Below are 57,671 nucleotides of genomic sequence, written 5' to 3' on the forward strand. Positions count from 1 at the left end.
CTCACCGACGAGGCGCAACAACTCCTCATCGCCCACATCCATCACGCAAGGTTAGGACGCATAACCGTCCGAAACGGTTCTCCGGGCAGGGGCGCCGTGGCGAAGTCCCGACACCACTCGGCGGTACGGCTTCAAGAACAGCCCTTCCCGGCACCTCATTGCCTAAGCTGCACACGGGACGGCGTGTCCGAGCCGATCAAGCCATTCCTGCCCCGGCCGGCCCGTCCGAGGCAAGGCGGGGCCAACCTTCGTCTCGTCGCATCGCGCTCATGGGCCCCGCTTGGCTCTCCTGAGCCCGCGAGGGCACCACCAGGGTTTCGGCTCGTGAAGCAACCCCGGGAGCCGCACCTAGCGTGACTATCTCGAATCGGGGGATCGGAGGCCTGGATGGGCGATCGCGACACGGCGTTCGCGGAGTACTTCGCGGCGAGGTCCGACGCGATGCGCGGCACCGCGTATCTGTTGTGCGGCGACTGGCACCGGGCGGAGGACCTGGTCCAGACCACGTTCACCAAGCTCTACCTCGTGTGGAACCGAGTCTCACGCCACGACGTGCTCGACTCCTACGTACGTCAGATCCTGATCCGGCTTTTCCTCGACGAACGGCGGCGGGGTTGGTGGCGGCGGGAGCGAGTCAGCGGCGCCGACGCCGAGGGACCGGCACCGGCTGACGCGCCGGAGGACCGGCTGGTGATGCTCCAGGCGCTGGCCGCCGTGCCGCCCCGCCAGCGAGCCGTCCTGGTTCTGCGCTACTGGGAGGACCTGTCGATCGAGGAGACAGCGACCGTGCTGAACTGCTCGCCGGGAACGGTGAAGAGCCAGGCCGTCCGCGGCCTGGACACGCTGCGCGGCCTCCTGTCACCCACCCACATCGGGGTCGAGAAGGGATGACGATGAACGGAGAGAAGCTGCGCGACGCCCTGCGCGACGAGATGACGAGCACTACTCCGCCACCACCGCTGAGTGCGCACGCCATGCTGAGCACCGCCCGACGCGCCCGGATGCGCCGCCGGACCCTGTGGGCCTGCGCCGGATCGGCGGCAGCAGTTCTGGCAGTCGCCGGCGTCGCGACCCTCGCCACCCCCGGCACCAGCGGCTACAGCCCCGCAGCTCCCCCGCCGCAGGCCGCCCCGCACCCGTCATCCAAGGACACCGCCCAGCCATGGCCGACCGGACCCGACGGCCAACCGCAGGAAGACCGCACCGCGCGAGCCGGCGCCAAACACGACCAGGGAATCCGGCTGCTCAACGAGATCGTCTCTGTCGTGCCGGCCGGATACACCGCGCCGGAGAACCCGGCGAACCAGCCCCCTGACCAGATGCCGCTACGGACGCACCAGGCGCAATTCGAAGACACAATCAACGGTGTCGACGTGTGGAGTTACATGTCCTCGGCCACCCTGGCCAAGGGTGATCGGATGGGACGCCTGCTCGTCGAGGTGCACACCGCAGGGAATCAGCTCCCCACGGAACCGTGCGCGCTGGCCCGCCAGTTCTGGGGCATGCAAGGCGAATGCGAAGTGGTCACCGTGGGAGCGTCACAGGTGGGTGTGGTGGTCCGGCCCGGCCGCGACGACCGGTTCGACCAGTGGGCCGCCTACCGACACCCGGACGGCGCGGTGGTGTTCGTCGCGCAGGGCGAGAAGATCGGAGACGACCAGCCAAGCCTGACCACACTGCCGTTCTCCGTACAGCAACTGGCGTCCCTCGCCGTCGATAACAGGTTCCACCTGCAGTGATGCACCTCGTGGCCGCCGCACGTCGGCGGCGGGTCCGACCGGGCAGGTCGACGTGGCCTGCCGGATTGCCGGACGGCCCAACGCCGGAGTGACAACAGCGGCGAAGCCCGTCCCGGGTTGGCGCCGGGTGAACGCTCGCCCGTGGGCATCATGCTCGCGGCGCTGTATGACGCGAGCTGTCGCCGCACTCGTGGCGAGAACCGGGCACCGACCAGGATGCTTACTCGCTGCTTTACACCAGGTCGCTCGCGATGGGTTGGCGTCACCATGGGACGGCCCTCGCGGCATTGGGCGACGTTCCGCCTGACGCTCGCCGAGGGGTCACTGGGCGCGCTCGGGTGGCTGGCCGGCTTCCTCGCCGACCTGAGCGCCCGACACGAAGTCACCAATCCGCTGCTGTTCACCGCCGGCAGGTCGTAGGCGGCCACCTGCTGGGGAAGCACCGCGGCGGCGGTTTGGCCGACACCGTAGATCAGGCTGCGCCACATCGGCACGGCGTGGGATCAGACCAACATCCCGGCTGTCTGTCGCCACTGCTCCCAGCAGCAGGTGTCGCCGGACGCCGTCTCGCACTGCTAGCGGCGCGCATGGCTACCGTGACGCGGCCGGTGGCATGCTCACCCGCCGGTTGACGGCATCGACGGCTACGCTGCCTTCATGGCGGCGTGTCTCGAGCTGACCAGGCCGTTCCCCCACGTGGGGTCCGGTCACGGTCTCTCCGGGGCAACCCCGGGGACGCGACACTCACCTCGGCACCACACCACAGGTGCGTCGGCACGCTCCGCGAGCCTGTGCACCCGCACGACCGGGCATCGTCGGGACACGCTGCCACCACCGGCTCAGTCGTGACCAACATTCACGCCGTCGGCACCGCGCTCGCCGACGCGTTCCTCGCCGGCGACGGCTGGCGCCGCGCCGATCTCGTCGACCAGGGTGGGCTCGTCCTCGGGGTCCGACGGCGATGGCTGTGGCCAGTCGCCGAGGCAGTGCTGGCCGCCTACCCGCGCCCACCCACCGACCGGCCACGCGAGCTGGCCACGTTCCTGAGCACCCTCGACCCGCTCCGCGCGGCAGTCGCCGCCACCCGCCGGCACCAGCGGCCGATCGTCATCCGCGCGCGGCCCGTGACGCCGACCCGCACCGTCCGCCGTCCCTGGCACACCCCGGTCATCGACGACGTCGGCGCCCTGGCCGCGATGCTCGACCTGAGCATCGAACACCTCGACTGGTACGCCGACCGACACGCCACCGCCCACCGGCTGCACCACTACCACTACCGCTGGACCGACCACGACCGGCTGATCGAGGCACCCAAATCCCGGCTCCGCACCCTGCAACGCCGGCTCCTCACCGAGGTCCTCGGCCCCATCCCGGTCCACCCCGCCGCCCACGGCTTCGTACCCGGACGCTCCGCACACACCTTCGCCGCCACCCACACCGCACAGCCGGTCGTCGTCCGGATCGACCTGCTCGCCTTCTTCACCCACATCCCCGCCACCCGCGTCCACGGCCTGTTCCGCACCGCCGGCTACCCCGAACCCGTCGCCCACACCCTCACCGGACTCTGCACCACCCGCACCCCACACCCCGTCCTCCGCCGCGCACCCACCGACCTGGCGCACCGAGCGACGAGGCTCGCCGCGCTGCGCACCGGCCACCTTCCCCAAGGGGCGCCGACCTCACCCGCGCTGGCCAACCTGTGCGCCTACCGACTCGACCGCCGCCTCACCGGCCTCGCCCACGCCTTCGATGCCACCTACACCCGGTACGCCGACGACCTCGCCTTCTCCGGAGACCTCACCACCCGACGCATCCACGACCTGATCGCCGCCGTCACCGACATCGCCCGCGGCGAGGGCTTCCAAGTCCACACGGGTAAGACCCGCGTCCGCGGCCATGCCGACCGGCAACTCCTCGCCGGACTCGTCGTCAACCACCACCCCGCCACACCCCGCGACGAGTACGACCGGCTCCGCGCCATCCTCCACAACGCCGCCCGCACCGGCCTCGCCATGCAGAACCGGACCGCTCACCCCGACTTCGCCCAATACCTCATCGGACGAGTTACCTGGGTCGGTCACCACCACCCGGCACGCGCAGCGAAACTCGCCACGCTGCTGACCCAGGCTCTCGCGGCACCGTAGAATGACGCGGCGCGGCAACTTCGCGAGATCTCGGCAAGGACGCGTCGCACCGACCGAAGCATGGTCTGAGCAGGACTTACGTCTGCTCTGCTGATCTTCGGCAAGCGAGCACAGCAACGTGCGTGCGCGACCCGCTCGCGTGAAAACAGAATAGGAACCCGCGGGTCATTAGCCTATGGGTACAGATAGAGCGTCGTCTTAGGAAACCGTTGCTCTATCCCCTGAGCTACGAGGGCGCGAGCGCCCAGTCTAGCGACCTGCGGGCTGACCCGGGATGGCAGGGAGTCGCCCGCGTTGGCCTGCATTGCCCCGGCCGATCGGCCCCGCCGATGACCACGCGTGGATCACACGGGCGAGCTGGCGATCATGCACCTTGGTACCGGTTGACCCGAACCGGCACCGGTTGACCCGGGGTGACACCGGCTGGAGAGCACACACCGCGCACATCACCAAGATCAAAGGTTGGCCGTCGCCTCGCAGTCGGCGCACAGCGCGATGATCCCCCACAGCCTGGGGACGCTATCCAACGGCAACCCGTCGTGAAGCAGGCGCAGGCGCTAGACCACCGATAGGGTCCGGGCCACCGTCAGCAGAGCATCTGATCCGTAGACCGATGCCCGTCTATGGGCATGGTCGGGCTGGTCAACCGTCCGCCTCAGTCCCGCCCGGTCCGCGCGGGTCCCCACCGATATCAGCAGGTCCAGGCTTCACATTAGGTTCCGTCGATCGCTGTTCCCTTCAGACGAGACCCGGAATCCGAGCAAGTTCCTTCACGTCCGGATCAGTTCCCCGACGTCCGAGCAGCCACCGAGCAGCCATGGATCGTCGATCCCGACGCTGAGCCCTGAACTACCGAGACGTGCGGCAGCCTCCAGGGTCAGCTCGCGGAGTTGCCAGATCAGCGAGATCTTCCGCATCGGGGTCCGGGTGGCTGCGTAGGTCATCGTGGGCGGCGGAGTCGTCGAGGCTGTTTTCGAGCCGACGACGTTGAGTAGCCGCGTTGTCCGACAGCTTTCCCAAGCTGCATGGCGAGCCCGGGCGAACGGCCGTCATTCGTCTTTGAAGAACGCTGTCTTGAACAGGTCGGCGGCGTCGATGAGCTCGGCTGTGGTGACCTCGACCTCGCCCCTGGTGACCGCGTCGTTACCGTCCTCTGTCAGGACCCACGTCACGGACACCAACCTCGCTTGCGGGTCCCGCGCGAGGATCACGTAGTCGTCCTGGTCGCTCATCCATGGCACGTTGGGCCGGAACGAATCCGGCGTGAGCACGACCTCGGCGTCGTCGCCTCGATTGGTCCATACGACGGGGTACCCGCGCGGCGTGACCCGAAGTTCGCCGGGATCGAATCCGGTCCCGAACGGGTCGTGCCGTCGCATGACGGGCTCGACCACCTTCTCGAAGTCGGCATCGTCAGCCTCGCGGTAGTCAAAAGCTTCACAACCATGAAAGGTCACGATGAGATGGGGCTTCGCGACGAACCGGTCGCGGCTGACGACCCTGATTCCGACGCCAGGCAGACCGACGCCGAGGAAGTGCTCTCGCCCATGCGCGATATGGGCGGACTTCTCACTCCGCCACGCGTCCAGACGTGCCGCTCGCTCTTCTGCCGTCGGCGGCCGCCCCACTGAGAGGATGCTTCTTGCTAGGAACGCTGACGTGGACGCGAAAGTGCTCGTCTCCGGCTCGTGCTGCTTGCTGAACTCTTCTTCTTCGAACTCGTACAGGCGCTCCAGCACCTCGTCAACGCCGTCAACGCGCCCGATGGAGCCGAGGATCTCCACGTCGAGATCGATCGGTGCTCTGCCGCCTCCGCGAGCTCGCTCGACGAGAGCAAGCAGCTCGCCGGCCCGGGCCGGGCGGGTGTTGCTGGTTCCCCGCACGTAGACCGCACCGTCCTCGAGACTGTCCCGACCGTCATCTCCCTGGAAGCTCTTGTGACACGGGAAGATCGGCTGACCATCCTGCGGCGGCTGCGCGATGACGAACAATACCTCACGATCGTCGCCGACGCCGATCCTCCCGAATTCAAACGCGGGGAACTGCGACCCGAGATAGGGACGGAGCCGGTCCTCCAGCTCGTGAGCCTCGACGCCACGGGGGACGCCCGGCGTGCTGCCCTTCCGCGCGCCGATGACCAGCACCGCGTAGCCGTGGAAGTGCCGTGCCGCCTCACGCGGACGTCGGTTGGCCGCTCCCAGCAGGAACTTGGCCACCTTCGCCACGCCGGCCTTGCTGTTGAGGTCGAGGCTGCTCTTGACCTCGAGGTAGGTTGTCTCGGCCTCGTCGCCGACGGCGACCACGTGGTCGAGAATGCTCCGCTGAGCGCGCTCACCGAGAGGGATGACGTCGGTCGCAAGCGTCACGGGCTTCGGCTCTGGCGGCATAGCTGCGGCGGGATCAGCAGGCATAGTTCGATTGTCCCACCCACCGCCGACGCCACAGTATGTCGAAAGTCGGGCTGATAAGGAGCTCGGACACACACGCATCACCAAATGGCCGGGAAGCTTCGTGTGTCGGTGGCCCCGGCCATACTCGGAACATGTGCAGCGATCGTCGTTAGGCGTCGCTCTCCCAGAAGAAAGGGGCCCGGGAGACTCCCTGCTGGGCGCACCTTCCCGAATGACGACGATCGGAGAGACATGACGAGCGAGGAGACAGCCGCCTGCTGCGCGCTGCTGGTGGCGGTAGACGCTGACCGATCCGCAGTTTGGCGGCGCGGACCTGCTGGTCGGCATGGCCGCCGTAAGGGACGCAACGGCGGCGGAATCTGAGGCCGTAGGTATGGCCAGCGACACGGCGGGGGTGGCATTGCTGTGAGTGACCCCAGACGGACGGCGTCATTTCGCTTCATCAGCCGAATCTCCCTTGGAAGTCAACGCGTGTGGCAGGGGCTCGCATGGCCACGTGATTATGCTGGCTGAGCAGCCCGGATGACGACGGCTCCGCAGGCTCATGCGCCCGGCTGTTGCCGTCACCGCTTCATGTGTACCCGCAGGGTCGACTTGCGATCGTCAGCCTTGATCGTGGAGACGATTTTCCCATCCTGAAGGCGACGGAGGATGGCCCGGTGCGCCTGGGTGTCGGCAAGTTGGGCCTGCCGGTTGCCCTTGTCTGCGATCGTGGCGTAGTCGCCGCCCATGTTCCGCAGGATCCGGCGGAGATCGTCGAGAGAGACCTCTTCCCCTGCCGCCGCCAGAAGTCCTGCGACCGTCGTCTGGTGAGCGCCGCCCCGGCATAGTGAATCGATCTGGTCGGCGCGGAGACCCATACCCGACCGGAGCGCGTACGCGGCCATCGCCTGGTAACCAGCTTTAGGTACTCCGTCTGCGAACTCGTCTATTGCCTCAAGGACTACCTTCTTGATGTCGTCGGCGACCTTCGAACTCTGCATCAGTTCGGCGATGTATGTAGCTTGCAGTGTCCGCGGGCCGACGAGTTCGGCGTAGTTGCTCGATCGAGTGATGGCGTGCTCGAGTGTGCCCCAGTCGACCATGAGCCGGGAGTCGAACGTTTCCTCGTCGTCGTTGAGTAGCTCTCTCTCGATGAGAAGAGCGATCAGCTCGCCGGGCTCGGGGGCAATGGACTGCGCTTGAAGTGCCCCCGGCTGCAGGGAACCCGCGATCTGCGCCCGCAGAGCCGGGTTCTGCAGCTGCTCTCGTGCGTTCACGATGGTTGTCGCGAGGTCGCGCCTGGCGTCGAGTTCATCACCGTTCGCGTCCACCACCTCGCGTGCCGACGAGAGCAAGGCCGCGAGCCACTCATCAATGCCACCTGCCCGCTCCACGTAGGCACTGACGTTGGCGAAGGTGGGTGGGATCCGACCTGTGCCTACGAGCGCGGGCCAGGCACACTCGGGAGCGTCGCCGAGGTTATCGATCCTGCAGTCAGGGCTTGCACCGGTTATGAGTCTGCCGAAGTCGGCCTTCTTGAGCCGTGCGACGTCCTGTAGCACCTCGATGAACATCGCGGACGACTCGATGGTCCACCTCGTCCCTTGCGACTCGTGGTTCGACTGAAAGTAGGTGTCGAGGTTGTCAAGCGCATGGTCGTAGATGTTGTGATCGGCCTTGGCAAGGCGATCGAGTGCGATGTTGTCAGTCCCGGCGAGCACTTCGAGGTTCTGAGCGGTGATGGCGTAAGCACATGCCTTGATCAGGGCGGCACACGCTGCCTCTGACAGCCCAACAACGCTCGGAATGACTGCACCGGTGCCAGCGATGAACTGCACCGCGCGGCGGGCCGCGTCGCCGCGGCGCTCGTCCCGCAGCGACGGGAACTCCGAGTACGAAGCCTCGAAGAAGACCCGCACCTGGTCCGAGTGCTCGTACTCTGTGCCGTCAGCACGATGAGTAAGTGCGAGGTCCACGAGCTGGCTCCGCTCGTCTCGGCCTAGGGTTGTGTCACCGATAAGGTAGGTGAAGATGCCCGGCAGTAGTGGGGTGAGCTGCTCTACAAGTGCGGCCTTTGCCGCGCCAGCGCCCAAATAGTGATCGACGAACGCGCGCTCCTTGGGGCCCCAGTCTGCGAGGCGTTTCACGACCACCTTTGCGCGATCGGCGTCCTCCTGGAGCAGGTGGTTGAGGATGGAGACGTTGTACATGCTGCGGTCGCGGAGAACGCCGGTACCGCGGTCACGGAGGATTGCGGTGATGTCTTCGGCGTCGAGGGGGTAGTCGGCGTCGGGGGTGCCGCGGTCGACGTTGCGCATCAGGTAGGTCATCGCGTCAGGCCGGATCAACTCGCCGTAGAAGGACGAGACGTGGAGCGAGAAGTAGGACGTGATGTATTTCTGTGCTACGAGGTCGACGGCGAGCTGGGATGGAAGGAGCCGGTCGAGCCATTGGCGGAAGGTCAGCGCATTCTCGCCTTCCGTGGTCCTGTACTTAAACTGCGGACGGTCGACGAGATCACCCCAGGTGTGGTGTTGGAGGAAATGCACGTCGCGCTCGATGCGTTCCAGGCTGTCTTTATCGGCGGTCGCTGAGCGCGCGGCCCATTCGTCCAAATCGAGGGAGGTACCAAGAAGGTCACTTAGCACTGGTGCAGAGAACAGCAGTTGGCGTTGGTAGCCGTACCCGTCGCGAACATGCAGCACGATCGAGCCGTTACCCTGTAGTAGGTTCTGCCAAAACTTCGCAGTCCGGAGCTCGGCAGGACTGACGACTTCGCCGCTGACGTGTAGCTGATCGCTCACGGTGAAGCCCTGCGGCGAGGACGCGCGAACAATCGCGTCGACTCGCGCCTGAAGCCTCGCCGCCAACTCGCCGGCCCTTTCCTCGGCCGCCTCGTCGCGTTCGATCCGCTCATGGAGCTTGGTCGACTCCACGCGGAGCCGCTGGAGGTTTGCGCTGACCAGCGCGCGCCAGACGTCGTACAGCTTGTCCAGCGAGCTCTCGCCGAGTCGGATCGCTTCGAAGTCGGCCATGTGGACGTTCTTGAAAAGGACCATCGCGAGGAGGCGTTCCTCGTCGAGCTGCGGTACCGGTGTGGCGACGTCTATGAGCTGGTGCTTGAACACCTCGTACTCGTTGACGATGTTGTAGATGAGCCGCATGTCGGCGACGTGCCGTGCAGCGAGGTCAACGAGTTCCTTGGAGATCGAGTGCCCGCGGCCTGTCAGCAGCCTGTGCATGTGGTCGCGGGCGTTCTTGTGGGTGATAAACGGCACGACGGGTACGACGAGGTCAAAGAATTTGGTCCGGTTGGCCCGAACAAGTTCCGCCTTGGCTTCGTCGGTGATCGCGTTATTTTCGTCTCGCCCTAGCTTTTCGAAGATGCTGTCACGGAGGGCGTAGATGAACCGGACCCTGCGTCCCTTGAGCTGTTTCGCGGTGTTCAGCAGGTTGTTTAGGGACCGTAGTGTCTCGAAGATGAGCGGATCGTCGAAGCGGTCGAGATCCTCCAGAATGACGATGTCGCGGCTGTTGGTCTCGAAGAGGTAGACAATCTCGTCGAGGTATTCGTCGAAATAGCTAGATGAGCGAGGCGGGAGCGTGATGCTGGCAGGGCCCGCCGTGACCTGCTCAATCCTCAGCTTGTCGTGCAGCAGAAGACGAACCAAGTAGACGGCCCCGATAAGGATGGCTGCGAGCGCGAGGTATACAAGCGGAGTGCGCGACCAGCCGGGGCGTTCGACAGGGTCGACCCCGGTCAGCGCGATCACAGGCCGGTCGAGCCCAGCCGCCACCATGAGGACAAAGAGAACGAGACCCACGAACAGAGCGAGCCCGAACTCACGCCAGCGGGGGAATCGACTGATGCGCCGGAACCGTGACTCGGGGGCGTCTGCGGGCATCTGCTGGTAGAGCAGCTGCTTGACGATTTCCTTCTGGATGCGATTCGTCTTTGTCGTTGCGGCAGGGTTGCCCTCTTCGTCGGCTCCGACGGGCGCGGGCTGCTCACCCAAGGTCGACAGCGACACCTCGATGACCCTTTTAGGGTATGCCTTGGCGAGAGTGCGCAGGATGCTGCTTTTGCCGGTGCCGTAGGTGCCGGTCAGCGCAATGTTGCGTACATCGGTCTGTTCGTCGATGGCCCGCTTGAGGATCGTGACGTAGACGCCGTGTTCTTCCTTGTCAACCTTGGGGGCCAAGCTATCCAGCCTGGGATCGCTTGCTTTGGCCGCAGCCCCTCGATCGCTCATGGCCGAGATGCTAGTCGCACATCGAGCCGAACCTGGCCCTGCGATTCGCCAGCACGGCCGCCGCGCTCGACGCCGAGCCAGGCCGGTCCGCGCCTCGGTCACCTCGATTCTCGATGCTCTCGGCCGCAACAGGCACGCCCTGGCCGTCCGCCTGCGGCGCCGGACGGCTGCCGCGATCGCCAGCTTCTCGGTCAGCGGCTGCCCGGCGGGCGGATGCGACCTGCACGATGTGCGGCGAGGGATGCCTCGACTGTCCTGCCTGCCAAACCTCGACGTCATCCCGAACCAGTGGCTTCACCTCACCATGCGAGGCATCGGATTCGTCCAAGACGTCGCTCCCGAAGACGTCGACGCAATCGTGGCCGCCGCACGGGCCCGGTGCGGCCAGCTCGCTCCCTTCAAGCTCACCATCGGTGCCCCCCACGTCGACCCCGAGTCCGTTCAGATCGCCGTCGACCCGGTCGAACCGGTACGCCAACTCCGTACCGCGATCCCCCGGGTTCCGCAGTTTGTGGTCAAACGATCATCGGAATCTGGGCGTTGAGCAGCGAAGATTGATGCATGTCTAGAGAGAGTCGTGTGTCCACGCCCTTGGCATGTTCTTTGATCTTGGTTATGTGGGGTCGAATGTGGTGACGCGGGGCGGTGGCTGGATGGAAAGTGCCTGGTAGATGGCCTTCTGTTCGGGCTTGAGTGGGGTGGTCTGCACGACGGTGCCGGCGGGACCGGCGAGGGTTACCTGCGCGATTCGCCCGAGTTGCCGGTTGATGTTTCGCCAGGGAAGGCCGGTGGCGCGTTCCGCGACGCGGGTCAGGAGCAGGGCGAGCCAGCAGATGAGCACGTGGGCGCGGATGCGGTGTTCGAGGCGGTGGAAGACCGGGCGGAGCAGCAGGTCGGACTTCAGGTCGCGGAAGCCGCGTTCGGCTTCCAGGAGGTTCTTGTAGCCCAGGGCGACGTCCTCGGTGCTGATGTGCGGGTCCGAGGTGGCGATGAGGTACTTGCCGTCCAGGCGGGACTCGGTCTTGACCTTGGCGTTGTTGACCTTCAGGCGTCCGTTCGGCTGCTGGATCAGCCAGCGGCCCAGGCTCGGGTGGTCACGTAGGGCGCACTCGGCGCGTAGGTGCGCGGCCTCGTTGCGCTTGCGGGTCTTGTCACCGGGTGGGCGCGTGGCGTCCCGCCGGCGTTGCTCGGCTATCCGGGCGAGCTCGGCGTTGATGCGGGCGATGGCGTCGTCGCGCAGCTGCTTGTCACGTTCGGCCTGCTCGGGGTTGTGGCAGATGACGAACCGGGCGTCCTGCCCCTGCACGGTGACTTCCTTGACGCGCAGGTTGTCGCGGACCTGCTGGTAGCGGCCTTGGCGGGACAGGACCTGGTCGACGAGGGGGTTGCCGTCGCGCATGCGCATCCCGGCGATGTAGTGCCCGCCGGCTCGGCGCAGGTAGGCCAGGTTGTCCGCGGAGGAGAAGCCACGGTCGACCACGGTGATGACGCGGCCGAGCCGCCAGTCGCGCATGTCATCTTTGACCTCGGCGAGGACCTGCTGGTCGTTGGTGTTGCCGGGCCAGCACCAGACCCGCACCGGGATGCCTTCCTTCGTCACCGCCAGGCCGATGACGATCTGCGGCAGGTCACCGCGGTGGTCCTTGGAGTGCCCGAACCGGCGGAACGCGTCGTCGCCGTCGTCTTCGCCATCGCGTTCGAAGTAGGTGCTGGTGGTGTCGAAGAACAGCAGGTCCACCTCAAGGTTGAGCAGGTTGGCCACGGCGAAGAACACCGCTTCCTGCACCCGGCCGGCGGTGTCGGCATCGATGAGCAGGTCCATCGCCCGGTACGCGTGGTCCTCATCCATCGCCGGCAGGCCACTGATCAGGGCGTCCTCGCGGACCCACTCGGCGGCCGACAGCTTGCTCATCGGCGCGACCGCCCGGTTGGCGACCAGCGCGAACAGCACCCGTTCCATGTTCGTGGTGAACCGGCGCCCGTCCGTTGCGGCGCGCACCGCCGCGGCGACGTCCAGCCGCCGCCACAGCCCGTCCAGCAGCCACGTCGCCCCGATCGGTCGGGCGTCGATGACTTCGAGGGGGGCCGTGCCCGCGGCAAGCCCCGCCTCGGCGGCATCGCCGAGCACGTCGACGTCGCCGAAGTGCTTGTTGATCGACGCGGCCAGCCGGCGCAGCCCCTCGACGTCGAGGCGGTCCACGCGGCCGAGGTTCATCAACACGTCGGGCTTGGTCCGCCCGTCCACCCGCCGGTTGTGGGCCAGGGCCACGTAACGCACCACCCTGCCGTCGGCGTTGGTCCGCGACGTGAACCGCAGATACATGACCACGAGCAAACCACGACATGCCTAACCAGACAAGGGAAAGCCTTCCAGTCGTGTTACCACACTTTCGACCCCGTACACCGGATCCCGGCCAACCGCAGGCCCGTAACCAGCACAAACCCGAGACGGACCGAGCTCATGTGTCTACGAACTGCGGAACCCGGGGATCCGCGCCGCCATCGCAGACGTCTGGGGAACCGACCGCGTGCCCAAACCGGCCGAGCCGTACAACCCCCACCTCAGCCTCGTCTACACGAATATGGAAGGCCCGGCCGCTCCACTTGTCGAAGCCCTGACATCCGCCCCAAACCCGACCGCGAACGCCGAGATCGACTCCTGCCAGCCCATCATCCTCAACCGCGACGAAGGCATGTACGTCTGGGAGCCGTACGCCACAGTGAAACTCGAGCCCTGACCGATCGACGTCCGCGGGGGCACTAACATCAAGATCCTCACCGGCGTTTCCACTGGTGGGGGCCCCTGCGCCCGGCGAGGGCCTATGTGGCCAGGGGCGGGGTCGAACCGCCGACCTTCCGATTTTCAGGCACCCACACTTGCCCAGGTCAGGGAACCACCGGAACCCGCCGCGCGATCGGTCATGCGATTACTCCGCATCGTGTCGCCTCGGGCCGGCCGTCCGACATGGGATGATGACCGCATGAGCCTGCGCGAGGCGGACGCGGTTTTTGTCGCCGTCCACCTGGGAATCCTTGCCGTCAGCGCGCTACTGCTTTTACTCGGTCTACGTGTAGCTGTGACACGGCGGTTTCCCAGGCTCTGGCCCCGCCCGGGGCAGCCTGCGCCAAGCGAGCGAACCCGGGCTGCCCGCGCCGGTAGCGGTATCGCGTCGTTTGCCGTTGCCCTCTTAGCCCACCAGGCCGCGCTCATCTCAATGCCTTCTCCAGGTCAAACCGTTTTCATTGCCGTAGCGATCCTGGCTCTCCTTGCTGGCGTGGGCTTACTCCTGCCAGAGCGGCCCTAGCCGGTGCTCAGCCCCGCATCGTGATGTGTCGGGGTAGCCGTGCGACATCTCCGTGCGCGTCGAGTTCCGACAGGGCCTTGGCGATCTCACGGTCACGCCTGTCGACGGCGTGCAGGTACCGGCGAGCTGCGGCCATGGACGAGTGTCCGAGTCGCTTCATCAGGTCCGCCAGGGTCGCGCCGGTCTGCGCGGCGAGGGTCTGACCGGTGTGCCGCAGGTCGTGGAAGGTCAGATCGTCAAGACCGACCGTCTTCCGCCCGGACGAACGCCTGATAAAGGGTGTTTCCGCGCAGCGGCGTTCCATCGCGGCTCACGAACAGCCGATCCGTGCCCGCGTACTGCTCCAGGGTGCAGCCGGACCAGCGGCACGACGTGCAGCGGAATGACGATTATGTGCACATCGCCCCCATGGAACGCCATCGATCACGGGGCTCCGCCGTGACCTTGCGACTGACCTGCTGATTGGCGGCCTCAATGCCCCGACTCGAGCCCGCCAAGACCAAAGGTTGGACCGATGGAGTTCGCGTCGGAGGGGCGACGTCCATCATGAATCCATGATCGTCGTTCGCGGCGAACTACACCTTCCGCCAAGGTAACCGCCTCAGCCTTGCTGCGGCCGCTGCTCCGGCTCGTGTTCGAGGGGGGATCTTGACACCGATTCTCCGTACTGGTGCGCACTTTGAGTGCGCATGCGCTGATACTACGCCCTTCCATCGCAGCCCTGCCCGACTGGCTGCTCGCGGTCTATTCGGGGGGAAGGCTGTGTCATGCGGGCGACAACGACTGATGGGTCCCGCGTCAGCGTGCTCGACGAGCTCGACGGCGGCAGGTCTTGGGCTAATACGGCAGCCGCCGTTCGTGATCAGTGCTGAAGTTCGAGGTTGAGGCGGCGTGTGTAGTGGGATCGTCTGGCTTGGGCTTGATGCCGGCGTCGCCAGCCTGACCAGTGCAAACGATGGGTGAGGTCGCTGATCGGGCGGATGATGCAGGCGTTAATCAGCCGACGGATCTCGTTGACGGTCAGCCTGATCAAGCCGTTGTCGGTGGGGGCGTCGGCGTCGTCGGTCGTGGCGTCGGCTGCGCAGATCGCCAGGACGGCGAGGGCGGCCAGGGCGAGGGTGGTGAACCGGTGCCAGGAGTCCCAGCGGCGGACCTGGTGCTGGTCCAGGCCGACCTGGCCTTTGGCGGCCTGGAAGCTCTCTTCGACGGTCCAGCGGATGCCCGCTACCCGCACGAGTTGGGCGAGGGTTGCTGGCTTCGGGGTCCAGCAGCGGTAGAAGGCCAGTTCACCGGTGGTGGTGTTGCGGCGGATCAGGAGGCTGTGATGGCCGCCGTCGTCGGGGTCGGCGTCGGTGCACACGTCGTCCAGCCAGGCCCAGTAGTAGAAGCGTGGGCCCCTCGACCCGGCGCCGGCTGAGCGGCGCTGCCAGGCTGATGCCGGCAGGTCGGCGGTGACCCGGTCGGCGCGAACTCTGGTCTTACCGCCGTCGAGCGGGATCAGATGGCTGCAGGACACCGCGAGGACGTAGCCGAGCCCGTGCTCGCGCAGGTGGGCGCGGAAGACGGCGCTGTTGCCGTATGCCTCGTCCGCGGCGGCCAATCCCGCCGGAACACCGGCATCGATCGCGGCGGTGATCATGTCGGCGGCTAACTGCGACTTGGTGGCGAACTCGATCTCGGCGGGCACGCCCGCGGCGCGGCACCGATCCCGGTCGTCGGTCCACGACGCCGGCAGATACACACGTCGGTCGATCAGGGTGTGCCCGCCCGCGCCGGCGTAGCCCAGGAACACCCCGACCTGGCTGTTCTCGATCCGCCCGGCCGTGCCGCTGTACTGCCGCTGCACCCCGACCGAATGCACGCCCTTCTTCAGATCGCCGGTCTCGTCGACCACCAGAACCGCGTCCGAGCCACCGAACCGGTCGGCGACCAGCTGCCGCAGGTCGTCACGAACGGCGTCGGCATCCCACACCGCCCGGTACAGCAGCCGCTGCATCGCATCCGGCCGGGCATGCCCGGCCTGCTCGGCCAACTGCCAACACGTCTTCACCTCAAGCTCGGACAGCAGCCCCGTCACGAACGCCGCCGCCGCACGACGAGGCTCCACCCGCCCGAACCGGCCCGCGAAACACCCCAGCACCCCGGCCAGCACACGCTCCCACCGAGCAACGGCTACGCTGTGGCACGCGGCCACCGCAAGATCTGATGTTGTGTCCACAACGCACAGACGATCACGCGGTGGCCGCCTCACGTCCACCCCGCCACAGCAGCAAGATCTCAAACGGCGGCTGCCGTACTAGGTGGATGGGAAGTTCTCCACAGCACGCAGTCGCGCGCTGTGAAGCTGCGTCGTTTGGCGGCGAAACCTGCTCAGGTCGGCGAGGTCACCGCTCGGCTGCTGGCCACCAGCACCACGGAGCTCAAAGCCAGCCTCCGACTTTCGTCGATGCCATGGTGAATACAGGCAACCTAGAGGGCAGCAGCGTGTTCCACACGGGTCGTTGCTGCCGAAAGACCGGTGTGCCAGGCGTCGGGAATCATCGCACGGTCTTCATATCCGAACTCGATGACGTGAATGTGACTCCAGTCAGCTCGAGGAGGGGAGGGCGGCAGACTGCTGTCGGCGATGATCATTTGGATCCGTTGGCCTGCAGCGTTGGTGACATTCGACCAAGACTCCATGCATGGATCACAATCAGGGACCAGGTGTCTGCCGGTCAAGCCTTCCATCGATGGCTGCGCCGACGAGGCGTTGTGCCCGCTGCTGGACCTCGATGGGCTGTCCAGCGAGATTGGCGGCAACGGTCCTGGCCGGTAGCTCGAGGAGGTGTTGCGCCTGCGCGGAGAGGTCGGGCAACCCGGCGAGGGACGTGACGATGGCTTGGAGGTTCTGCTCCCAGCCCGCCCGAAGCATGCTGAGGATCGCGGGCACGAGGATGAGGACCAGCTCGGGTTGCTCGTCGAGGCGGGCCAGCCCGGACATCCCGGCGAAGTTCTCGTCGTCGAACAGCGCGGCCAGCATGCGCGCCATGAGCGGCAGGTACCGCCACAACACCGCGACCATCTGACGAGCGGTGTCCAACTCGGCGTCCGTGGCGTCGAGGACAGCGGCCAGCGATTGTGGAAGGGCGACGATCTCGGCGCCGTCGAAGATCCCGTCGGCAGGGCCAGTGAGCCACGGTCCGGCGCCATCGACGCGATGGCGCCGCCCGGGCGACAGGCCGAGCACACGTTCGACGGCGGTCGCGTCGTCCGTCGTCACCTCGACCTGTTCTCCGAGGGCGAATCCCCGCAGGATCAGTTCGACCGCGCGGGCTCGTTGGCGGGCACCGACCCGAGCATGCCGCGGTAGCGCCTTCTGACCGCGTTTGGCGGCGAGTGCACTGGCCATATGGCCCAGAGCTTGGTCGCGGTGGGCGGCCTTGCTGGCGTCCAAGCCATGTCGCTCGGCCTGTGCGCTGATCTCTCGTTCGAGGACGTCCAGCATGCTCCGCATACCGTCAGTGAGCGCCTCTCGAATCCCGCTCGCGGGGATCGGGAAGCCGTCCAGCCAGAGCAGCACGCGCAGCACGTTGGGATCCCTCGTACGCTCGCGCCAGCCCAGGAGCGTAATGAGCTGCTGGTCTGCGCCCGCGGGGTAGAGCCATACCGGTGCCCGCCCGCGATGGCCCGTACGGGTGGGCCGAGGAAGTAAGCCTTGCGCCCGGAAGGTCTCCAGCATTCGTGCGCTGACGTCGTATCCCGCGCTTGCGGCCAGCCTCAACAGGGCCACGCTGTCGAGTCGGTTGGCAGCGTCGGAGACATGGTCCACGTGGACATCGTAGTGGCAACTACTCCCAGCCGGCTGGCCACTAACTTGCAATGCCAGTGAGTACTCCCAGGAACTAGGTCCGCTTCTTGCATCTAGCCATTCCATGCTTGCCACCTGCGAAATCCGTTGCTTCCCTGAAGGTCAACAGCGCCTCGGCGGGTGCCGTGGCGACTCCCATAGCAGAGAAGGCCAGGAGATGAAGGAGGTCCTTGGGGCGATCGTGGGGTGGTGGGTACGCGCCATCACGCGGAAGTTGGCGCTTCGGCGCGGGTTCGCGGATGGCACCGCGACGTTGATGGCTTGAGTGGCGGGCGCGGCAGCCTCGGCTCTGCGCATCTAGCGAGTTCCGCCATCGGGCCGCTGGCTCGCGCGAACGGAGGATGAAGGAGAGTGATTGGGAAATGAAGCTGGAAGACGTTATCGTGCGGATCCTCGGAGCTGCCCTCGGCACGGCTGTTGGTGGGCTGTTGGCGCCCATCGGCCGGCAGGTCGGCGTTCCGGCGAAGATCACCGCCGCCGCAGGCATGGTCGCCGGTCAGGCGATTGCGGTGCGCGTCGTCCGCAGTCTGTGATGACGCGCGCGAACGCCCCGCCGGAAGGCGGGGCGTTCGCTATCGCCGGGGGCACTCTCCCGCTTCGGCGAGGTCGCAGGCTCCTGACCTTGAGCGCGTCCAGGCCAAGAATCATTGGCAGCCCCAACTCGAAAGGGCTCCTGCGATCGGTCGTGGCAGGGGGCCAAGCCCCTGCCACGACCTGGTCACCGCAAGCTAGTCATGATCCTCAGGCTTCGGCTTGTGGCTGCTGAGCATGCGAACGGTGGTGCTGAGTTTGATCGGCGCCTCCTCTGGGCCCCTGAGGAAAGGGCTGATGTAGACGGGACGGCGTAGCGTTCGGCCCGGCCCGTATGGTTGGTTGCGCCAGTGGCCAGACACCCAGAACCGGCTGGTCTGAGAGCGTCCTGCGTCGCTAGGCGCCGATCGCGTACTGGGCGGTGTGGTGCCGCGGTTGGCGCGGATGCGCACGATCCGAACCTCTGGTGCGGGGCGGTTGGTGCGGGCGTAGGTCTTGCGTACGGCTTTGTCGAGGTTTGCGTTTGTGATTTCGGCGGCTTGCTGTGCGATCAGCAGCCATGTTGCGACCAGCGGCGCGGCTGGGTCGTCGCCGGGCAGCAGGTGCTGTTCGTGGACCTGGCCGGAGCTCATGGGGGCGAGCCAACCGACCTGTTCGCGTAGTCGCTGGAGCGGTTTGCCGTCCAGTCCCCCGCCGATTGTGCGGTAGTTGATGATTTGCCAGCCATCGCTGTTGGTGGTCCAGGATGCGGCGATGATCTGTCGGCGGGTCACCGGCCGTGACCACACGAGCAGTCCATCCGTGGCGGGCATGAGGTCCCGGCTGATGATGGCGTCGGGGGACTTCTGGGCGGCGTACTCGGCCAGGTCGGTGAAGTCGCTGTCGATCCAGTACAAGGCTGATCGGTCGAGGCCGTCGGCGATCTGTCGACGTTGGTCTGTGGTGACCCACGCGAAGGGGAGGTTGTCGCCAGCGCGGTTGAAGTGGGTGAGCCGGTCGCGCACCTTTGGTAGGTCTCGTGCGCTGATGGCGGTGACTGGCCAGGCGGTCGTTGTGATGAGCGTTCGTCCCGGGAGCCGGGTGTTCAGGAACGCGGTGTGCAGTTGCTGGATGCGCTCTCGTGCTTCGGGATGGTTGCCGCGGCCGAGCGCCTGCACCGCTCGGTCGACGACCTTGTCGTTTCTGCCGTCGTCGATGTGCGTCTGGCACGTCGCGCACGCCGCCCATGCCTGGCCGAAGTTCTGCACCAGTTCCCCGGCGGTGCCGATCGCGACGGCCGCGATGTCGCCACCGACGAGCGTCCACGTCGGGTACGGATCTCCGCAGAAGTCACAGGTCCGCTGCACGGTGTCGAGCTCGCTGACCGGGACCGGCACTGGTTCGTGTCCGTCTGTGGCGAGTTGGATCGGGTGCAGGTAGGTGGGTGGTGTACCGAGAGTGTTCAGTGGGGAGAGGCAGATCTGGCAGGCCATCTCCTCGGGCGCGGCCGTCATGCCGTCACCTCGTCGGTGAGCTGCTGACGGTCGCGAAGGCGAGGTCCTCGACGATGCCCGGCCGCGGGCATCCCCATGCCCGGCTCGTAGACGGCGTGGCGGTTCCGGCCGTTGTGCTTGGCGTGATACATGGCGATGTCGGCGCGGCGTAGGGCCACCTCGTCGAACGGGTCGGTGGTGTCGGCGAGCGCCAGGCCGACGCTGGCGGTGACGGTGACCGTGAGGGGTTTGCCGTCCGCGGTGAGTTCGACGGGCTCGGAGATCAGGGCGACGAAGGTGTCGCCGATGCGGGCCAGGTCGTCGGTGCGGGCGGGTAGCAGTGCCGCGTACTCGTCGCCGGAGAGCCGCCCGGCGGTTCCGCCGTGGAGTGCGGCGATGTCGACGAGACGGTCGCCAATCGCGACCAGGACGTCGTCGCCCCGGTCGTGGCCGTGGGTGTCGTTGACCGGCTTGAAGTCGTCGAGGTCGATCAGGACGACGATGATGGGTCCGGCGGTGTCGGCGCCGGTGAGGGTGGCGTGTGCGGCGTGCAGGCCGGCGCGGTTGAGCATGCCGGTGACCGGGTCGTGCTGCAGCTGCCAGGTGGCGTCGTCGAGTCGGTTGCGGAGTTGGTGGATGAATGGCCACATGGTGAGGCCGCCGAGGGTGAACGCCACCAACTCGGTGGCGATCATGATCAGTGGTAGGGACACTGGAGTCCTCCATTACTGGAGAACCCGGGACGCGACGTTTCGCAGGCGCGGCGTCCCGGGTCCTGGATGCGACGACGGCCCGCCGTGTGGCGGGCCGTTCTTCCTTCTTGTGCCGCTCGGTTCGCGGCACGACCGCGGCTACCTCGGTGTCGGAGGCGCCGTGTCGGCGTGGCTGATTCAGGTGATGTGGCCACGGGAAGCGAGCCGTGGGTGCTCCGTTGCGCCGTGATGTGTCGGTGGAATCGGGGCGTGGCGCCCTTGCCCGTGCTCGGATAGCCCGAGCGCCGTGCCGCGAGGAGCGCCGGACGACGGCCGGTGAACCACAAGGTGCTATCTGCGAGTGCGATGCGGCCGCTGGTGTCGGTGCGACGGCGGGCACCCGGTGTTGGTGTTAGCGGCGCACGGGGTGCGCGGCTTGGTCGGCGCGCAGTGTGGTGGCCAGGTCAGCCGGGATGTCGGCGTAGGGTTCGACGGCCAGGAGCACCTCGGTGGGGTCGAGAATCGTCTCGACCAGGCCGATGCGAACCTTGTCGGGTGGGTTGTCGTGGTCGGTGACGGGGTCCCAGGCGACGTCGACGACGGTCGCGAAGTAGGTGCGGTGTGGGTTCCAGCCGAGCTGGATGGTGTAGCGCTCGAAGCCGGGTCTGGGTGTGAGGGTGTAGACGCTCATCGGTTCCTTCGGAGGGGTGTGCGGCCGAACCCCTTGGGTGAGAGGCGCCATGATCGGGTGGCCGTGCGGGCGGCAACGGAGGGCCGGTGGTCGCCGTCTCATGCCGTGGGGTGGCGGGCGCGTTCCTCGGCCAGTTCGACGATCTTGTCGCGGCGGGCGGTGGGAAGGCCGGCGAGCAGGTCGATGTACTGCTGTTCCTGTGCGGTGACGGGTTCGGCGAGTGCCGTCTTGTAGGCCAGGCGCGCTGCCTCGTGTGCGGCCTCGATCGGGCCGCTGTGGTCGTAGGCGACCACGAGCTGACGCAGTTGCTCGGCTGCGGCGAGGGGGTCGCGGGATAGCGTGATGTCGTAGATGCGGAAGGTCGCTGGCAGGTTCGCCGCGCCGATGGCGGTGATCAGGCACAGGTTGGCCTGGACGTGGTGGGCGTACGCCTCGGTGCGGGCCAGGGTTGCGCCGCGAGCCCGCACGGCGGCGCGTTCGGCGTTCCAGCGCAGCCGGGCTTCTTCAGCCTGTCTGGCGAGGACGAGCAGCATGCTGCGAGTGGAATCCATCGTGTTTGTTCCTCCTGTTGGTGGGCGGTTTCGGCTACTCGGTTGCGGGGTTGGTTCGGCCGGTGGTGAATGCCTGCTGGAACACCGATGGCGGTAGTCCGGCGTGCAGCGCCTGCCGCAGCAGGTCGGCGAGCTGGTAGGTGGGGTCGACCTGCAGGGCGCGGTCTGCTGCCAGGGCGGCCAGAGCGCCGTCACCGCACCGCCACGCGGTTGCGGCGAGCACGGTGGCCGGTGCCGGAACGAGCGGCTCCTCGGCGCGGCGGGTGACCTCGGCCCAGAACGTGATGTGCCTGTCGTGCGGCTGGGTGAGGTCGACGGCGAGGTCCCGCACCGATGGCCGCGTCAGGAGCAGGGTGAGCCAGGCCACCTCGTCGTCGGTGAGTCGGTTGCCGCCGTCGTGTTGTCGCAGCGCATCGCGGACCGCTTGCGCGCCGGCGGCGTCCATGCGCGTGCCGCCGGCGGCGTTCAGTGTTGTCAGGCGGTCGGCTGCCGCACGGGTGGCGTCGCGCATGCGGTCGCGGGCGGCACCGTCGACGGGCGCGAACCGGGCGGCCACGGCTGCCCGGTCCGGTAGTGCGACCAGCCCGGCGGCGGTTGCCTGCACGGCCACGAGTGAGGCGGTGGGGTCGAACGGGGTTCCCTGCGGTGGGCAGCAGGCCGGGTTGTCGCAGGTGAGGTTGACGATCCGGCGGCCGGTGACCCGTAGCAGGTCCCGGACGGTCATGCCGCTTTCGGTGAACGCCTCGCCGAGGGTGTGCAGTGCCGGGTCAAGGTGGTCGGCGTCTCCGTATCCGACGAGGATGAGGTGAGTGATCGGCTGCTGCCGTCGCACGACCGGGACCAGGTTGGCGGTGAGGTCGAGGAGGTGGCTTGCGGGGGCGCCGGGGGCGGGCAGGTCGCTGCGGGCGGCGAAGACAATCCGGCGGTCCCTGCTGGCGATCACGACAATGCTGCCGTCGTCAGGTCGGAAGCCGAGGAGGTAGGGCACCGCGGTCACCAGGTCGGCTGGGGATCGCACGGTCAGCTTGTTGTCGGGAAACGACATGATGATCTCCAAAGCGGGTCTCAGGTCGGCAGGTGACGGGTTCAGTCGCGCTCGGGGTCCAGGTAGAGGTCGATACCGACGTTCTCGACGGCGGCGGTCACCGTGACCAGGTCGATGCCGGGCAGCGCCCGGGTCAGGTCCGCGCGGGCGAGGGCTTCGGCGGCCGCCGTCGCGTCGTCGGAGGTGGCGTGGCCGCGCAGCTGCATCTCGTATTCGTGCCGCCACGGAATCCGCCAACCGTCGTGGTCGCAGGTGGCGTACTCGGGGGTGGTCCAGCCGTACGCGGTCCACGGCCGCGTCTCGTCCGGGCTGCTGGTGGTGGCCGCCCGCATCACGTCTCGTGCCGCGTCGCAGGCTTCCCGGACGGTGCCGGCGCCGGCCAGCAGCGTCAGGTCGGCGACCACCGTGACGTGGTGCGCCCGCGGCAGCCCGTCGAGCCCGAGATCGACCAGGAACCGGTCGATCCGCTCGGCGGTGTGCTGATAGATGCCACCGATCTCGTCGTCGATCAGGGCGCGGATCGCGCGGGCGCGGATGCGGCGCCGCAGGTCGGCGAGGGCCTGCACCGCCGCGTCACGGGCGGCCGTCGCCGCGGTGAGGTCGCCTGCGAGGTCGGTCAGCTGTGCCGCGCCGTCCACGCTTCGCGTGTCGGCGTCGACGTCGTCGTGCGGGACGTCGTCGGGGCCGTGGGCGGTCTGCCACGTCAGCCCGGTCACCGTGATGCCGGCGTCTGCCAGCACGCGCAGGTGGCCCTCGAGGATCGCGCGTGCGGCTTCGTAGGCGTCGGCTTCCCGGGTCGCTGTGACCCAGGTGTGGAGGGTGACCTGCGCGGTGATGCGGTACTCCTGCGGCCCCGGCTGGTCGATTCCGTTCACGGGTGTCACGTCGATGACGTGTCGCGGGTAGACCGCTATCGCTGGCTGCAGTAGGCGTAGGTCGTCTGGTACGCCGAAGCGGGCCTGCTCGCGGGCTTCGTCGTGGTTGGTGTGCGACCGCGTGTACGACAGCTGCGCGTCGGCGGTGATGGTCCATCGTTGCGGCAGCGGTTCCAGACCCCAGGTGGCGAGGGCGTCCTCGCAGCCGGGCCTGCAGATCAGCCTGTTCCGTAGCGCGGTGATGAGTGCGGATCGGGCGTCGACGGCCAGGGCCTGCCGCTGCTCGATGGCGGCGATCGCTTCGGCGTGCAGGGCGCGGATCTGCTGGGCGAGGCTCTCGTCGGTCATCGCTGCGCTGCCCGATCGCCAGCGCCGGGCCGGTGGGTGGCCGTGACGGATTCGACGCAGAAAGCCGGTGCCGTGAGGTGAGCCGGACGGGCTCCGCTGTTGTCTCCGGCGAGGGCGGCGGCACCGTTGGGGTGGTCGGGCGGGGTGGCGGTGCGGTGGCCGGCGCGGATGTCGCCGTGTGTCAGGTGACGCATCTGTCCTCCTTCGGACATGACGAAAGCGGCCACCGGGGTGGTGGCCGCCTGACGGGATTGGGATGCCGCTTCCCTGGTCGCGTGGGGCGACGGGCGTGGGTGTGTGGGTGCCGGATCCGAGGCTTGGCGGCGGCTGCCGACCGAAAATGGTGGGCGCGATGCCGTCGCGCGAGGCGTCAGATCACAAGCACATAAAAGAAGGTGAGCGTTCAGGCTAGTCGCGCCGGGAGTCCCGGCGGCCGGGCTGTCAGGCTCGGTCTCCTGGCAGAACCTGACAGCCCGGCGATGCCCGCGCTCCTGTCAGGTCCGCTCACCGCAGCGGTAGAAGACCGCAGGACATTGCGGATAGCGGCAGCTGCCGCGTACCGCTCCGCACAACCGGCGGCGGGACACGGGCCTGGGGACTCATCGCCCCGATCGAGGCGCCCGGTCCCGCTGTGCTCTGGATCGCACTCCCCCGCCAGCCGGGGCAGGTGGTGACCGGCGAGCCGGGCGGGGCGACCACTGTCTGGCCGTCACCGCGCCAGCCCGGGGATTGGGCGTGGCAGACAGTGGTCGTGAACACCTCGTGCCCCGAGCCGGGCGGCCATAGCGCCGACCGCTCGTCGGCAACCGTCCGGCTTCGGACGTGCGGCGGCGTCAGGATCCTGACCGTCCCGGCCATCGGTCAACAACGGCGCAGGACCAACACGTCCTCGTGCGCCACCAGGTGCACGGGGATGCCCTCGTCCCTGGCACGGCGGACGGCTAGGAGTCCGAACATGTTGGCGCGGTGCACGATCTGCCCGTCACGGACGGCGGCGAGCATCGCCGCGCACCGCTGCACCGGTACCAACCCGACCGACTGGGCGACGGCCAGCAGCTCGCCCGGTAGGTCGATCAAGTCGTCCCGCTGGCGGCGTACCGGTCGGCACGTGATCACCACGGTCCCGCCGGGACGCAGCAGTTGGTAGCTGGCGGCCAGGATGACGGCGAACCCGTCGAGCAACCGGGACCATCCGGCATAGGCGAGGTTGCCGCGTTCCCGGTCCCCATAGTGATGGGCCCGTTTGCGTATCCCGGTACTCGTCGTGTGCACGAGGCCGTGAGTCCCGCGTCCGTACGGCGGGGAGGTGAGCACGAGGCTCACCCGACCGACCGCGGACGCAGGCACCATGTCGAGCAGGCCCCGAGCATCGCCGGTGTGCACCTGCGCCGTGCCGGCAGCACCCTGCGACGCGGCGAGGGCAACGTTGGCGGCAGCCAACTGCGTGAACCGGGGCTCGACGTCGATCCCGATCGCCTGCCGGCCAAGGTGCATCGCCTCGACCAGCGAGGTGCCGGACCCGCACATTGGGTCGAACACCATGTCCCCCGGCGCGGTGTAGGAGCTGATCGCGTGCACGGCCAGGTGCGGCAGCATCTTCCCGGGATGACTGGAGGTCTGCGGGACGTAGCGGCCGCGCCGCTGGTCCCGGGCGGGCTGCTGGCAGGTCAGCGACACCGAGGTGACCGGCAGCGAGTCAGCCATCGGCTCCCCTGGTCTGCGTCACGCTGCGGGTCAGGATCAGCACGTCGGTGTGAATGTCCAGCTGCGCCCGCCGGCCACGCCGAGGCAGTCGGTCGGCCGCCACGATGTGCTGCAGGTACGCCAGCCTGGCCCGTTTCGCGGCGATGACGACGTCGACGGGTGCGATGACGTCGCCGTGTGGCAGCAGCACTGCCACGCAGCCGCCGGGGGCGAGGGTGGCGTGGCATCGGGCGAAGAAGTCGACGGGTGGGGCAGCGTCGTCGGCCGGCCATCCGGTGACGATCAGGGTCGCTGCCTCCCGGCCCCAGCCGACATGCCGGGGCGTGTGTAGGTGGCTGCGGCGGTGCGCGGCGATGACCGCGCGGGCCAGTTGCGGCCCCACGGCCAGGTCGATGATCAGATCGGACGGGTGGGTGAGGTTGTGGACCAGCCGCACGCCCATCGCGTTGGACATGGTCTCGCCCTGCTGTGGGGCGGGGACCGGCCAGACGGTGATCGGCACGGGCGGGTCGCCGGGCACCAGGTCTCCCACGGGGATCGGCGCGCGGCGTGGATGTGTCTCGGTCATGGGCACGGTGGCCCCCGGGACCGGCAGGGCGTCCTGACGATCCCTAGTGCGCCGCTGACAGGCCGATCGAACCCACACCGACCTGACAGAACCCGTCACCCCGACCGCCCAACAGCCCAGCCAGCCCGCGCCCGGACCGTCCTGACGGCGGTGAACCTGACAGAGGCGGACACGGCCTGTCCTCGTCTGGCAACGGTCTGCGGTGTCAGGTGGGACTGTCCCAATCGAGGGCCTCGAGGCCGTCGCATCAGGCGACGCGCCCCACGCCGAGGGGGACATCACCATGGCAACGACAACCCATGCCAGGGCGACCGACACGGCGCTGACCACCGCCGAGACGGCGTTCGTGCTGCTGACCTGCGAACCCGCGCCGCTGGTGTTCGACGCCCGCCCGATACCGGGCCTGCCGGATGCGACGATGCCGCTGGACGAGCTGCGCACGCTGCTGCTGTTTCAGCGGTACGACAGCAACACCACGGACGAGCTGTGGCGGCAACTGGCCCACCACGCCCGCGAGTGGGGACCGGCCTGGGTCGTCGGCGCGATCGGCGTCGCGCTGCCCGCCCTGACGCACCTCGCGGCGAAGATCACCCGCGGGCGGGCCCGGCACGCCGACGACGTCGACTCCGAAGTCCTCGCCGGGTTCCTCCACGCGCTGCGCACCGCGGACCTGGCTCCGCCCCGGCTGTGGCTGCGGCTGTGCTGGGCCGCCTGGCGTTCAGGCATGGCGGTCGTCAAGGCCGACGACGGCGAGGAACTCCCCCTGGACCTGCCCGCCGGGTCACGGTCGCCGCGGATGCCCTACGGGCATCCGGACCTGCTGCTCGGCCGGGCAGCCGCCGCCGGCCTGATCACCGCCGACGCCGCCGAGCTGATCAGCGCGACCCGCTTCGGCGACGCGCTGATCGAGCAACTGGCCGCCGAGCAGGGCGTCACCGCGTCGGCCCTGCGGATGCGGCGCCGCCGCGCCGAGCGTGTCGTGGCTGCCGCCGTGGTGCGCGGCGACCTGTCCGGCCCGATCCCCGGTCACCGCGCGACCGCCATCGCAGGCTGACAGTCTGTCGGCATACCCATGGCAGCACGCGGGCCGCGAAGGATCGGGATGCTGCTAGCCCATGGCTGTGACGGCGGCGACGTTGTCCGCCAACCGAAGGAACTCTTCGTCATCTGCGCAGCCTTGCGGCCGACTACGGTGGCCGGGCCCGCCGGGTCGTGCAGGGCTTCCCCGACGGGCATCGTCACAGGTCAGGCGCTGCGGCGGCCGGTCGCATAGAAGGCGTATAGGGCGTTGAGCTGCCGGATCCAGAATTCCTGCTTCGCTGAGGCTGATGGGCGAGGCGGCAGCATGCCGAGCTCGACCGCCAACGCATAGAACCCCGGACCGGCGTCATTGGCGTTCAGGTACTGCACTAACGCGGAGATCATGAGCTGGGTTGTCGGACGGTTACGATCCACGATCAACCCCAGCAGGTGCCCCATGGCGGCACGCTCGCTGTCCTGCTCGAAGTCGAATCCGCGCAAGCCGGTCCGGCGGCAGAGCGTGGCATTGAGCTCGGTGTACGTCGTCGTCTTCTCCAGCCGTGCCCGCTCGATGAGAAATGCCAGGCCGGCTTCGGTCAGCTGGTCCCACTCGTCGTCGTCGCGCCCATATCCCGTCACCGCGGCCACCTCGACCGGAGCGCCGAGCACCGCGCGGCGGCGGGCTGCCTGCACGCACCCCGCACCGTGTCGCCGTCAGCTTGATCACGCTTCACGCTCCATGCCTACCGTCGACTGGCGTCGTCGCGCCACCATCCGACTGGCCACAATGGCCACTCGCCACGAGCACGCCGTGCCTATGCCCACGCCAGTCTGTTTCGAGGCGCCTGGCATTCGGCCCCCCGGCTTGGCGCCGTCTCGGACGAACGACGCCTCCGTGCCGTCCACCCCGTGCCTTCTCCAGCGGCAATGCCAGGCGCTGACCGGTCTCGTCAGGACGTGACAGGCATGCGGCGGGTTCGATCGGCCTGACAGTCGAGATCTGAGCGGTGCATGTCATCCACGGCATGCCCGCCCGGTGGGGACCACCCGGCGCGACCCATTGGTCCGGCATGGCTGGCGCGGCGTCCTGACACCGCGATCCCTTCGCCCCACGCAAGGGAGGAGCGCCCCCGACCCGGACCACACCGGTCCCTTCGCCCTGGTCCCCACCGCGGCGGCCCCCGATCCTTGTGGAGCGCCGCCATGCAGACGACTCTCTCCGTGCTGTCCGACCTCGCCGCCGCGCCGATGGCGGCCAACAGCATCAACCAGGTCATCGCCAACATCACCGGCTGGATCATGGGCATCATCGCGTTGGTCGCGACGATGTTCCTGGTCATCGGCGGCCTGCGCTACATGGCAGCCGGGGGTGACCCGACCCAGGTGGAGCAGGCGAAGGGCAACTTCAAGTCCGCGCTGATCGGCTATGCCCTCGCGGTGCTGTCCCCGGTCATCCTGCAGGTGCTGCAGGGCATCCTCGGCGGCTGAGGCGCCCGGGTCATGGTTATCTGGCTGATGAACGGCCTGGTCAGCTGGCTCGCCGAGAGGGTCGTCGACCTTCTCGGCGGGCTGCTGGCCTTCCTGACATCCTCCATCTTTCTGTCACCGGACGTCACGGTCCTGCCGCAGGTCCAGTCGATCGCCAGCAAGAGCGCGCTGGTCGTCAACGCCTGCTTCATCCTCGCGATCATCACCGCAGGCATCGCCACGATGGTCGGCGACTCGGTGGAGACCCGCTACACCGTCAAACACCTCATCCCCCGGCTTGTCGTCGGGTTCGTCCTGTCGGCGTTCGCGGTGCCGCTGACGGCCGCCGTCATCGACATCGCCAATGCGTTGACCGTGGCGCTCGCCGGCGAATCGGCGCCGACCACCGAGGCCGTCACCTTCGCTCGGGTGCGCATCCGATCGGCGATGGCCGACGAGAGCGCCGCCCTGCTGACGGTGGTCATCGGGCTGCTCATCGTCGTGTTGATGTTCATGCTCGTCGGCAGCTGGCTCGTGCGGATCGGGGTGCTGGTCGTCCTGGCCGGGATCGCGCCGGTGGCCCTCGCGTGCTACGCGACCCCGTGGACGCAGGGTGCCGCCGAGGTGTGGTGGCGCACCCTGCTGGGCTGTCTGGCCACACCCACGCTGCAGGCGGTCACCTTCTCGGCGGGCATCAACCTGGTGATCGACCCGGAGTCGAACCTGCCGATCCTGCTCGGCCTGCCCGGCTCGGACACGCTCAACCTGCTGCTGGTGATCGTTGTCCTCTGGGTCACGGTCAAGATCCCCGCGATGATGCGCCGGTACACGACCCGCAAGGGATCGCCGAACACCGGCGGGCTTCTGCTGCGCACGGTGGTCATCCAGGGCGTCACCCGCCGCCTGCCGCTTGGCCGATTCGCCCGTACCGCGATGCGAGGTGGGCGATGACCCACGACGACACCACCCCGCGCGCCGTGGTACCGGCCAACGTCAACGAGCCGGACCGCATCGCGTTCGGGTTGACGTTCCGGCAGCTCGGCATCATCGGCGGTGTCGGCCTGGCCGGCACCGGCATCTACCGCACCGTCGGGCACCTGCTCCCACCGATCGCGTGGATCATCGCCGGAGTCATCGTGTTCGCTGGCGCGATCGTGGTGGCGCTCGGCCGCCGTGACGGCCTGCCGCTGGATGTGTGGCTGCGGCACGGATTCGCCCTGTCCCGCAGCCCTCGCCAGCTCGCACCGGGCAAGCCCCGAGCCAGCACGGTCGCGGCCGTGACCGGCACGCCGAGCGTCCCGGCGCCGCTGCGCTCCCCGGTCACGGCGGTCAGCCCGACCGGCGTCCTCACCTGCGAGGGCACGAACCGCGTCCTGATCGCCTGCGGCACCACGAACATCCACCTGCGCACCGGCAGCGAGCAAGAGGCGCTGCTGGACGGGTTCGGCCGGTTCCTCAACAGCCTGACCGGCCCGGCGCAGATCGTCGTTGCCACCCAGCGGCACGACCTGACCGCGTACGCGCAAGCGACCGCCGACCACGCACCACGCCTGCCGCACCCGGCGTTGCAGGCCGCCGCCGGCGACTACGCCGAGTTCCTGCTCGACCTCGACAGTCAGCGCGATCCGCTGCGCCGGCAGGTCCTCGCGGTCGTCACCGGCGAGCACGCCGGCGACACCGCCGTACGGGCCTTGTCCGGCCTCGGTGTCGAAGCCACCGCGCTGGACGGACCAGCCGTCGCCGCCGCCCTCGCGGCGGCGGTCGACCCCTTCTCCCCACCGGTGCCCGGCCCCCGCGCGGTACCCGGCGCCCCGATCACCTTCCGGAGCACATCGTGAACCTGTTGACGCCGAAGAAGAAGAGGATCGCGGCGGGGGAGGGCATGCCCTCCCCCGCCGCCCTGTCGGTCACCCCCTGGCACGTGCAGGTTGGCAACGGCTACGCCGCCACCTACGCCGTGTGCGGATACCCGGCCGAGGTCGGCCCCGCGTGGCTCACCCCGCTGCTGTCCTACCCCGCACGGGTCGACGTCGCGGTCCACCTGAACCCCGTCGCACCACAGGTGGCCGCGCCGATGCTCAAGCGCCAACGCTCCCGCCTGGAATCGTCGCGCCGGTTGGACGCCGACCAGGGCCGCCTGGGTGACCCGATGGTCGAGGCGGCAGCAGCCGACGCCGCGAACCTCGCCGAACGCGTCGCCCGCGGCGCGGCGAAGCTGTTTGAGGTCGGCATCTACGTCACCATCCACGCCCGGACCCTCGACGAACTCGCCACCGTCACCGCGGGCGTGCGCTCCGCCGCCGCCAGCGTGCTGCTGGACCTGCAGCCGGCGACGTTCCGCCACCAGCAGGGCTGGATCTGCACCCTGCCGGTCGGCGTGGACCCGCTGGGGATGCTCCGCATCCTCGACACCACCGCCCTCGCGGCAGCGTTCCCCCTCGCCTCGGCGGACCTCGCCGCCCCCGCGCCCGGCACCGTCTGCCCACCCGATGGGGTGCTCTACGGGCTCAACACCACCAGCAACGGCGTGCTGCTGTGGAACCGGTGGGCGCAGGACAACCACAACAGCGTGGTCTTGGCGCGCAGCGGCGCCGGGAAGTCGTACTTCGTCAAACTGGAGGTGCTGCGCAACCTGTACCAGGGCACGACCGTCAGCGTGATCGACCCGGAGGACGAGTACACCGCCCTGGCCGAGCACGTCGGCGGCACCGTCGTGCAACTCGGACAGCCAGACGTCCGGATCAACCCGCTCGATCTGCCCGCGGACAACCGGCCCGACACGCTGACCCGGCGCGGCCTGTACCTGCACACCCTCATTTCGGTCATGCTCGGCGCACCACCACCGCCGACCGAGCGGGCGGCCCTCGATCGGGCGATCACCGCCACCTACGCCAAGGCGGGGATCAACGCCGACCCGGCCACGTGGACCAAACCCGCGCCGTTGCTGCGGGACCTGGCCGAGGTGCTCGCCGCTGACGGAGACCTGGCCGCCGGGCAGCTCGCCGCCCGGCTCGCCCCCTGGACGGTCGGGAACTTCGCCAGCCTGTTCGACGGGCCGACCACCACCACCCCGCGCGGTCACCTGATGGTCTGGTCGCTGCGGCACCTGCCCGACGAGCTGCGCACCGTCGGCACGCTGCTGGCGTTGGACTCGATCTGGTCGGGCATCGACGCTCCCACCGGCGGCGCCCGCCGGCGGCGGCAGCTCGTCGTGGTCGACGAGGCCTGGCTGCTGATGCGCGACGGCGAGGGCAGCCGGTTCCTGTTTCGGATGGCCAAGGCCGCCCGCAAGCGGTTCGCTGGGCTGTGCGTCATCACCCAGGACGCCGCCGACGTGCTCTCGACCGACCTCGGTCTCGCCGTGGTGTCCAACGCCGCGACGCAGGTGCTGATGCGCCAGTCCACGCAGTCGATTGACGCGGTGAGCGAGGCGTTCAGCCTGACCGCAGGCGAGTCCAGGCTGCTCCTGTCGGCGCCCAGGGGCGAGGGCCTGCTCGTCGCCGGTCGATCGCGGATCCCCTTCCGCAGCGTGGGGTCGGCCGCCGAGCATCGGATCGCCGTTACTGGCCTGGAGTTCACGGATTCTCAGGGAGATTTGTGAGGGAACTCCGGGATGTTCGAGCGTTGGTTGGGTCATGGAGGGTCAGTTCGGCGAAGTCGTGGGTGCGTCGTGTTCGGTGATCTGGTTGACGGTGCTGGCATAACGGGCGGCGCCGGCGATCGACAGGCCGAACAGGTCGCAGAGGGCGCGCATGTCGCCGCCGTTGGCGTGGGCTTCGTCGAGGATGCGGTCTTGGCGGATGCGGTCACCGGACGTGCCGAGTTGTTTGCGGATCCACCAGTTGGTGCAGGGCCGGGCGTTGGTCCAGTTGCGGGCGTGGATGAACATGTGCGGGTTGACGCTGGTCGGCCAGGTGTTGTGCCGGTGCTCGAGGTAGGTGTTGAGGCGGCCTCGGGCGGGTTCGGCGAGCAGGATGACGCGGTTGTTGATGTGCAGCCGGCCGTCGTGCAGGTCGGTGAGTTTCAGCTCGGCGAGCTGGTAGATGCGCACGGCGTGGAAGGCGAGCAAGGCGGTGAGCGCTTCGGTCGCGGGGCGTCCGTCGACGAGGTTCGCGCGGACCTGGGCGAGGTCGATGGCAATCGGCGCGGTCTTGATGTTGGAGGGGTTCCGGATCCTGGCGGTGGGGTTGACGAAGACGGCCTTGCGGGCCTTGAGGATCCGGAAGATCGACCGGAGGCCTTGCAGCATGGTGGCGCGTGGTGTGCCGCCGGCGGGCAGGACCGCGTGGACGTGCTCGGCGTCGATCTCGCACAGGGACTGGTGGTCGGTGGCCCAGTGGCGGATGGCGGGCAACGCCCACCGCAGCTGGGTGCCGGTGGTGCCGTCGTGCCGAGGGCGCCGTCGCGGGGCGGTGACCGAGCCGTGCCGCATGACATCGAACCAGGTGCCGAGTTCGTCGCGCATGGGTGCGGGCAGGTCGCCGGTGGCGGCCAGGAACCATCGCTCGATCGCGGGGGTGCGGTCTTCCTCGAGCATGCCTGCCTCGTGCAGGACGTCCGCGACGACTTGGGCGGAGTGTTTGATCCGGCTCAGCAGTGCGACGTCACTGCGCCGGATCGGCGCGCCCGGGGTGTCCTGGATCGCGAGCATGATCCGCACGCCGCGGCGGGTCTTCTCCGTTTTGCCCTGGGGCCAGCCGTGGCGGCGGGCGTGGTCACCGACGAACTGCATCAGGGCCGCTTCCAGACCGGGAAGCGGTGGTGGCAGCAGCTGCAGGCCGGGATGGGCGGCGAGGTCACGGTGGGCGTCGAAGAAGACGAGCTGGCGATGCCCGACCGGACGCAGCAAGCTCATGTCGGCCGCGACGGTCGTCTTGACGTAGGGCTTGCGGGGCCCGGATCCGGTCCACATGCCGGCGAAGAACAGCTGCTGACCGTGGCGGTTGGCGTCGGCCATGCTCACCCGGTCGGGACGCTCGCCGTGCAGACGGGCGATCATACTGCGTTGCCGGAAGCAGAGCCGGCAGTGTCCGGCTTCGCCGAGGTGGGTGCGCCGCCGGCAGGTCGGGCAATCCCCGAGCTGCGGGAACTTCTCCGCCCAACTGCGGCAGGCCGCGCACTGCCAGCCGTAGGTTCGGGTGACACCCCACCCGAAGCAGTATGGGCAGGAGTCAATGATCACTGATGTGCTGGCCAGCGGGCCGGCTTCTCGCCAGACCGGCGACCGCTGGCCGGGGGCGTGCCGATGGCAGCGGGCGCACAAGCCGCTGGTGTAGTAGTCCTCGGCCGAGCCGCATCGCCGGCAGGGCGGCGGACAGACCGGGCCGCCGGGCCAGCACTGGAAGCAGAACGGCACCTCCCGCATCGCCGGCGGCCGGACCCGGCAGACCGTGCACGGCTTGAGACGCCGCGTCATGCCGGCGGTGTGCTGCGTTGCCGGCCCAGCCGGACCACCGGAGTGGGTGACTGTTCACCGACCGCCTGCTCGCGGCGCGGCCGCCGCGCCGCGACCTTCTCCGGCTCGCGGATCAGCAACTCGGCCGGGCTGCAGTCGAGGACCGCGCAAATCACGTCCAGGTCATCGAGCCGGATGGTTGTCGGGGTTCCGGTCCAGAGCCCGGACATCTTCCCCGAGCTGATCTCCAGACCGGCTTCGGCCAAGAGCCGACGCATCTCGGTGGACTTCCAAATGCCTTTCTCGGCGGCGCGCAGCCGCAAATTCCACCGCATGTTCTCAGCCTCCCAACCCCGCGAGCCGCGCCGCGGTCCGCTCGTTCGCCGCGACCCACGCCCGTTCCACGTGCTGCGCGGGCACATGCACGTAATGCGTCGTCGTCGACAACCAGGAATGGCCCAACAGTTCCTGGATCGCTTTCAGGTCGACGCCCTGGCGATACAACGACGACGCGCAGAAATGCCGCAACATATGCGGTGTCAGCCGGCCCTTCCATTGCGGCAGCCACCGCGCCACCGCCTCCGCGAGCCCGTCACGCAACACCTGATCACCAGCCCGGCGGCACAACCCGGTCACAGGGTCCGGCTGACGCTCGGTCGGCAGCAGCGGCGCATCGAGGCGCTGGTAGTCATCACCGAACTGATGCCGGACATCGGCTATCCACCAATCCAGCAGCGCCCCCGCCGAGTTGATCGCCGGTATCAACCGCGTCTTCGGGCCCCGCCCACGGCTGCCCTTACCGAATCGCACGTGCACGGACCCGAACTCGCCCAGATCTCTGCGCCAGTCCCGAAGGTCAAGCATCCGCGTTTCCTGGATCCGTAAACCCACCCGCCGCCACAACGACGCCGCCAGATAGCACCGCGCCGCCGGCAAATACTTACGGGCGCTCGGCAACCAATCACGCCACGCACCGAAAAGCTCATCGATCTCGTCCTCGCTGGGCGGCACCCGGGCAGCCCCGTAGTCCGAGCGGCCCGGCCTGTTGAACTCATCGATCACCTGCGCCACGACCACACCGGTCAACGCCACGATGTCGCCCTGATAACGCTCGACGACGAAGTCGAAGAACCTGCCGACCGAGCTGGCCTTGTGCTCCACCGTCAACCGGGCCCGCCCCAGCGACCGCTGCTGCGCCAGGAACCTGTCGGCATCACTCGCCTGCGCCGTCCACACCGGACGCCCCAGGAAGCGGATGAACTCGAACAACGCATACCGGTCCGCCGACACCGTGCTGTCGCACGAACCGGCAGCAACGCCGGACAGCAGGAACTGATCCACCAACTCCTGCTCAAAGTCCTCCGCATCCTGATCCGTCGCAAGGCGCCGCGGCCCATGCAACGACCGCACTGCCGCGAGCCCCATGAGCACCTCGGATCCGAGAACTCGACCAACCACCACGAACATCGGAGATCGTTCATGAATCCCGACGTCAAGTCAACAAGATCCCGGCAACCAAACCCCCACCAACAAGCTCACCAAAGGCCCCAACATCGCACCGGGCGACCCAAGGAACTCCAGACAAGTCCGGTAACGGGTATCGGGGAGGCCGAATGACAGCCACCCCGACGACCTGGCCAGCCGAGGTCGGGCAGTGGATCATCGCGCGGCCGTGGCTGGCCGGCGTCGCCGCCGCCGCGATCGTCGGCGTGGTGTTCGCCCGCGACCAGGTGCTCGCCTGGCGGCATCGGCGGATGGCGGCCGGCGCGCGGTGGCTGACCATCGCCGCCCCACCGGAGGTCACCGCCGAGGCCGCCGCCGCGTTTTGGACCACCGTCATGGGTGTGCTGACGCCATCTCTGTGGCGGCGCAGGGTGTTCGGCTACCCGCACATCGGATGGGAGTACACATGGACAGGCCGCTCCCTGACGATCCGGGTGTGGGTTCCCGCGACGGTGCCGCCTGGCGCGGTCGAGGCCGCCATCCGGGCGGCCTGGCCCGCCGCGACGATGACGGCCACCGACGCCGCCGCGCCGATCCCGCCCACGGTGGGTGAGCAGATGGGTGGGGCGCACTGGCCGCAGCACACCGACCGGCTGCCGCTGCGCAGCGAGCACGACAGCGACCCGCTGCGGGCGCTGCTCGCCGCCGGCGCCGAGGTCCGCCACCGGGAACATGCGTGCGTCCAGATCCTCGCCCGCCCAGCACCCGCCCGCCGCGTCCGAGCAGCGAGGCGGGCGGCGGCGGCTACGAGTCGCCATCCGCATGGGCAGCCCGATGCGGTGACCCGCGCCGTGTCGGGCGCGGCGCGGCTGGCCATCGAGCCCCTGGTGTGGTTCCTCGATGTGTTCGCTCCCGGCCCGTCCCAGCCCCGCAACCGGGCCGCAGCAGAGCGGGTGGTCGAGCGGGACCCGGTAGCCGGCGCCGACTCGCGCACGATGGTGGACAAGGCGGTGCGGGTGCCGCACTTCCAGATCGCGGTCCGGTTCGCCGTGGCCGCCGAGCCAGCGAGAACACCGGACCCGCTACGGGCCGCACAGGTCCGTTCGCGTCTCGCCGCGCTTCGGCACAGCATCGCCTCGGCGGCCGCCACGTACACCGGCCCGAACCGGCTACGGCTGATGACGATGCCTCAGCCGGTCGCGACGATCGCCGGTCGCAGGTTGCGGCGCGGCTTCCTGGCCACCGTGCCGGAACTCGCCGCCCTCGCGGCGCTACCGCAGGACCTGGCGGTGCCGGGTCTGGACCGGGCGCGGGCCAAGGCCGTGCCGGCGCCGGTGCAGGTGCCCTCCGGCGGACGGGGCGTGAAGGTGCTGGGCCGCTCGCAGCTCGGCCACCACAGCATCGGCCTCACGGTGACCGACGCTCGACAGCACGTGCACGTGGTCGGCAAGACCGGCGTCGGCAAGTCCACCCTGCTGCTGAACATGATCCTCGGCGACATCAAAGCCGGACGCGGCACGGTGGTCATCGACCCGCGCGGCGACCTGATCACCGACATCCTCGACCGCCTGCCCGCCTCGTACGCGACGAAGATCACGATCATCGACCCGGACCAGGAGAACCCGGGCTGCTTCAACCCTCTCGACGACCACGGCGATCCCCACCTGGCCGTGGACAACCTGGTGGGGATCTTCGCGAGGATCTTCGCCGGCCAGTGGGGGCCACGGATGGACGACACCATGCGCGTGGCCTGCTTGACGTTGATGCGGCACGCGAAACCGACCCTGAGTCTGGTGCCGTCGCTGTTGCAGGACCGGGAGTTCCGGGGCAGGTTCACCCACGGCCTGGACGACCCGGACGGCCTCGGAGGGTTCTGGCTCTGGTACGACGGCATCAACGATCAATTCCGAGGCCAGGTGATTGCTCCCGTCCTCGCCCGGCTACGGGCCTTTCTGCTGCGGGACTTCGTCAAAAGCGTGATCGGCAACGCGTACTCGTCATTCGACATGGGCGCGGTGCTCGACGGCGGGGTCCTGCTGTGTCGGCTGCCCAAGGGCATCCTGGGCGAGGAGACCAGCCGCATCCTCGGCTCGCTGATCGTCGCCCGGGTGTGGCAGGCGGCCATCGCCCGCGCCACCATCGCCGAAGACCAGCGAAAGGACGCCTCCCTCTACATCGATGAGTGCCAGAACTTCCTCACGCTGCCGGGCAGCGTCGGGGACATGCTGGCCGAGGCGCGCGGCTTCCACCTCGGCCTCGTCTTGGCGCACCAGGACTTGGCGCAACTACCCAAGGACGTCGCGGCGGCGGTGTCGGCCAACGCGCGGTCGAAGCTGTTCTTCACCGTTGACCCGGCCGACGCGCGTGAGCTGTCCCGGCACACCCGACCCGAGCTGGACGAGCACGACCTCGCCCACCTCGACGTCTACACCGCCGCGGCCCGCCTGCTCGTCGGCAACCGGGAACTGCCCGCGTTCACCTTCACCACCAACCCGCCCGCTCCGGTCGTGGGTGAGGCGACCGCGATCCGGCAGGCCTGCGCCGCCGCCCACAGCCGCACCACCGGTGAGCCACCGATGCAGCAACTCGCTCGCACGGCGATGAAGCGGCGCATGAACGCCCGCGATCGGTGATCAATGGGGCGGCTCGTTCGAGGGCTCGGCGGGGTGCGGCATCGGGGGCTCGTTTGGGGGTGTCCACGAAACGAGCCCCCACACGAGGCCACCGTCCCCGCCCTGTCAGTGCCCTGACCTGCCCACACCCGCCCGCCCCCAAGGCCGAGGCCAAGACCTCCTCATCCAGACTCCCTTCGGGACTTCCTCTCCAACGGGGTGACCATCTATGCCGCCATCTGCGAGCCTGTTGAGCATCTATCCCCACATCACCAGTCGGGACCGCCTGCTGCTCCAACTCCTCGACGACCATCGGGTCCTCACCACCGACCAAATCCACCGCATGCTGTTCCACGCCCGCCGCACCTGCCAGCTCCGGCTCGGCGAGCTGGCCACCCTGGGACTGCTGGACCGGTTCCGGTTCGCCCGCGCCGGAGGCGGCAGCCACCCGTGGCACTGGACCCTCGGCCACCAGGGACACCGGTTCCAAGCCGCCGCCCACCACCGTCCGGAGCCCACCCTGTGGACAAGTCGCCAAACCGTGCACCGGTTGTCAGCCAACCCGCACCTGACGCACCTGCTCACCGCCAACGAATTCTTCGTCCGGCTCACCGCACACGCCCGCCAGCACCCTGAGGAGCGGCTGGACCGATGGTGGTCCGAGACGATCACCACCAAGCAGTACCGAACCATCACCGCCGACGGACACGGCCTCTGGAGCGTCGCCGACATCACCGTGGGCTTCTTCCTGGAAGCCGACACCGGCAGCGAACCCCTCGGTCGGGTGGTCGCCAAACTCGACCGGTACGCGCAGCTGATCCGCCGCGGCGGACCCCGCTACCCGGTGCTGTTCTGGCTCGGCAGCGAACACCGCGAGGCACACCTGCACCAGCTCCTGCGCAGCCGGCACGGCACGGTTCCCGTCGCAACCGCCACCCACACCGCCGACCCCGCCGAGCCCGTCTGGCTACCGGTCGGCGCCACCGGCCGAGTCCGGCTCACCGAGCTGCCCAGCGACCACGGCCAACCCGTGGCAGACAACCCGAACTACGACGACGACGGCATCTTCGTCATCTGACACACCCTGACAGCCACCCGAGCCATTCCATCAGCGCAGGTCACAGCCTTGATCCGGATTCCTGACACGGCTGGTGCTGTCAGGTGACGACGCTACGGTGCAGCTTCTTCCCTTTTGCTGGCCCCGCCGCCGACTGTTCCTCCCGGATCTGCCCGCCCCGGCGGGATCACCGACAGCCCACCCCTCGCGGTCGGCTCGTGATCCCCGCCCGCGCCCTCAACGGCAGCTTCCCGGCACAGACGTCGCGACCGCTGACACCTCGCGCACCCAAGCCCGACCTCCTCGTGAAGGGAGCACCCCACCATGCCCCATCCCAGACCGCTCACCATCCTGGTGGTCACCGTCTGTTTCGCCCCCGGCGAACACGCCGACTGGTTCGCCGCCTCGGAAAAGGTCAACGACCTCCTGCACGCCAACGGCACCCCCGCTCGCCGCTACCACGTCCGCCACCGCCCCCTGCTCGGCTGGCTCACCCGCTGGTTCGCCTACTTCCTGCTTGACGCCGCCCGCCGCTTCGGCGCGGTCACTCGGGCCGCCGGCGGCCGCAAAAGCCGCCTCGACCTGACCGGCACCGCCGCCAACGCCGCCCAGGACGCCGCCCAGCGGTGGCGTGCCTGGAACACCCACGTCGCCGCCATCACCAAACCCGCCCGCCCCTGGGAGCACTATCTCGCTCAGCACCACGCCGACCCCACCAAGGTCAGCCTGGCTGAGGCCCGGCGCCGCTTCGAGCAACAGCCCCACGTCCTGGCAATGCTCGCCCACACCCTCGACCCCTACGAGCTGTCGGTCTACCAGGCCGGCGAAGCCACCTACGCCGCGCTGTACTGGCGCAAGGCGCTGATCGGGGACGCGCTGATCACCACCGACGGCCAACTGCTCCTTCCCGCCAGTGACTCCATCGCGGACCGGTTCCGCTTCCTCAACGCGGCGTGCACCTACCTACGCAGCCTGCGCTCCAACGCCCGGCTGTGCGCCATCGCCATCGCCTAACCGATTCACCCGAAACCCGCCCGAAGGCCGGTCGCAGTCCCCTGCGGCCGGCCTTTCGCATGCTCACCACCCGCCCACCTGCAAAGGAGACCCTGGTGTTTCTGACCGACCCCGCTCTGCGGCGCATCGCCGCCGACACCAACGACGTCCTGCCGGAGCACCTGTGGCGCCACGACACCGCCACCGTCGACCCGGTCGGTGACCTCGCCCGCCTCCTGCACACGACCGCCCGCGACTTCACCGACAGCACCAGCAGCCTCGACCAGGCCCTCGCCCGAGTGAGCGTGCTCGCCGAGAAGGCCCGCCACGGGCTGGCCGTCCGCGCCGACCTGCACGCGGCCGGCTACCACCAGGCCCTCACCGACGCGCTCATCGCCCGCGAGCGGCACACCGTCCTCGGAGCCACGCTCGTCACCACCTACCGCGCCTGGCGCAACCACCAGACGATCGGCGACGGCGATGAGCGGCACCTGCTCCTGCGACGCTGCGACCCGTCGCAGGGCGTGGCGACGCTGCGGCGCACAGACGCAAGCACGTGGCAGGTGGTGCCCGACGCCGAGGCCGCTACCTCGTTCGACGTCCCCTACCCCGACCGGGTGGTCGGCGAGATCACCGAAACCGACCAGGGGTGGACGCCGACGGCGTACATCGACCCGCAGCATCGCCAGACCACCTCCGTCATGGCGTACCCGCTGCCAATGTGTGACGACCTCGCCTCGGCCTGCCGGTCACTGCTGCGCTGGTGGCACCTGCGCCACTCCGACGCGTGGCGCAGCCGCACCCCCGCTGAGCTCACCCCGGCCGAACTCGCGCACCTCGCCAACTAGAAGCTTCCGCGGCGGCGCTGCGTCAACCCCGGCGACAGCGTCCCTGCCCCACACCGACTCCTGCCACAAGCAAGAGGTCGCCGGGCGGACCAGCCGCCTACACGTCGGTGAGCCCGACGCCGAACCGGATCTCACGGTCGACCCCCGGCAGCCGCGCCCGTTCCCCGCTGACGCCGGCATCAACCGCAGCCCTGCCGAGGGCAGGCTCGACATCTCATCCTGCAGTCCGCGGCCGACGAGCTCACCGCTCCCGCCATTGACCCCTCGCCGTCATCACACACCGCCGAGGCCACCGGGCCGCAACCTCGCAGCACCCAGCACGGCACCGCTTCACGCGCTTGCCGCGCTGACCGCGACCCGGCACACGAACCGCCCGGCACCACACCGGGCATCCCCAACCCCACGTTCCCAAGGAGGGGAACCTCATGGAAAACCTGTCCCTGACGCCTGCTACGCAGGCCGTCCTCGATGCCCTGACCGCACTCGGTCAGGGCAACCTCCACGAGTTGGCAGACCGCTCCGGCAAGGCCCGGTCAACCACCGACAAGGCGATCAAGACCCTGGCCGACGCCGGTGTGATCGTCGCGGTGAACACCGGGGCCGACCCGGCCGACGGCACCCCCACCCGGTGGACCCTGGCGACCCCGGCAGGGCCCACCGACGCCGCGCACGACACCGGTGACCTCAGCGGCGAGCACACGGCAGGCGCGGACGGTACCGACCTCACCGACCCGGACCTCGACAGGGCGGCCGACGAGCCGGCCCTTGACGACACCGAGCAGGCCGACCAGCCCGGAACCGACGGCGACGGCGACGGCGAGAAGGAAACCGACCGAGACGACGCGGAGGACGAGGCCGACCAGAACGCCAACGACGAGGGCCCGGACGACGAGGACAACCGCGAGGACGACGAGGGTCGGACGGTCACCGTGGTGCAACCGACGCGCCCAGGTGACCGCAAGGTCATGGCCATCAAGGGCGTCCTGGCCGACTACGGCGACGACGGCGCGACGCTCGACGTGATCGTGGCCGAGAGCGGCATCGGTCACCCGACCGCCACCCGGCTGCTGACCGCGATGGAGCAGGCCGACGCCGCGCGTCGCCTGCCCGGCCTGCCGGAGCGGTGGATCCCGGGTCCGACCAAGGCCAGCGAGGTCGACCCGAACCCGGAGCCGCCCCGCTGCCCGCTGTGCTACCAGGTGATCCGGGGGCTGGCGACCACGCCGAGCGCCACGGCGACCGTGCTGCCGTTGATCCGTCCGGACGGCACGCTGCATGTCGTCGGCCCGGAGGGCGAGACCCACGTCGTCACCCTGCCCACCCGCACGCCCACCCGCGCATCGGGCGTCGCCAGGAGCGTGGGCCGGCGCAGCGACGGAACCGCCAACGCCGACGGCAGCCAGCCGTTCGGCCGGGGCGAGCTGGAGAAGCTCACCCTCGACGTGCTGGCCGCCAACCCAGGCCGGGCGATGACCCCGCAGGACATCGCCACCGTGCTCGGCGGACAGCTCGGGCGCACCGTCAGCAGCGGGGCCGTGCGCAACAACTGCACCAAGGCCGCCGCCGCCGGCCGCATCCTCCTGGTCTCCGACACGCCGCTGACCTTCACCTACCCGGCACAGGCCGACAGCGGCAACGCCGCCCAGACCGACGCGCCCAGCTGACCCCCACGATCCCCATCCCATCGCGGGGGCCGAGCCGTGCGCTCGGCCCCTGCGGCACATTGAGAGGAGAAACCCGTGCCGCACGAACTGGAGACATTCGCGGACGGAACGACCGCCTTCGCCAGCGCCCGCCTGTCGGCCTGGCACCAGCTGGGCACCGTCACCCAGGACACGATGAAGGCCGAGGAGATCATGGCCGCCGCCCGCCTCGGCGACTGGGGCGTGCGCACCATCCGCACTGTCGGCATCGACGTCGTCGACGGGGTCGAGGTGCAGATCCCGGCCGATGACAAGCGGATGACCGTGCGCCGCAACCCGGTCACCGGCCACACCGAGTATCTGGGCATCGTCGGCACCGACTACACCGTGGTCCAGAACGAGCAGTGCGCCGAACTGCTGGATCGCCTCGTCGATCAGGTGGGCGGCGCCCACTTCGAAACCGCCGGCAGCCTGCGCCGCGGCAAGAGCGTGTTCGTGACCATGAAGCTCCCGGACGCGATGGAGATCGCCGGGGTGGACCGCATGGACCTCTACCTGATCGGCACCACCTCGCACGACGGCACCGCCGCCCTGCGGGTGGACGCCAGCCCGATCCGGGTGGTGTGTGCCAACACTCAACGCGCCGCGTTCCGGCATGCGGTCGGGCACTACACCTTCCGGCACACCTCCAACGTCAACTCCCAGATCAGCCAGGCCCGTGAAGCCCTGGGCCTGATGTGGCGGTACATGGAGACCTTCGAGAAGGCCGCCGAGCGGATGCTGCAGACCGAGCTGACGATGCGCGAGTTCGAGAACGTGGTGGCGCAGGTGTGGCCGGTCAAGGACAACGCCTCCGAGCAGACCAAGAACAACGCCAAACAGCGGCTCGGCACCCTCAAGTACCTGATCCGCGAGGCCGACACCCTCAAACCCATTACCGGCAGCCGGTGGGCCGGATACCAGGCCATCACCGAATACCTCGACCACTACCAGCCCGCCAAGAACGCCACCGCCCGCGCCACCCGGGTGCTCACCGGCAACGTCGGCGACCTGAAGCTCGCCGCCTTCGACCTGCTCAAGGTCTGACCACCCCTCGTTCACGCCCTCGGGGCGGCGGTCACCGTGCCGCCGCCCCGACCCGCACAGGGGAAGGGACACGCCCCATGGCACAGCACAGCTTTGTGGGGATCAGGCCAGGCGGGCAGCCGATGAGCGCGCACATCCGCCACCCCCGCGACCTGCAGCAGTCGGTGTGCGGGCTGCCCGCCGCCGACGTTCGGCGGTGGGAGACCGAGGACCCACCGCGCAGCACCTACACGTGCGAGGACTGCTACAGCCTGCTCCCGGAAGCTCAACGCCCCGACGACGCCAACCACCCGCCCGGAGATGCCACGCTCATCGCCACGCTGCGGCGCCTCGTCGCCGACCGCCAGTACGCCAAGATCGACGGGGTCCTCGTGGACGTGTGGTCGGCCGCCGTCACGGTCCTGATCTGGGACCGGCTCGCCGACAACCAGCGGCAGCGGCTGCTGGCCCTACCGTCACACGAGCTGATCCTCCGCTGCGTTGCGATCTACACCCGCCTCACCAGGCACGGGGGTCGGCAGTGACCGGCCCTCGACCACCACAGTGGTTCCACTTCGGCCCCGTGGGTGTTCTCCATCGACGCCGCCGAAGCGCTGATCGCCACGACGCCCCGCGCCACCCGGTCCCTCGACGTCATGACCTGGGCTACCACCTACGGCCTGACCCGGCTCGACGAACCGCACCGGATCAACCTCATCGGCCCGACCAGCACCGGCCTCAACCGCACCTACGCCATGACCACCGACCTGACCAAGCCCCTGATCGTCGCCCACCTCGACGTCACCGGGCACCCACACCCAGCCCGCTGCTCATCGACGGCACACACCGGCTCTACCGCGCCTGGCGCGAACACGTACCGCGGTTACCCGCCTACCTGCTCACCGCCGAAGAAACCCGCCAGATCCAGGACACCACGCTCCTCGGACCCGGCCGGACCTCCATCGCGCCGCCGGCCTGAACGGCGGCGGTGACACCACCTCCTACCGCGTACGCCTCGGACGTCGGCCACCGTGCACGGCGGCCGAGGCGTACGCGCATCCACTCTCGGGAGAACCCCATGGCCTACACGCAACCGTGGCAGAGGGTTTGCGACTGCCGCTGCCTCGTCCACCACCACCTGCCGCGCACCACCTACACCGAGCCCGACTGCGCCTGCACCATCACCTGCGCCACCCAGCCCCTCACGCTGCTGGCCGACCCGTGGGGCTGCGCACTCTTCCTCGACCACGGCGGCGACCTCTGGCACGTCCCCGCCATGGCCCAACGGCACCTGGGACTGGGCAAGCGCCGCAGAAGTCGACAGCCGGCACGACTTCTACGACGCCAGTCGCTTTATCGAGCACCTGCTACGCCAAGCCGCCCACGTACTCCACACACCCATCGCCTGACCGCGCCGTCCAAAGTGGGCCGCCTACCCGGGCGGCCCACTGCCCCTTTTGCGTTTCACGACCCGAGAAGACTGCGACGCACCGCACTACCGCAGCGCCGTCGAGCGCGACTGCGACTGCCGCTGCCCGATTCACCGTGGCCAGCCGCGCTCGGTCTACAACGACCCGGGCTGTCACTGCCTGGCCACCTGCACCAGCCAGCCCATGCCCCCTTGGCCCCACAGATCAACGACGCCCCGTTACTCGACTACTACGCGATGCCCTGGCGCGTGCCCGGCCTGAAGACCGACCAATCGGACCCGGCGCTACGCCACCCCGGTCGACGTCGGCCACCCTCTGTTCGAGACCGCCGACCGATCGCCGCATTCTCCGCGACACCCACGCCGGGCTGCTGCCGCTCATCCACTACCGGTAACCCGCAGCACCGCTGCACCTCTGCCGGTCGCACCCGCGCGGACACCGGCCTTTCTGTTTTCAGGGGAAGGTAATCACCACATGGCCAAGGTCATCGTCGGCGTCGTCACCGTCGTCATCGTCGCCTGCTTCGGACTGCCCATGCTCCTGCTGTCGGCCGTCATGGGCGGCGGCTCCGGCGGGTGCGGCATCGTCGCCCCGCCCGCCGTACGCCCCTCCGGACAGCCACCTGGCGCCAGTACCTGGGACACCGAACAGCTGGAAATCGCCGCCACCATCATCGACGTCGGGGTCGCTAAAGGTGTACCGCGCTGGGGCTGGGTCGTCGCCGTTGCCACCGCCATGCAGGAATCCGGCCTGCGGAACCTGCCACACCTCGGCGACCGCAACGACCACGACTCCATCGGCGTGTTCCAGCAGCGCCCGAGCCAGGGCTGGGGAACCGTTGCGCAACTGTCCGAGCCCGCCTACCAGGCGGGCACGTTCTTCGACAAGCTCCTCACCGTTCCCGGCTGGGAGTCGATGCCGCTCGCCGAGGCTGCCCAAGCGGTCCAGGTCTCGGCCTTTCCCGACGCGTACGGGAAGTGGACCGACGACGCTGTGCACCTGGTGGAGCAGCTAACCAGCACTCTCGCGGACTGCGCCACCGATGCGCTCTCCGCCCTGCCGGATGGGTTCGCGTTACCCGCTAACACCCCGCCAGCCGTGGCAGCCGCCATTGTCTGGGCTGTCAACCAGCTCGGCACCCCGTATCACTTCGGCGGATCATGCACCGACCCGCACTCCGGCGACCCCGACAAACGGTGCGACTGCTCGTCCCTCATGCAGTCGGCGTACCGGGCAGCCGGTATCTCCATCCCCCGCGTCACCACCGACCAGGCCAACGCCGGGAAGCGGGTGGCCGACCCAGCGCTCCTGCTGCCCGGCGACCTCATCCTCATCCCCGGCAGCGAAGGCACGATGGCCAACCCGCGCCACGTCGGCATGTACCTCGGTGATGGGCTCATCATCCACGCCCCGAAGACCGGCGACGTCGTCAAGATCACTCGGCTGAGTCGTTGGATCACCCGGATCGCAGCAATTCGCCGCATCGTTGCCCAGTAGTCGGGGCCAACAGTGATCGGCGTGGCGAAGCGCCCGCTCACTGCCGCTCCGGGTGGGCTGGCGTTCATCGCCGCTGGTGACGCACGGTGATGTGTGGCTGCCTTTCCTGCTTGCGGTTCCAAGTCGTACCGACCGATCAGCTCGTCTCGCGCGCCGCGGTGTCACCTTCCTGGCCGCTACCGTGGGCAGACTCGCGTCCAAGCCGACTCCGACCTGCGGGTCTTCCTACGCTGGTGTACCGACCAGGTTCTCAACCCGCTGGCTGCCGCGCGGGTGGACATCGAGCGGTACGCGCGCTGGCTGCAGGACGTGCAGGCCTCGACGGTCTCGCGGCGCCTGTCGGTGGTGGTTGGGTTCTATCGGGTCTCGTCATCGACGCCACCGGTCGGGTTCGCCCGGTTCGAGTGAGCACCCGACTCGCGCCGATCCTGGCCACGTACATGGCCTCCGGAACCTAGACAGCGCTCGCGGCTTTGCCGAGATCAGTGCGCGTCACCGCCGTAGCTTGTCAGCGGAGGCGGCGGTTGGTGATGGTCCACCCTGGACTCGACAGGTAGCAGCTATCCGGACGAACAGTCCAAGATCCGCCCGTCGCTGGTGCCGATGAGTAGACGTCCCGGTCCGGCTACGGTCAGCGCGGTCGGTACGGCGGGCACCCCTGCAACGGTGAGTTGCCGGCGCCAGCGCACGGTGCCGTCATGAAGGTCGAGTGCGACGATCTCACCATCGTCGTAGGCGACATACGCGGTTTCCGCGTCCGCGTCGAGGTCGGTGGCCTTCCGGTCGGTCCGGAAAACCCAGCGCGGCTCTCCACTGGTCACCTTGCGCCGTACTACAAACGAGCCCCCGGGCTGCAACCCGTGGCCGTGATACACGGTGCCGGCGTGAACGAGACTGCCGTCCGTGGTCTCCACGCCAGGGCCGGCGAAATGTGTCTCACCCGGCGTCCACGAGTATGGGAGCAAGCGACGGAACTCCCGCTCCGTCGGCTCACGCGGACGCCCGGCAATCGGCGGATCCTTCAGGTCGGCTGCGGCGAGCCAGGCTTCACTCGGTTCGGGCGTCCGCTCGCGCTCGCGGTCGATCTCCCGGCAATAGACCCGGCTGCCGCGCCGGATACGAAGCCTGCTGCGCTCCCCGAGATGCCCGGCGGGTGCGACGGCCGGTAGACCGTCGGCGCAGCGCACCAGAGACGCCGGGGCGGACAGGGTGAGTTGCTCGAGCTGCGCCCCGTCCTCGAGCGAGAGCCGGACCAGGGACTGAGGAGGTTCCTCCCACTCGGGCCGCATCAAACTGACCCAGACCGATCGCTCATCGGTCGCGACGACGATGTCACGGCCGCCCTTGTGGTCCGGAACAGTCCATGGTCGATCCCCCGAGAGCAGCCTGTCAACCCCCGCTCATGCAGTGCGGAACTGGTCGTTGTCGAGGCCGCAAGGCCGCTGGTGCCGGCACCGGCCCAGCAACACGGGCCGCCACCTGCGAACCCGCCGAGGCCGTCAACGAGGACGGCGCGGACCTGGCCGAACCGGTCCACGACCGGGCAGGACCGGCGGCGTTACTGGTTCGTCCGCTTGGGGTGAGGTGACCTCACCCGCTTTCGGGACAGGCTGTCGAGGTATCGGTTCGCTGCCACCAGAGAGAGGTGAATAGCCATGACTGCCTCTGCTTCCCGACGCACTGGACCCACCCACAGGGTCGGCCAGTTCGACCACCGGGTGACCTTGCCCGGTGACGTCGACCCGAACAGTGTCGACGCCAGTCTCTCGGACGGGGTATTGACGGTACGCGTGGGAAAGGCGCACAAAACCCAACCGCGGCGCATCGAGGTCAAGGGCTCATAAACGTCGCCGCCAGCATTCCGGCGCTCAGGCGCTCGCTCCGATCCGTCCCAAGCATTCGTCCACTCGGCCTCGGCCGGCGGAGCGGCTGGACGGCGTCGGCATAAGGGAGACGGCGATTCGTCCAGAGGAGGATCCATGTGGTCTACGAGCGATTTCCTCAATGCAGTGGCCAGGCGGGCAGGGGTGCCTGTCGATCTGGCGGCGACGATCACCCACGCGACGTTGGAGACCTTGGCCGATCGGATCAGCGCAGGCGAGGCTGAGGATCTCGCCGATCAGCTTCCTGGAGGGCTTGACAAACACCTGCGCAAACCGCCTATCCGGGAACAGGCGGAGCCATTCGGGCTTGGAGATTTCGTGCAGCGGGTAGCCGCACGTGCCGGCATCGACGATGCGCTCGCCGGTGTCGGAGTCCGCGCAGTGCTCACCACGCTGCGTGAGGCTGTTCCGGGTGACGAGTTCGAGGACATGGTGGCCCAGGTCTCGAAGGAGTTCCGGGAGGTGTTCGAACCTGTGGCTTCTCCCGCCGGACGACAGGCTCCCCGATAGAGGCACTGCGGTGGGCCACCGTCCGGGAACGGACGTCAGGTCGCAGCCCCTCGCCCGCCGATCATCAAGCGGTGTTTGCTGAGAGAGGAAGCGGCTTCCGGTTCAGAGGTTTCACTCGCAGACAGCTTCTGGACCGGGAGTCCCGCCAGCAGGTAGGTGTGCGATCACGCGCTGGGCTCCAGTAGCGGACTCCGTTCGCAGCCGTCAGAGCGCGGACTCGCCGCTCGCGGGCCGGTGCTGTGGTTGGCCCGGTTCAGCCCGGACAAGGTCCTGACGTCGCCATCCGGCCTGCCGGAGGCCGGCGAGGGGGGGCACCATCTTCGGCATGCACAGCCCCGACGCGTAGTTCGTCAGCCGCCCTGAAACGACGCCCGTTCGACATTGTCTACCGGCGCATGATCAACGACTCCACGGCTGCTGTGGCGGCGGGCCCGGGAGGACACCGGGGAACGACTACATACTCCCGCGTGACCGACTCGCATCCCCAGGCCGGCTCTTCAGAGAAGTCACTTCGCCGGACCCGCCGACACCCAGGATAGAACACCCGCTCCCGGCCGTGTCATGGCACAGAGGGGAGCCAGATGAGGACGCGGTGGCTTGGGTGGGTGGCCAGATGGGCCGCAACGCCTCGCGTCGGGCTGCGTGCAGCTCACGGTCGGCCCCGACCCATTCCACGACGACATTTGTCCAAGACTGATAGTCGGTAGCCCCTGCATCATCCCCTGTATGAGTGAGTACGACGTTGAGCAGTCGCAGGCGATGCACGTGGTCCACGACGGCCCGCGGCAGGCACCGCCGCTATTGCTCATCCATGGATCCGGGTTTTCGGGCGGCTCCTGGAGTCCGGTGGTGCCGGCACTCGCCGGCTACCATCACGTCATCCGGGTTGACCTCCCGGGCTGTGGCCAGTCCCCGCCCGGGCAGTCATACGACGTGTCCGTGCAGGCGGGCCGGGTAGCAGCGCTCCTCGACGACCTCGGCCTTCGTCGGGTCCCCACGGTTGGGCACTCCAGCGGCGGGTACGTCGCCACCGCGCTTGCCGAACAGCGCCCCGACCTGGTGGGGTCGCTCGCGCTGATCAGCACCGGCCCGAGTCCCGATGCGTTCCTTCCGCAGCCGGTCCTTCTTCGGGTCCTGTTGGCCCCGCCTCTCGGCCCACTGCTCTGGTTGAGGCGTTCGGACGCGATGATCCGCAGGGGGATAAGCATGACGTGCGCTCGCCCCGTGGAGGTCCCGGACGACTTAGTCGCCGACCTACGAAGCATCACGTACCGGGCGATGAGGACGGTGCTGCGCTGCAACACCGCGTACATCGCCGAGCGAAGCGTGCCCGAGCGTCTCGCCGCCCTCGATGTCCCCGTGCTGGTGATCTTCGGCACCGCCGACCCCCGCTGGAAGCCGTCGTCGGCACACCAGTACGACACGGTGCCGAACGCGCGGGTCGAGCTGCTGCCCGGCGTCGGGCACATACCCATGCTCGAGGCCCCCAAGATGACCAGCCAACTGCTGCTGAGCTTCACGGCAACGGCCGCTGACACCCTGCCCGTGAACCCTCAGGCATAGACTGGTCACATGCTGTCGACCGCGACGCCACCCGACTGGGCGTCCGTGGAGATCGCAGTCCCGCGCCCGTCAGCTCGGCTGCCGGGGACCAGCATGGCCGGGTTCCGCCACCGTGCCCCCGCACTGGTGGACATCGCCATGGTCACGCACCCAGCCGTCACCCTGCTCATCGACCTGAGCGAGGGGGAAGGCCTCGTCTACGACACCCCTGGCCGGCACGAGCGCGGCAGTGTCGTCGTCGGGCTCCTCCCTGGCAATCTTCGGGCAAGTGGACGGGGGTTCGGCGAATGCCTCCAGATCCGGCTGGAGCCGGCCGCGGCGGCTGCGGTGCTCGGCGCATCGACCGAACTCAGCGGGACGGTGGTATCCCTAGAAGATGTCTGGGGCCGCGATGCCGGGCGAGCCGAGGACAAGCTGCGCGCCGCCGCGTCATGGGACGAACGGTTCACGATCGCGGTGGAAATCCTCGGCCGACGGCTGGGCGCCCGCCCACCGGTCGATCCGGAGGTCGCCTACGCCTGGCGGCGGACGCTCATCAGCCGGGGGCGGGTACGGGTCGACGGCCTGGCGGACCAGGTCGGCTGGAGCCGCAAGCGCCTGTGGTCCCGCTTCCGGTCCCAGCTCGGCATCACACCCAAACGCGCCGCCCAACTGGTGCGGTTCGACCACGCCGCCCACCTTCTCGCGACGGGACACGCCCCCGCCAGCGTTGCCACCGAAAGCGGCTACGTCGACCAGTCCCACCTCCACCGGGAGGTCAAGGCGTTCACCGGGCTTACACCCACGGCCGTGGCCGTCGCGCCGTGGCTCGCGATTGACGAGGTTGCGTGGCCGGCTTCATCGCCAACCCGGAGCCCTGGCCGGCTGAGGTAGTGCCACGACGAGCGTGCCCGAGCAGCGCTACCTGCAGATGCGGGCCGCCCGGCGGGCGGTCGGCCGTTTGGTGCTGTGGCCGTGCCGGACCAGGTGGGTGTCCCAGACCGCGTAGGAGGTCGTAGTCCGATTCGAACGGACGTGCTCCGCTTTGCAGGCGGATCCCTGGCCACTCGGGCATACGACCACGTCTTGCTCAGAGCCCTCGGTAGGGATCGAACCTACGGCCTGCGGTCCCGGAAACCGCCGGTCTCTCGAGCTACGAGGGCAGGGTGCGGGCGGAGGGATTCGAACCCCCTCAGCAAACGCAACCGGGTTACAGCCGGCCCCGACTCTCCAACTTCGGCGCGCCCGCATGCTGGCCGGAACTCCGGCCTCCGCCCGGGTGCCCAGCATGGGCCCCGCGGGCATGGCGGAGAGGGTGGGATTCGAACCCACGAGGGGGCGACCCCTGCGCCGCTTCCAACGGCGCTTCCGTAGCCAGCCGGCCTCTCCGTGGCTTCGGCACCTGGACTCGAACCAGGACGGGCGGCTCAACAGCCGCTGGGCTCCCAATCACCCAATGCCGAATGGTCGCGCTCTTAAATGCGCAACCAAGCTGCGCCACACCCCTGGAAGGACTCGAACCTCCGACACTCGGATCCGTAATCCGATGCTCTATACCGGGGCATGGTTGCGCCTTTCGGCGCACATGGCGGAAGAGGCAGGATTCGAACCTGCGACGGGTCAGCCCGCTCCTCCTTAGCAGGGAGGTGCCTTAGACCGCTCGGCCACCCTTCCGTGGCGCCCCGTACCCGACGTGAATCCGCGACCTCTGCCGTCCAGGGCAGCGCTGTCACTAGCGGGTAATGGAGCACTCCGACAACGATTCCAATGCGAGAGCAGGGCCTCGAACCCGGGACCTCCACCTTGGGGAAGGTGGCGCTCTACCAGCTGAGCTACAACCGCATGGGAATCCAGCCTCGGTAGAGAACAACAGATCCGGGGGGGCCGGAATTCCGGACCGGGCGGGCAAAATAATCGGACACTTGGCGCAATGAGGTGGACGTGGTGCGCTCTACAGCGGTCGACAGTGCCGTCTCTGTCTGCCTGGCACTTCGAAGATCGCAGCGTCTGTGTCGGCGTCGGCCAGTGGGACAGGGAACTCCCAGTCGTCCTGGTGGCCGCAGCTGGTGACCTGCAACTGTGGAAGCGGAGCTTAGAGCCCCGGCCGCCGCCACCAGCGGGAACCGCGCTCGGCGCCGTTCGCGCACCAAGCTCGCGTCAACTGGTGCATGACCGCGTCGGCCCGTACGCCCCGTACGGCGGCGAAGGGGCTCTCGCGGTCCAGCACGTCGGCCACCACGGCCTCGGCGCCGGCGCTGCGCAGCGCCCGGCGTTGGTCTGGCTACGGCTGATGCCAACGACCTCGTGCCTGGCGGCGATGAGTTGGCGGGTGCCCGGAAACCGGGCTAAGCTCGCGGCCCGCCACGCAGCTCGGCACGGCGGGGCCGCGGTCGTGTCGTCGGGTCAGTCGATCAGCTCGACAACCACAGTTCCTCGCCCTCATGAGCGCCGAGCAGCGCGCCGCCCACCACGGGGCGTTGTGGATGCTTCCGTCAGCCTGACCAGCGCTCGATCGTCGGGGCGTTCGGGGTGATCCGAGCGCCCCGCCGGCGAGGACGGTGCCGGTGAAGATGCACCCGCCCTGGTCTTCGTCGGCCGCCGACTCCGCAACGCGCAGGGAGGTCCCACCAGCTGCCCGATCCCAGGAAACACCCGCGCCGGTGCTGACAGCACAAGCCTGTCACCACCGGCGCTGCTCATCGGGGACAGCAACGAGCTGACGGTGTGCGTACTGAAAAGTTGAGCGGCGGAACCACGGCGGAACAGACTCACCGAGAGATTTCACAGCGCAGTCAGGAAGCCCGGTCGCGGAAAAGCTCAGAGCGACAACTCCTATGACCTGCAGGCCGTTACTGTCCGCGTTGGCGCGGTCCCCACCACGGCAGCAGCGGCGGAAGCTCGGCGAGCGGTCGGCGTGGCGGTTTCGGCGGCTGCGACTCGCCGTCGTCGCCGTCCCAGCGCCGGCCATACTGGTCGGGCAAGTCACCCCAGCCGAAGTACGGCATCGGCTCGGCGGGCAAGCCGCCGAGCATCTCCAGCGGGTCGATGCGGGACTCGGCGACCGTGCATAGGTGCGCCCAGTCGTCACCGAAGTCGAACACGTACGCGAACTGCTCGCCGCCGCCCAGCCGGCTCAGCTTGGTCCGGCCGCTGTCGGTGCTGCCCTCGGGCGCCTCGCCATCCCAGAGCTCAAGCGGCGTGATTTGGGTCTGGTCGGCCAGCGAGAAGATGTGCATGTGGGCGAGGTCCCAGCGGGCGAACGCCAGATCGATCGCGTCAGCCAGTTGGGCGAAGGTATGTGACCGGCTCGCGGCGAAGACCCTGCCAGGTCGAGGCCATAGGTGGATGCCACGACCGGAGACCAGCTCAACCCGTATGGACAGCCAGGTACGCGCCACCGATCACCCTTCCATCGAGAACCGCCGTCTCCGCCTTGAAGGCTACGCACCGTCAGCGAAACCGGGTCCAGCGGGACCCGGCGGTTGGGTACGTTCCGCCGTACCTAGCTGGGTGCCCGAGGTCGTACGCCGACCTCAGATCCGGATACCGGGCTGTGGTCAGGCTCCCTGTGCGCGGCCCGGCCTGCTGGGTGGAGCGGCTGCCGCTGGGGCCGCTCACCGCGGCCATGGCGATCCCCCGCTGTTGATCGCTGCCCGAACCTCCGCAATCGTGTGAGGCTGTGACCGGCACCGCGCCGGAGGCGGTAGTGCTCACTTCTTGGCGGGGTTGCTCCGAAGCTGGTTGGCGAGTGTGATGGTTGCTTCCTGGGGTTCGGCGTCGAGGTCGGCCAGGGCTTTGGTGAGGGCACGCAGGAGGGTGCGGATGCCGTCGGCGTCGCCGAGGGCGTGGCGGACGCGCATGGCGCGTGTGTAGAGGGCTTCGTTGTAGCGGTCCAGCCCGATGGCTTTGTCGAGCACGTCGGATGCGCCCTGTGGGTCAGTGTCGACGAGGTCGTCTGCCAGCAGCAGGTGGGCTTCGATGCCCCACCGGCGCACGGTTTCCCGGTGCGGCTGGAGCCATTCGTAGTCTTGGCCGTCTGCCAGTGGCGCTGTGTAGAGGTCGCATGCGGTGGTGAGTAGTTCGCGGCGGCGAGGGCCGGTGGCGATGGTGGCGGTGCGCAGCAGGTCGCGGAGGGTCCAGACGTCGACGTCGACGGTGGTTGGGTCGAGGCGGTAGCGTCCGGCGCTTTTCACGACGTAGGCGTTTTTCGGGTCGTGGGTGCTGGCTCGGCCGAGTACGTGTCGTAGGTTGCTGGCGTTGGTGTGCACGCGTTGGTCGGCTTGGCTGATGCGGGCGTCGGGTTCGAGGTATTCGCCGATCTCGCGGGTGGTGACTCCGTCGGGGTGGCAGGCCAGGAACACGGCGAGTTCGAGGGCTTTGGCGCGCAGTGGCCGGCCGGGCTGGTTGATGTCTTCGATCCGTGGAGGCCCGAGCACCCGCAGTCGTGCCTTGCCGTTGGCGTTGGTCTGGGCAGGTGGGGCGAGCGGTGTGTGCTGTCCGGACGGGTCGGTGCCGTTCCGGCTTTGCTGTAGTGGCACGGCCGCGGATTCCTGGGATGAGGCAAGAGCGTTTCGTTCGCCGGTCTGCGCCTCTCGCAGGGTGTTGAGGATATGGATCGCGGTGGTGGTGTCGAGCACGGGCAGGCGTGGTGGGATGGGTTCCGTTGCCGGCCCGGATGCGCGTGTGGTGTGGCCGTGGGGGGTGACGTCGACGGTGACGCCATGGTGCCACTCACCGAGCAGAAGGGCGGACACGCCGAGGTCGGTGCCGAGGGTAAGGGCGGTCTTCGCGCGCATCTGCGCACCGGGGGGCGGGGTCTGGGTGATGAGCATGAGCGGTGGCAGCGCTTCCTCGTCGGGGGCTTGCGGGCGCAGGGCGTCCAGGTCGGTCAGGGTGTGCTCGTCGAGGATGCGGCTGCGGTGCAGTAGCCGGGCCTCGATCGCCGTGAGCGCGTCATCGACACCGTCGGCGACATGCAGCCGCGGCCATGGTCGGAGGGCTGTCGCGTCGGGGCCGAGGAGCGCGACGAGGGTGGTGGCGTCGATCACGACTTCCCCGCGGGTGTCGGGGTGGTGCGGGCCGCCGGTGGCCAGGACTGCGACGAGGGCGGCGCGGGCGACGGCGTGTCCGCCGTCGCCGGTGATGCCGGTTGCGCCGGGCGGTAGCGACGCGAGTTCGGGTACAAGCGCGGGTGGCTCGCTGCCGTCGTTGCCTAGGTTTGGCTCGGTGGGTTGTTGGGCGGCCAGGGCGCGGCGGATCTGGACCACCGGTGTAGGTAGCTCGGTTGGCGGGTCCTCGTCGGGGTCGCCGGTGTAGCGGCGGCGGCGTTGGAGCCAGACCATCGCTGCGGCAGCACTGATGGCGGCAGCGACCGACCACGGTAGCCAGGTGGAGGGTGACAGCTGCACACCGTGTCCATCCGTCTTGGGCTTGGGATGGGGTGTGTCGGTGGCGGCCGGTGAGACGGGCAGCGGGGCGGGGCTGGTGGTCGTCGGTGAGGAGGCCGGTGACACTGCCGAGGCGCTGCTCGGGGCTGCCGAGGGCTGCGTGGCCGAAGGTGACGGCACAGCGGGATCGGTCGGGTCCGGGGCGACGCTCGGCGATGAGGGCGGTGTGGTCGACCGGTCGGACGGTGGCTTGGGTGGTCGCGGGGGTTCGGCGGCCGTCGGAGGGAGGGCGTCGGCGGGTAGGCGAAGTTCCCAGCCGGGGTAGATGAGATCGCAGTCGCGCAGGGTGCCGCCGACGCCGGGGAAGTGGCGGTGTTTGTTCAGGCGGCAGATCTCCGGCCATCGGTTGGCGTCGCCAAGCCATTGGCTGGCGATTTTGGACAGGGTGTCGTGTCGCTCGACGATGTAGTGGTAGCGCTGGTTGGCGACCCGGATGATGGCGGGCCCGCGGGCGATGGCTTGCCGGGGAATGTCGGTGTGGTCGGTGGCGGCGACGGGCGTGGGCGGCTGATCGCGGTTGGCTGTCTGGTTGAGGGAGCCGGCGGAGGTGACAGCGATCGCGGCGGTGCCGGCTAAGCCGAAGACGAGGCGGTGAAGCGGGGCCGGGAGCCTGAGCGCGGGGATGCGCCACCGGGTGACCGCGGCGAGGATCTCGGCGAGCAGGAGCAGCGCGAACACGCCCCACAGCAGCCACAATGCCCACAATGCGACGCCGGTGAGGACAGCTGGGGTGAATCGGCCGCTGGAGCGGGCGAACCAGTCAGGGATCTCCGACCAGTGTGGTAGCCGCCGCAGGGGGTTCCCGCCGGCCATCCACAGCAGTGCCGGTGCCGCGGCCAGGAGAATGCCGGTACTGAGGACCGCCCGCGTGGCGCTGGCCAGGGAACGCGACAGCGGCACAGCGCGCCGGTGCGGGTCGTGCGGAGGGTGGATGGTGGCTCGCGCGCCGTACTCGGCGAGTTTGTCGCCTCTGTCCGGGGGCGTATGCGCCACCTGTCCCTCCTCCACGATTGGGTCCTCGTCCCGCATACACGATCATCGGTATGTCCAGCTATCCCGGCAAGAAGGATTCTCACCATCCGCACACAAACGATCACTCGAAGGGGGTCGGAATTGAAGCTACTCGCCCCGGCGGGCGAGACTGCGCCTCATGCCAAGCGGGGGCGTCAGATTGTCCGTGGATCTCAGTTCGTCGGCCATCGCCGCGACGGTCAGTTGGCAGAGCGTACGGATTCCCGTTCTCATCGACGGTCGACTCGTCATGCCACCCGGCGTCGTCACGGGCCCCGCGGGCCAGGTCTACGTCGGCCTGGACACCGCGGCCGTGAGGTCCCTGCCGGCGGACCACCGTGTCGTCGACAACCCAACCGACCTCCTCGGCAAGCCCACGCAGCCCGCCGACGCGGCCGATCCCCTCGACGCCGTGGGTCTACTCGCCACCATGCTGCGGCACATCGCCCACCACGCTGCCCACCACGTCAGCGAGCCCATCACCGAGCTCACCGTCACCATTCCAGCCAGTTGGGGGCCACGCCGTCGGGGACAGCTCACGGAGGCGGCCACCCGATCCGGGCTGCCGTCTCCCGCCCTGGTCACCGCGCCCGCCGCCCTGGCCGCCTACGCCCAGACGCTCGGTCTCACCGCGCCCGAAGCGTCGT

General features: G+C 68.8%; 50 protein-coding genes and 6 tRNA genes (2 of these 56 only partly in view). 27 read left to right on the forward strand and 29 right to left on the reverse strand.

Annotation, left to right across the window (positions count from 1 at the left end; genetic code table 11):
* Positions 1-42, reverse strand: partial view of an RNA polymerase sigma factor gene (locus FHX32_RS29750; RefSeq protein WP_036311437.1) — the 5' end (the start) only. Its footprint begins 492 nt before the window's first position; the window shows 42 of its 534 coding nt (coding positions 1-42); its start codon is at positions 40-42; the stop codon falls past the left edge of the window.
* Positions 43-387: 345 nt separating this feature from the next.
* Here FHX32_RS29750 and FHX32_RS29755 point away from each other — a divergent pair, with 345 nt between their 5' ends.
* The 4 genes from FHX32_RS29755 (at position 388) to FHX32_RS29770 (ending at position 3,883) form a co-directional block, all read left to right on the forward strand.
* Positions 388-891 (forward strand): SigE family RNA polymerase sigma factor, encoded by a 504-nt coding sequence (locus FHX32_RS29755; protein ID WP_030273696.1) that lies wholly within the window; start codon positions 388-390, stop codon positions 889-891.
* A 2-nt stretch (positions 892-893) separates the two neighbouring features.
* Positions 894-1,739, forward strand: a complete 846-nt coding sequence (locus FHX32_RS29760; protein WP_030273697.1) for a hypothetical protein — start codon at positions 894-896, stop codon at positions 1,737-1,739.
* Between the two features lie 267 nt (positions 1,740-2,006).
* The gene (locus FHX32_RS29765; protein ID WP_157551527.1) at positions 2,007-2,159 is read left to right on the forward strand and encodes a hypothetical protein; all 153 of its coding nucleotides are present in this window, start codon (positions 2,007-2,009) and stop codon (positions 2,157-2,159) included.
* 425 nt (positions 2,160-2,584) lie between these two features.
* A complete protein-coding gene (locus FHX32_RS29770) occupies positions 2,585-3,883 on the forward strand; it encodes a reverse transcriptase family protein (RefSeq protein ID WP_167190582.1) in 1,299 nt (432 codons plus the stop codon).
* A 770-nt stretch (positions 3,884-4,653) separates the two neighbouring features.
* Here the strand turns inward: FHX32_RS29770 and FHX32_RS29775 are convergent.
* The 3 genes from FHX32_RS29775 to FHX32_RS29785 form a co-directional block, all read right to left on the reverse strand.
* Entirely contained in the window at positions 4,654-4,827 is a 174-nt protein-coding gene (locus FHX32_RS29775; protein WP_167190585.1) for a hypothetical protein, read from the reverse strand.
* 105 nt (positions 4,828-4,932) lie between these two features.
* The gene (locus FHX32_RS29780; protein ID WP_208419485.1) at positions 4,933-6,294 is read right to left on the reverse strand and encodes a hypothetical protein; all 1,362 of its coding nucleotides are present in this window, start codon (positions 6,292-6,294) and stop codon (positions 4,933-4,935) included.
* A 563-nt stretch (positions 6,295-6,857) separates the two neighbouring features.
* Entirely contained in the window at positions 6,858-10,529 is a 3,672-nt protein-coding gene (locus tag FHX32_RS29785) for a YobI family P-loop NTPase (RefSeq protein ID WP_167190588.1), read from the reverse strand.
* Positions 10,530-10,833: 304 nt separating this feature from the next.
* Between FHX32_RS29785 and FHX32_RS35495 the strand changes: the two genes are divergently transcribed.
* Positions 10,834-11,073: a hypothetical protein gene (locus FHX32_RS35495; RefSeq protein WP_486481423.1), complete on the forward strand. Its 240-nt coding sequence runs from the start codon at positions 10,834-10,836 to the stop codon at positions 11,071-11,073.
* 69 nt (positions 11,074-11,142) lie between these two features.
* Here FHX32_RS35495 and FHX32_RS29795 read toward each other — a convergent pair whose 3' ends face one another.
* On the reverse strand, positions 11,143-12,852 hold the full coding sequence (locus FHX32_RS29795) for an IS1634 family transposase (RefSeq protein WP_109903628.1): 1,710 nt from the start codon (positions 12,850-12,852) through the stop codon (positions 11,143-11,145).
* Between the two features lie 205 nt (positions 12,853-13,057).
* Here FHX32_RS29795 and FHX32_RS29800 point away from each other — a divergent pair, with 205 nt between their 5' ends.
* Positions 13,058-13,267: a hypothetical protein gene (locus tag FHX32_RS29800; protein WP_208419486.1), complete on the forward strand. Its 210-nt coding sequence runs from the start codon at positions 13,058-13,060 to the stop codon at positions 13,265-13,267.
* Between the two features lie 574 nt (positions 13,268-13,841).
* On the opposite strand, the gene FHX32_RS29805 is transcribed toward FHX32_RS29800, so the two are convergent.
* The 3 genes from FHX32_RS29805 to FHX32_RS29815 all read right to left on the reverse strand — a co-directional run bounded on the left by FHX32_RS29805 (position 13,842) and on the right by FHX32_RS29815 (position 17,645).
* Positions 13,842-14,138 (reverse strand): tyrosine-type recombinase/integrase, encoded by a 297-nt coding sequence (locus FHX32_RS29805; RefSeq protein ID WP_167190593.1) that lies wholly within the window; start codon positions 14,136-14,138, stop codon positions 13,842-13,844.
* Positions 14,139-14,696: 558 nt separating this feature from the next.
* The gene (locus tag FHX32_RS29810) at positions 14,697-15,971 is read right to left on the reverse strand and encodes an IS701 family transposase (RefSeq protein ID WP_167191042.1); all 1,275 of its coding nucleotides are present in this window, start codon (positions 15,969-15,971) and stop codon (positions 14,697-14,699) included.
* Positions 15,972-16,529: 558 nt separating this feature from the next.
* On the reverse strand, positions 16,530-17,645 hold the full coding sequence (locus FHX32_RS29815) for a hypothetical protein (protein ID WP_167190596.1): 1,116 nt from the start codon (positions 17,643-17,645) through the stop codon (positions 16,530-16,532).
* 401 nt (positions 17,646-18,046) lie between these two features.
* Between FHX32_RS29815 and FHX32_RS29820 the strand changes: the two genes are divergently transcribed.
* Complete coding sequence (locus tag FHX32_RS29820; RefSeq protein WP_167190599.1) at positions 18,047-18,217, forward strand: hypothetical protein; 171 nt, start codon at positions 18,047-18,049, stop codon at positions 18,215-18,217.
* Positions 18,218-18,412: 195 nt separating this feature from the next.
* Here FHX32_RS29820 and FHX32_RS29825 read toward each other — a convergent pair whose 3' ends face one another.
* The 8 genes from FHX32_RS29825 to FHX32_RS29860 form a co-directional block, all read right to left on the reverse strand.
* The gene (locus FHX32_RS29825; RefSeq protein WP_167190602.1) at positions 18,413-19,708 is read right to left on the reverse strand and encodes an AcrVA2 family anti-CRISPR protein; all 1,296 of its coding nucleotides are present in this window, start codon (positions 19,706-19,708) and stop codon (positions 18,413-18,415) included.
* Positions 19,705-20,400 (reverse strand): GGDEF domain-containing protein, encoded by a 696-nt coding sequence (locus tag FHX32_RS29830; RefSeq protein WP_167190605.1) that lies wholly within the window; start codon positions 20,398-20,400, stop codon positions 19,705-19,707. Before FHX32_RS29830 ends, FHX32_RS29825 begins: the two co-directional genes overlap by 4 nt.
* 391 nt (positions 20,401-20,791) lie before the next feature.
* A complete protein-coding gene (locus FHX32_RS29835; protein WP_167190608.1) occupies positions 20,792-21,070 on the reverse strand; it encodes a hypothetical protein in 279 nt (92 codons plus the stop codon).
* Positions 21,071-21,168: 98 nt separating this feature from the next.
* Entirely contained in the window at positions 21,169-21,603 is a 435-nt protein-coding gene (locus FHX32_RS29840) for a hypothetical protein (RefSeq protein ID WP_167190611.1), read from the reverse strand.
* Between the two features lie 52 nt (positions 21,604-21,655).
* Positions 21,656-22,666, reverse strand: a complete 1,011-nt coding sequence (locus tag FHX32_RS29845; RefSeq protein WP_167190614.1) for a DUF4192 domain-containing protein — start codon at positions 22,664-22,666, stop codon at positions 21,656-21,658.
* Positions 22,667-22,707: 41 nt separating this feature from the next.
* On the reverse strand, positions 22,708-23,889 hold the full coding sequence (locus FHX32_RS29850; protein ID WP_167190617.1) for a hypothetical protein: 1,182 nt from the start codon (positions 23,887-23,889) through the stop codon (positions 22,708-22,710).
* Positions 23,890-24,750: 861 nt separating this feature from the next.
* Complete coding sequence (locus FHX32_RS29855) at positions 24,751-25,593, reverse strand: DNA methyltransferase (RefSeq protein ID WP_167190620.1); 843 nt, start codon at positions 25,591-25,593, stop codon at positions 24,751-24,753.
* On the reverse strand, positions 25,586-26,161 hold the full coding sequence (locus FHX32_RS29860; RefSeq protein WP_208419487.1) for a hypothetical protein: 576 nt from the start codon (positions 26,159-26,161) through the stop codon (positions 25,586-25,588). Before FHX32_RS29860 ends, FHX32_RS29855 begins: the two co-directional genes overlap by 8 nt.
* 283 nt (positions 26,162-26,444) lie before the next feature.
* On the opposite strand from FHX32_RS29860, the gene FHX32_RS29865 reads away from it, so the two are divergent.
* Complete coding sequence (locus FHX32_RS29865) at positions 26,445-27,215, forward strand: hypothetical protein (RefSeq protein ID WP_167190623.1); 771 nt, start codon at positions 26,445-26,447, stop codon at positions 27,213-27,215.
* A gap of 191 nt (positions 27,216-27,406) precedes the next feature.
* On the opposite strand, the gene FHX32_RS29870 is transcribed toward FHX32_RS29865, so the two are convergent.
* Complete coding sequence (locus tag FHX32_RS29870; protein WP_363775214.1) at positions 27,407-27,874, reverse strand: hypothetical protein; 468 nt, start codon at positions 27,872-27,874, stop codon at positions 27,407-27,409.
* Between the two features lie 510 nt (positions 27,875-28,384).
* Here FHX32_RS29870 and FHX32_RS29875 point away from each other — a divergent pair.
* From FHX32_RS29875 to FHX32_RS29890, 4 genes are read left to right on the forward strand one after another with little or no spacing between them, the layout of a single operon-like run.
* Positions 28,385-28,669 (forward strand): pilin, encoded by a 285-nt coding sequence (locus FHX32_RS29875; RefSeq protein ID WP_167190625.1) that lies wholly within the window; start codon positions 28,385-28,387, stop codon positions 28,667-28,669.
* Between the two features lie 12 nt (positions 28,670-28,681).
* Complete coding sequence (locus FHX32_RS29880) at positions 28,682-29,599, forward strand: conjugal transfer protein TrbL family protein (protein ID WP_167190628.1); 918 nt, start codon at positions 28,682-28,684, stop codon at positions 29,597-29,599.
* Positions 29,596-30,486: a PrgI family protein gene (locus FHX32_RS29885; RefSeq protein ID WP_167190631.1), complete on the forward strand. Its 891-nt coding sequence runs from the start codon at positions 29,596-29,598 to the stop codon at positions 30,484-30,486. Before FHX32_RS29880 ends, FHX32_RS29885 begins: the two co-directional genes overlap by 4 nt.
* Before the next feature lie 44 nt (positions 30,487-30,530).
* On the forward strand, positions 30,531-32,249 hold the full coding sequence (locus tag FHX32_RS29890) for a TraG/VirB4 family ATPase (RefSeq protein ID WP_167191050.1): 1,719 nt from the start codon (positions 30,531-30,533) through the stop codon (positions 32,247-32,249).
* Positions 32,250-32,291: 42 nt separating this feature from the next.
* Here FHX32_RS29890 and FHX32_RS29895 read toward each other — a convergent pair whose 3' ends face one another.
* From FHX32_RS29895 to FHX32_RS29905, 3 genes are read right to left on the reverse strand one after another with little or no spacing between them, the layout of a single operon-like run.
* On the reverse strand, positions 32,292-34,064 hold the full coding sequence (locus FHX32_RS29895) for a site-specific integrase (RefSeq protein WP_167190634.1): 1,773 nt from the start codon (positions 34,062-34,064) through the stop codon (positions 32,292-32,294).
* A complete protein-coding gene (locus tag FHX32_RS29900; RefSeq protein WP_167185345.1) occupies positions 34,061-34,378 on the reverse strand; it encodes a helix-turn-helix domain-containing protein in 318 nt (105 codons plus the stop codon). The genes FHX32_RS29895 and FHX32_RS29900 overlap by 4 nt, the downstream gene beginning before the upstream one ends.
* A gap of 4 nt (positions 34,379-34,382) precedes the next feature.
* Positions 34,383-35,468: a tyrosine-type recombinase/integrase gene (locus FHX32_RS29905; RefSeq protein WP_167191053.1), complete on the reverse strand. Its 1,086-nt coding sequence runs from the start codon at positions 35,466-35,468 to the stop codon at positions 34,383-34,385.
* Between the two features lie 188 nt (positions 35,469-35,656).
* On the opposite strand from FHX32_RS29905, the gene FHX32_RS29910 reads away from it, so the two are divergent.
* The 10 genes from FHX32_RS29910 to FHX32_RS29955 all read left to right on the forward strand — a co-directional run bounded on the left by FHX32_RS29910 (position 35,657) and on the right by FHX32_RS29955 (position 47,039).
* Positions 35,657-38,119 carry a helicase HerA domain-containing protein gene (locus FHX32_RS29910; protein ID WP_167190636.1) on the forward strand — a complete coding sequence of 821 codons (2,463 nt, stop codon included), beginning with the start codon at positions 35,657-35,659 and terminating at the stop codon, positions 38,117-38,119.
* 229 nt (positions 38,120-38,348) lie between these two features.
* A complete protein-coding gene (locus FHX32_RS29915) occupies positions 38,349-39,176 on the forward strand; it encodes a replication-relaxation family protein (protein ID WP_486481403.1) in 828 nt (275 codons plus the stop codon).
* Between the two features lie 303 nt (positions 39,177-39,479).
* Positions 39,480-40,169 (forward strand): hypothetical protein, encoded by a 690-nt coding sequence (locus tag FHX32_RS29920; protein WP_167190642.1) that lies wholly within the window; start codon positions 39,480-39,482, stop codon positions 40,167-40,169.
* A 95-nt stretch (positions 40,170-40,264) separates the two neighbouring features.
* The gene (locus FHX32_RS29925) at positions 40,265-40,996 is read left to right on the forward strand and encodes a hypothetical protein (RefSeq protein ID WP_167190646.1); all 732 of its coding nucleotides are present in this window, start codon (positions 40,265-40,267) and stop codon (positions 40,994-40,996) included.
* A 425-nt stretch (positions 40,997-41,421) separates the two neighbouring features.
* Positions 41,422-42,660 carry a MarR family winged helix-turn-helix transcriptional regulator gene (locus FHX32_RS29930; RefSeq protein ID WP_167190649.1) on the forward strand — a complete coding sequence of 413 codons (1,239 nt, stop codon included), beginning with the start codon at positions 41,422-41,424 and terminating at the stop codon, positions 42,658-42,660.
* Positions 42,661-42,735: 75 nt separating this feature from the next.
* Complete coding sequence (locus tag FHX32_RS29935) at positions 42,736-43,725, forward strand: DUF932 domain-containing protein (protein WP_167190652.1); 990 nt, start codon at positions 42,736-42,738, stop codon at positions 43,723-43,725.
* 122 nt (positions 43,726-43,847) lie between these two features.
* Positions 43,848-44,249: a hypothetical protein gene (locus FHX32_RS29940; RefSeq protein ID WP_167190655.1), complete on the forward strand. Its 402-nt coding sequence runs from the start codon at positions 43,848-43,850 to the stop codon at positions 44,247-44,249.
* Between the two features lie 42 nt (positions 44,250-44,291).
* On the forward strand, positions 44,292-44,696 hold the full coding sequence (locus tag FHX32_RS29945; RefSeq protein WP_167190658.1) for a hypothetical protein: 405 nt from the start codon (positions 44,292-44,294) through the stop codon (positions 44,694-44,696).
* A gap of 912 nt (positions 44,697-45,608) precedes the next feature.
* On the forward strand, positions 45,609-46,631 hold the full coding sequence (locus FHX32_RS29950) for a C40 family peptidase (RefSeq protein ID WP_109904533.1): 1,023 nt from the start codon (positions 45,609-45,611) through the stop codon (positions 46,629-46,631).
* A gap of 93 nt (positions 46,632-46,724) precedes the next feature.
* A complete protein-coding gene (locus FHX32_RS29955) occupies positions 46,725-47,039 on the forward strand; it encodes a site-specific integrase (protein WP_167190661.1) in 315 nt (104 codons plus the stop codon).
* A gap of 152 nt (positions 47,040-47,191) precedes the next feature.
* Here FHX32_RS29955 and FHX32_RS29960 read toward each other — a convergent pair whose 3' ends face one another.
* On the reverse strand, positions 47,192-47,920 hold the full coding sequence (locus FHX32_RS29960) for an outer membrane protein assembly factor BamB family protein (protein WP_167190664.1): 729 nt from the start codon (positions 47,918-47,920) through the stop codon (positions 47,192-47,194).
* 366 nt (positions 47,921-48,286) lie between these two features.
* Between FHX32_RS29960 and FHX32_RS29965 the strand changes: the two genes are divergently transcribed.
* The 4 genes from FHX32_RS29965 to FHX32_RS29980 all read left to right on the forward strand — a co-directional run bounded on the left by FHX32_RS29965 (position 48,287) and on the right by FHX32_RS29980 (position 51,460).
* Positions 48,287-48,475 carry an Hsp20/alpha crystallin family protein gene (locus FHX32_RS29965; RefSeq protein ID WP_167190667.1) on the forward strand — a complete coding sequence of 63 codons (189 nt, stop codon included), beginning with the start codon at positions 48,287-48,289 and terminating at the stop codon, positions 48,473-48,475.
* A gap of 135 nt (positions 48,476-48,610) precedes the next feature.
* Positions 48,611-49,024, forward strand: coding sequence for a DUF2267 domain-containing protein (locus FHX32_RS29970; RefSeq protein ID WP_167190670.1), 414 nt, complete (start codon positions 48,611-48,613; stop codon positions 49,022-49,024).
* A 726-nt stretch (positions 49,025-49,750) separates the two neighbouring features.
* On the forward strand, positions 49,751-50,587 hold the full coding sequence (locus FHX32_RS29975; RefSeq protein ID WP_167190673.1) for an alpha/beta fold hydrolase: 837 nt from the start codon (positions 49,751-49,753) through the stop codon (positions 50,585-50,587).
* A 9-nt stretch (positions 50,588-50,596) separates the two neighbouring features.
* Positions 50,597-51,460 carry a helix-turn-helix domain-containing protein gene (locus FHX32_RS29980; RefSeq protein WP_167190677.1) on the forward strand — a complete coding sequence of 288 codons (864 nt, stop codon included), beginning with the start codon at positions 50,597-50,599 and terminating at the stop codon, positions 51,458-51,460.
* A gap of 116 nt (positions 51,461-51,576) precedes the next feature.
* Here FHX32_RS29980 and FHX32_RS29985 read toward each other — a convergent pair.
* From FHX32_RS29985 to FHX32_RS30020, 8 genes are all read right to left on the reverse strand, one after another.
* Positions 51,577-51,647: transfer RNA gene (locus FHX32_RS29985), tRNA-Cys, on the reverse strand.
* Positions 51,648-51,660: 13 nt separating this feature from the next.
* A tRNA-Arg gene (locus FHX32_RS29990) sits at positions 51,661-51,729 on the reverse strand.
* A 4-nt stretch (positions 51,730-51,733) separates the two neighbouring features.
* Positions 51,734-51,815: transfer RNA gene (locus tag FHX32_RS29995), tRNA-Tyr, on the reverse strand.
* 55 nt (positions 51,816-51,870) lie between these two features.
* Positions 51,871-51,955, reverse strand: a tRNA-OTHER gene (locus FHX32_RS30000).
* Positions 51,956-52,069: 114 nt separating this feature from the next.
* Positions 52,070-52,140 (reverse strand) — tRNA-Arg (locus tag FHX32_RS30005).
* Between the two features lie 12 nt (positions 52,141-52,152).
* Positions 52,153-52,240, reverse strand: a tRNA-Ser gene (locus FHX32_RS30010).
* Positions 52,241-53,415: 1,175 nt separating this feature from the next.
* Positions 53,416-53,964: a plasmid pRiA4b ORF-3 family protein gene (locus FHX32_RS30015; protein WP_167190680.1), complete on the reverse strand. Its 549-nt coding sequence runs from the start codon at positions 53,962-53,964 to the stop codon at positions 53,416-53,418.
* 312 nt (positions 53,965-54,276) lie between these two features.
* Entirely contained in the window at positions 54,277-57,021 is a 2,745-nt protein-coding gene (locus tag FHX32_RS30020) for an AfsR/SARP family transcriptional regulator (protein ID WP_486481404.1), read from the reverse strand.
* 316 nt (positions 57,022-57,337) lie between these two features.
* Here FHX32_RS30020 and FHX32_RS30025 point away from each other — a divergent pair, with 316 nt between their 5' ends.
* Positions 57,338-57,671 carry the 5' portion of an acetate and sugar kinases/Hsc70/actin family protein gene (locus tag FHX32_RS30025; RefSeq protein ID WP_167190683.1) on the forward strand. 1,436 nt of this gene lie beyond the right edge of the window, so only the first 334 of its 1,770 coding nucleotides appear in the window; the start codon lies at positions 57,338-57,340; its stop codon lies beyond the right edge, outside the window.

The organism is Micromonospora sp. CNZ280, assembly GCF_011759515.1.

Coding starts and splice junctions, on each gene's coding strand:
- FHX32_RS29905 (WP_167191053.1), bottom strand. CDS start 35,468: ATGGGGCTCGCGGCAGTGCGGTCGTTGCATGGGCCGCGGCGCCTTGCG.
- FHX32_RS29780 (WP_208419485.1), bottom strand. CDS start 6,294: ATGCCTGCTGATCCCGCCGCAGCTATGCCGCCAGAGCCGAAGCCCGTG.
- FHX32_RS29940 (WP_167190655.1), top strand. CDS start 43,848: ATGAGCGCGCACATCCGCCACCCCCGCGACCTGCAGCAGTCGGTGTGC.
- FHX32_RS29835 (WP_167190608.1), bottom strand. CDS start 21,070: ATGAGCGTCTACACCCTCACACCCAGACCCGGCTTCGAGCGCTACACC.
- FHX32_RS29885 (WP_167190631.1), top strand. CDS start 29,596: ATGACCCACGACGACACCACCCCGCGCGCCGTGGTACCGGCCAACGTC.
- FHX32_RS29760 (WP_030273697.1), top strand. CDS start 894: ATGAACGGAGAGAAGCTGCGCGACGCCCTGCGCGACGAGATGACGAGC.
- FHX32_RS29950 (WP_109904533.1), top strand. CDS start 45,609: ATGGCCAAGGTCATCGTCGGCGTCGTCACCGTCGTCATCGTCGCCTGC.
- FHX32_RS29910 (WP_167190636.1), top strand. CDS start 35,657: ATGACAGCCACCCCGACGACCTGGCCAGCCGAGGTCGGGCAGTGGATC.
- FHX32_RS29960 (WP_167190664.1), bottom strand. CDS start 47,920: ATGCGGCCCGAGTGGGAGGAACCTCCTCAGTCCCTGGTCCGGCTCTCG.
- FHX32_RS29860 (WP_208419487.1), bottom strand. CDS start 26,161: ATGACCGAGACACATCCACGCCGCGCGCCGATCCCCGTGGGAGACCTG.
- FHX32_RS29855 (WP_167190620.1), bottom strand. CDS start 25,593: ATGGCTGACTCGCTGCCGGTCACCTCGGTGTCGCTGACCTGCCAGCAG.
- FHX32_RS29920 (WP_167190642.1), top strand. CDS start 39,480: ATGCCCCATCCCAGACCGCTCACCATCCTGGTGGTCACCGTCTGTTTC.
- FHX32_RS29825 (WP_167190602.1), bottom strand. CDS start 19,708: ATGACGGCCGCGCCCGAGGAGATGGCCTGCCAGATCTGCCTCTCCCCA.
- FHX32_RS29840 (WP_167190611.1), bottom strand. CDS start 21,603: ATGCTGCTCGTCCTCGCCAGACAGGCTGAAGAAGCCCGGCTGCGCTGG.
- FHX32_RS29820 (WP_167190599.1), top strand. CDS start 18,047: ATGAAGCTGGAAGACGTTATCGTGCGGATCCTCGGAGCTGCCCTCGGC.
- FHX32_RS29785 (WP_167190588.1), bottom strand. CDS start 10,529: ATGAGCGATCGAGGGGCTGCGGCCAAAGCAAGCGATCCCAGGCTGGAT.
- FHX32_RS29775 (WP_167190585.1), bottom strand. CDS start 4,827: ATGACCTACGCAGCCACCCGGACCCCGATGCGGAAGATCTCGCTGATC.
- FHX32_RS29880 (WP_167190628.1), top strand. CDS start 28,682: ATGGTTATCTGGCTGATGAACGGCCTGGTCAGCTGGCTCGCCGAGAGG.
- FHX32_RS29975 (WP_167190673.1), top strand. CDS start 49,751: ATGAGTGAGTACGACGTTGAGCAGTCGCAGGCGATGCACGTGGTCCAC.
- FHX32_RS29755 (WP_030273696.1), top strand. CDS start 388: ATGGGCGATCGCGACACGGCGTTCGCGGAGTACTTCGCGGCGAGGTCC.
- FHX32_RS29900 (WP_167185345.1), bottom strand. CDS start 34,378: ATGCGGTGGAATTTGCGGCTGCGCGCCGCCGAGAAAGGCATTTGGAAG.
- FHX32_RS29850 (WP_167190617.1), bottom strand. CDS start 23,889: ATGACCGACGAGAGCCTCGCCCAGCAGATCCGCGCCCTGCACGCCGAA.
- FHX32_RS29895 (WP_167190634.1), bottom strand. CDS start 34,064: ATGACGCGGCGTCTCAAGCCGTGCACGGTCTGCCGGGTCCGGCCGCCG.
- FHX32_RS35495 (WP_486481423.1), top strand. CDS start 10,834: ATGCGAGGCATCGGATTCGTCCAAGACGTCGCTCCCGAAGACGTCGAC.
- FHX32_RS29970 (WP_167190670.1), top strand. CDS start 48,611: ATGTGGTCTACGAGCGATTTCCTCAATGCAGTGGCCAGGCGGGCAGGG.
- FHX32_RS29890 (WP_167191050.1), top strand. CDS start 30,531: ATGCCCTCCCCCGCCGCCCTGTCGGTCACCCCCTGGCACGTGCAGGTT.
- FHX32_RS29795 (WP_109903628.1), bottom strand. CDS start 12,852: ATGTATCTGCGGTTCACGTCGCGGACCAACGCCGACGGCAGGGTGGTG.
- FHX32_RS29930 (WP_167190649.1), top strand. CDS start 41,422: ATGGAAAACCTGTCCCTGACGCCTGCTACGCAGGCCGTCCTCGATGCC.
- FHX32_RS29865 (WP_167190623.1), top strand. CDS start 26,445: ATGGCAACGACAACCCATGCCAGGGCGACCGACACGGCGCTGACCACC.
- FHX32_RS29875 (WP_167190625.1), top strand. CDS start 28,385: ATGCAGACGACTCTCTCCGTGCTGTCCGACCTCGCCGCCGCGCCGATG.
- FHX32_RS29965 (WP_167190667.1), top strand. CDS start 48,287: ATGACTGCCTCTGCTTCCCGACGCACTGGACCCACCCACAGGGTCGGC.
- FHX32_RS29805 (WP_167190593.1), bottom strand. CDS start 14,138: ATGGAACGCCGCTGCGCGGAAACACCCTTTATCAGGCGTTCGTCCGGG.
- FHX32_RS29845 (WP_167190614.1), bottom strand. CDS start 22,666: ATGTCGTTTCCCGACAACAAGCTGACCGTGCGATCCCCAGCCGACCTG.
- FHX32_RS29980 (WP_167190677.1), top strand. CDS start 50,597: ATGCTGTCGACCGCGACGCCACCCGACTGGGCGTCCGTGGAGATCGCA.
- FHX32_RS29765 (WP_157551527.1), top strand. CDS start 2,007: ATGGGACGGCCCTCGCGGCATTGGGCGACGTTCCGCCTGACGCTCGCC.